Below are 55,087 nucleotides of genomic sequence, written 5' to 3' on the forward strand. Positions count from 1 at the left end.
GCCCCGGGACCGGCCCTCCCCCACCAACCCGGCGCGAACCGCCCGCCTCCGAAGCCGCCTCCTCCGGCTGAGCGGCTCGTGCCAGGATCGGGGGCATGACACCAGAGGAGCTGTTGACCACCACCCGCAGCGTGCGCAAGCGGCTGGACCTCTCCCGCCCCGTGCCGCGCGAGCTGATCGAGCGGGCGATCACCCTCGCCCTCCAGGCGCCCACCGGGTCGAACCGGCAGGACTGGCACTGGGTCGTGGTCACCGACGCCGACAAGCGCGCCCAGCTGGCCGAGCTGTACGCGAAGTCCTACAAGGCCTACCGCGACACGGGCCCGGCCCCGGAGGAGCGCTACGCCGGCGACGCGGACCGCACGGCCACCCAGCACCGGGTGATGAACAGCGCCGACTACCTGGCCGAGCACATGGCCGAGGTGCCGGTGCTGCTCGTCCCGGCGATCCACGTCCCGGGCGGCAAGCTCCCCGAGGGCAACCAGGCCGGGCTGTGGGGCTCGATCCTGCCCGCGGTCTGGAGCTACATGCTGGCCGCGCGCACCCTCGGCCTCGGCACGGCCTGGACGTCGCTGCACCTGGTCTACGAGAAGGAGGCGGCTGAACTACTGAACATTCCGGACCACGTCCGCCAGGCGGCGCTGATCCCCACCGCGTTCTACACCGGCGAGACGTTCAAGCCGGCGAAGCGGCAGCCCCTGTCCGAGGTCCTGCACTACGACCAGTGGTGACCCGGTGCCCAGGAAGAGCGCGGCGTTCCTGCTCTACCGCCTGACCGGCGACGGCGGTCTGGAGGTGCTCATCGCGCACATGGGCGGGCCGTTCTGGGCACGCAAGAACGAGCGGGCCTGGTCCATCCCGAAGGGCGAGTACACCGACGAGGACCCGCTGGTCGCGGCACGGCGCGAGTTCGCCGAGGAGGTCGGCGAGCCCGTGCTCGCGGGCGAGATCCTGGAGCTGGGCGAGTTCCGCCAGTCCAGCGGCAAGGTCATCACGACGTTCGCCGCCGAGGGGGACTTCGACCCGGCCGGGTTCGCGAGCAACACGTTCGAGATGGAATGGCCCAAGGGATCCGGCCGCGTGCAGGAGTTCCCGGAGGTCGACCGCATCGAGTGGACCGGTCCCGATCGCGCGGCCGAGCTGCTGGTGAAGGGCCAGGTGCCGATCGTCGAGCGCCTGCGGGAAACCCTGCTCGCGCGCGGAGTTCTGCGCGCCTGAATGGCACGCGGCCGGCGCGCGACGCCATCGGCATCGCGCGTGTGCGGGAGCCCCGTTGGCAGGTAACGCCTCGGGGTTTCCGCACATCGAGCGGCTGCCGCGAACCCCGTCCGCCTCAAGGAAGCCACGCCCGGAGAACCGGCCCGATCGAGTTCGCCGAACGCTCAGAGCGCGCCCATTGAATCGGGAGATCGAGCCACCGAATCCGGGGACGAACCGACCGAACAAGGAGACCGAGCCCACCAAACCCAGGCACCGAGCCCACCGAAACCCAGCGACCGAGCGCATCGAACCCGGAGGCCGAGCCCACCAAATCCAGACACCGAGCGCATCGAACCCGGAGGCCGAGCCCACCAAATCCAGACACCGAGCGCATCGAACCCGGAGGCCGAGCCCACCGAACCCAGACACCGAGCCCACCGAACCCAGCGACCCAGCCCAAATCCAGAGACAAGCCCACCGAATCCGAGGCCGATCCCACGGAGCCCACCGAACCCCGGACACCCGCAACGGCGGGGATACCACGGCGCACCGCGAATCCCCGCCGCCGACGGCTCACGCGAGCGAAACCGCCACCTGCTCCAGCTTGTCGAGCGACTCCTGCATCCCGCCCTCCATACCGGACTCGAGGTGCCCGTCGCGGGCTTCCTTGCTCGGGTACTCGGCCAGCACGGTGAGCGTGGTCCGCCCGTCGTGCTCGGTCAGGGTCAGCGTGTTCAGCGAGGACGCGCCCGGCATGCCCTCGAACACCTCCGTCGACACGATCCGCTCGTGCGGCACGACCTCCTGGTACTCGCCGTGGAAGGCGACCTCGAAACCGCCGTCCGCGACCATCACGTAGCGCCATCTCCCACCGGCCCGCAGATCGACCTCGACGGACGTCACCTCGCCACGCTCGCCCGCCCACCAGCGCTTCACCAGCTCCGGCGTGGTCCACGCCTGCCACACCAGGCGCGCCGGCGCGTTGAACTCACGCGTGATCCGAATCTGGTTGTCCGCCGGAAGCGTCACCTTCGCCGTACCGCTAGTCGTCACCGCGACCATCTCCATCCTCCAGTTCCTTGAGTTCTTCCAACACCGTGTCCAGACGGTCGAACCGCTCGTCCCACAACCGCTGGTAACCGCTGACCCACTCGTGGATGTCCTTCAACGGACGGGCGTTGATGCGGTACACCCGCTGCCGTCCCGAATCGCGAACCTCCACCAGCCCCACCTCCCGCAGGACCCGCAGGTGCTTGGACACCAGCGGCTGGGCGAGCCCGAGCACCGACACGAGGTCGTTCACCGGCTTCTCCCCGCCGGCCAGGAGGTCGAGGATCTGCCGCCGCCGCGGTTCGGCCACCGCGTTGAACGCGTCCGCTGTCGTCGCTGCCCGTGCCATGCACCCAATATATACCCATATGGGAATGCGTCAAGGAACCCAGGCAACTGCATCGATTTCGACCAGGTAGCGCGGGTCGAACAGCGACTGCACCCCGACGAGCGTGCTCGCCGGGCGCGTCGTCACCCCGGCGTGCAGCGGCGCGAGAATCGCCTCGGCCAGCTCCGGCCGGTACCCCGCCACGTAGATCGTGTGCTTGACCAGGTGCTCCCGGCTGGTGCCGGCCGCGGCGAGCGCGACGTCGATGTTGCGCACGATCTGCTCCACCTGCGCGACGTGATCACCCTCCCCGACCGGTTCACCGTGGGCGTTCCAGGCGACCTGCCCGGAGAGGAACACCAGGCGCGACGCGGGGACGGTGACGGGCAGGCTGAACACTTGGGGCAGCGCGAAGAGCCCGGCCGGCTTGGCGTACTGCGGCATCTCACTCTCGGTCATCGCCGCAGCCTAGGACCGGCCACCCAGCGCGGCTATCTCGCGGAACCGGGCGGCAGCCACCGGCGACGGAGCCGCACGTGGCTAGCCTGGAGCCATGACGCCTGGCGAACTCAAACGACTGTGCCTGTCCCTGCCGGGTGCGCGCGAGGAGTTCCCGTTCGGCGAGGCCAACAGCGTCTTCAAGGTCGCGGGCAAGATGTTCGCCCTCAGCCCGCTGGAGTCGACGCCGCTGCGGATCAGCCTGAAGTGCGACCCGGACCTCGCGGTGCAGCTGCGCCGCGACCACCCCGCGATCACCGCCGGCTACCACCTCAACAAGCGGCACTGGAACACCGTCGTGCTGGACGGCTCGGTGCCCGAGGACCTGGTGCGCGAGATGATCGAGGACTCCTACGACCTGGTCGTGGCTGGGCTGCCGCGCCGGGAGCAGGAGAAACTCCAGTGGGTCGCGCTCGGCCAGGAGAAGGCGCCCCGCGGACCCACTAACCTACGCCGGTGACCGTCGAGCTGAGCCTGCTGTCGCACGTCGCCTGCCGCGGGCGGGAGATCACCGCGCCCCGGTTGCGGAACCTCCTCGCGCTGCTCGCCGCCGACCTGACCACCGGCTGCGGCACGGGCCGGCTCGTCGGCGGGCTGTGGCCGGACGAGCAGCCCGAGAACCCGGTGAAGGCGCTGCAGATCCTCGTCTCGCGCGCCCGCTCCCAGCTCGGCGCGGACCTGATCGCCAGCACGCCCACCGGCTACCGCCTCACCCTCGAACCCGCCCAGGTCGACGCCGCGGCGCTGCTCCAGCACGCCTCCGCCGCCCGCACCGAGGATCCGGCGGCCGCGCTCGCCGAGGCGGACGCAGGGCTCGCCCTGTGGGACGGCTCCGCCGACGACGGCCTGGACCCGCTGTCCACCCTGCGCCGCGAACGGCAGTCCGCCCACCGCTTCCTGGTCCGGGCCCGCGGGCTGGCGCTGTCCCGGCTGGGCCGCCACGCCGAGGCGCTCGATCCGCTCACCGCCGCCGCGAGAGACCGGCCGCGGGACGAGGAAGTCCTGCTGGAACTGCTGCGGTCGGAGTCCGCGACCGCCGGCCCGTCGGCGGCGCTGGCCCGGTTCGAGACCCACCGCCGCGCCCTGCGGGACGACCTCGGCACCGATCCGGGGCCGGAACTGCTGTCCTGGCAACGGGAAACGCTCGCCGGCGAGCAGCCCGTGGTCCGGCACGGCATCCCGCACGACCCCAACCCGCTGCTCGGCCGCGCGGACGACATCGCGGCGATCACGCACCTGCTGCGCCGCTCCCGGGTCACCTCGATCGTCGGTCCCGGCGGGCTGGGCAAGACCCGTCTCGCCCACGCGGTCGGCCGGGCCGCCGAACAACCGCTCGTCCACTTCGTCGCGCTGGCCGGCGTCCGCGCCGACGAGGACGTCGCCGGCCGCGTCGCCACCGCGCTCGGGTTCGGCGGGGCGCGCCGCACGCCCGGCCCGCGCCCGCCGGACGACCTGACCGGCATCGCCGAGGTCCTCGGCGCCGCACCGGCGCTGCTGATCCTGGACAACTGCGAGCAGGTCCTCGACGGCGTCGCCGAGCTGGTCGGGGCCCTGGTGTCGATGACCCGCGACGTGCGCGTGCTGACCACCAGCCGCGCACCGCTGGGGCTGTCGTCGGAGTCGGTGTACCCGCTGCCGGAGCTGGACCTGGACACCACGATCGAGCTGTTCACCCAGCGCGCCCGGGCCGCGCGGCCGGACGCGGACCTGCCCGCGGACGTCGTGACCGGCCTGTGCCGTCACCTCGACGGCCTGCCGCTGGCGGTGGAACTGGCCGCGGCGCGGGTGCGGGTGCTGTCCGTCCCCGAGATCGCCCGGCGCCTGTCCGACCGGTTCGCGCTGCTGCGCGGCGGCCCACGCGACCGGCCTCAGCGGCACCGCACGCTGCAGGCCGTCGTCGACTGGAGCTGGCACCTCCTCGACGAGCACGCGCAGGCGGCGATGCGCACGCTGTCGGTGTTCCCGGGCGGGTTCACCGAGGACGCCGCCCGGCACCTGCTGGGCGGCCACGACACCCTCGACGTCCTCGGTGAGCTGTCCGGCCAGTCGCTGCTCAAGGTCGTCGACACCCCGGTCGGCACCCGGTTCCGGATGCTGGAGACGGTGCGCGAGTTCAGCGCCGCCCGCCTCGCCGAAGCCGGCGCGACCGCGCGCGTCACCGAAGATTTCCTCGCCTGGGCGCGGGATTTCGGTCTGGCGCACCACGAATCGGTGTTCGGCGCCGACCCGTACACGGCGAGCGAACGGATCCGCGCCGAGCAGGACAACCTCGTGACGGCGATGCGGCTGGGCATCGAGCGCGGGGACGGCCCGACGGTCGCGGCCACGGCGGCGGCGCTGGGCGCGCTGTGGACGGCCGACTCCAACTACTCCCGCCTGGCCGCGCTCACCACGGACGTGCCCGCGGTGCTCGCGCACTTCCACCCGAAACCGGAGTTCGTCGAGGTGACCCGCACCGCGGCGACCGTGTGCGTCACCGCGACCTTCATGCTCCAGGGCCCTCGCGCGGTGCGGTCGCTGCTCGTCCTGCGGCGGCTGCCCGAAGCGCCGCCGACCACGCTGATCCGGGCGCTGGCCACGGTGCTGGCCCGGTTCCCGGAGATCACGCGGTCCGGTCGCCGCGCGCTGGACGCCCTGTGCGAGAGCGAGCAGCCGCTGCTCGCCTACGTCGCGCGCGGCGTGGACAGCTACTGGTGGGAGACCGACGGCGACACCGCTCGCGCCCTCGCGTCGGCGCTGCGGATGCTGGACGCCGCCGAGGTTCCGGACGCGCCCTGGCTGCGGCTGATGGCGCGCGCCCGGCTCGGCGAGCTGCACCTGCAGCGGGGCGACGCCGGGGAGGCCACCCGGCACCTGAGCGCGGCGATGCGGCTGCTGCAGGATCTCGCGCCCTGGCCGGACACGATCGGCATCCGGTGGGGTCTCATGCTCGCCCGCCGCCAGGCCGGCGCGGTCGACGAGGCCGAACGCTGGCTCACCCGGTCCAGCCCGTCCACTGTGGACGACCGCTTCGACGTCGTCACGTTCGACCTCGGGGTGCGGGCGGAGATCGCGCTCGCCCGCAACGAGGTCGAGCACGGGCTGGCGCTGTGGCGGCAGGCGGTCGCCCGGCAGCGCGACAACGGCGTGCTGCCCCTGCGCGAAGCGCCCGGCCTGGACTCGTGGACGCTGGAGCTGATCTCGGTGACGGTGATCGCGCACGCGCAGCACGGCCGGCTCGACCTGGTCGCCGACCTCGTCGCCGAACTCCCCGCGCTGGTGCCGCCGCTGTTCAGCGAGAGCGCGGCGAAACTGCCCGCCTACCTGATCGGGATGGCGGTGCGCGGAACGGTCCTGCTCGCGCTGGGCGTGCTGGCGCTGGACCGCGGCGACCCCGCCGGGGTGCGGATGGTGGCGCTGGCCGAGCGGCTGGGTTTCCTGCGGAACTTCCAGCCGACGATGTCGCCGGCCGGGATCCGGGCCGCGGCCGAGAACGCCGACGGGCCGGCGTACGCCGACGCGGTGTCGGAGTACGCCGGCCTGGGCCCGGACGAGCTGCGCCTGGCGGCGCTGGAGCTGGTCAGCGAGTCGGTTCGCGGTTGAACAGGGCCTTCGCCCACACGTAGCCGAGCAGGGCGATGCCCACCCCCCAGCCGACCGCGGCCCAGCCGTACCAGCCGATCGGCGTGCCGGCGAGCAGACCACGCAGGGTCTCGATGACCGCGGTGAACGGCTGGTACTCGGCGAACCAGCGGATGCCCGACGGCATCGAGTCCAGGGGCACGAAGGCGCTGGACAGGAACGGCAGCAGCAACGTCATCGGCATCACGATGTTGCTCGCCCCCTCGACCGTCTTGGAGAGCTGGCCGAGCGCGGCGGAGAACCAGCTGAGGCCGAGCGTGAGCAGCAGCAGGACGGCGGTCACGAGCAGCCAGTCCCCGATCCCGGCCGAGGTGCGGAAGCCCAGCAGCAGGGACACGCCGAGGACGATCAGCAGGCTCGCCACGGCCTGGATCACGTTGCCCAGGACGTGTCCGGTGAGGACGGACGCGCGGGCGATCGCCATGGTGCGGAAGCGGGCGACGATGCCCTCGGTCAGGTCGGAGCAGATCGCCACGGCGACCGGCATCGTGGCCGATCCGACGGTGAGCAGCAGCATTCCGGGCACCAGGTAGGCGAGGTAGTCACCGCTGGCCGGCCTCCCGGTGAGGCCGGCGCCGATCGCGCCGCCGAAGACGTAGTTGAACAGCAGGAGCATGAGGATCGGCATCGCGGCGACGCTCAGCGTCATCGACGGGTAGCGCAGCGCGTGGCGGAGGTTGCGCCGCAGCATGGTGGCGGAGTCGGTGAGCGCGGGCATCAGCGGGAAACCTTCTCTTCGGTGGGGTGGCCGGTCAGGGCGAAGAAGACGTCGTCCAGGTCGGGCGTGTGCACGGCGAGGCCTTCGGGCTCGATGCCGGCGTGGTCCATGCGGTCGAGCAGCGCACGCAGCGACCGGACCCCGCCGTCGCTGGGGATCTGCAGGGTGAGGGCCTCGTCGTCGCGGGAGACCTCGCCGAACGTGCGGGCGGCCAGGTCGAGGGTCGGGGCGTCGGCGAAGCGCAGTTCGACGTGCCCGCCGGGGATGCGGCGCTTGAGTTCCGCCGGGCTGCCCTCGGCGACGAGCGCGCCGTGGTCGAGCACCGCGATGCGGTCGGCCAGCTCGTCGGCCTCCTCCAGGTACTGGGTGGTGAGGAAGACGGTGACGCCGCGGCCGACGAGGTCGCGGATGATGTCCCACATGGTGTGGCGGCTGCGCGGGTCGAGCCCGGTGGTCGGCTCGTCGAGGAAGATGATGCGCGGCTCGCCGACCAGGCTCATCGCGAGGTCCAGCCGTCGCCGCATGCCACCGGAGTAGACGGCGGCGAGTTTCTTGCTCGCCTCGACCAGGTCGAAGCGTTCCAGGAGGTCCGCGGCCCGGCGGCGGCCCTCGGCCTTGGGCAGGTGGTGCAGGTCGGCCATCAGCCGGAGGTTCTCCTCGCCGGTGAGCTTGTTGTCGACGGCGGAGAACTGGCCGGTGACGCCGATGGCGGCGCGGACCTGCCCGGCTTGGGCGACGAGGTCGTGCCCGGCGATGCGGGCGCTGCCGGAGTCGGCCCGCAGGTAGGTCGACAGGATCTGGACCATGGTCGTCTTGCCCGCGCCGTTGGGCCCGAGCAGGGCGAAGATCGAGCCGGCCGGGATGCGCAGATCGATCCCGCCGAGCACGACCTTGTCCCCGAACGCCTTGCGCAACCCGGCGACCTCGATGGCCGGGGTGGTCGTGGTGGTGGTGGTCAAAGCCCCCTCCTCGGTGTGAGTTCCGTTGCTGGGACGAGCATCGGAGGAGGCGGCTTCAGGCCGGCTTCACCACGGTTTCAGGGGTGCCGGCGGCGGTTTCAGGGCCTCACCAGGACCGCCCGGTGACACGAGCAGGGGCCCGTCCCCCCGAGGACGGGCCCCTTGATCCCCCTTGGGTCAGACTCGCGCGAGTTCCGGCTCCGGTGCGCGGCGCAGGCGCACCACACCCGACGCCGCGATCAGCAGGCCCAGCGCGGCGATCCCGGTGATCACCGTCAGCGCCGGGGTCAAGCCGGTCAGCAGGGAGCCGCCGCCGCTGCCCGTGAGCACCGCCGTCACGATCGCGAGGCCGATCGCGCCGCCGACCTGCAGCGACGTGTTCAGCAGGCCTCCGGCCAGACCCTGCTCGTTGTCACTGATACCGGTCGTCGCCTGGATGTTCAGTGACGAGAAGGCCAGGGTGAAGCCGATGCCGAGCAGGATCATGCTCGGCAGCACCGAACCGGCGTACCCGGAGTGCTCGTCGACCCGCAGGAACAGCACGTACGCGATCACGTGCGCCAGCACGCCACCCAGGATGGTGCGCGACGTGCCGACCCGCTCGATCAGCGGCTCGATCCGCGGCGAGCCGAACGCCACGATCAGCGCCGCGGGCAGGAACCCGAGCGCGGTCTCCAGCGCCGACCAGCCCAGCACGTCCTGCAGGTACAGCATCACCACGAACTGGAACCCGATGTAGGCCCCGAAGAACAGCGCCGCCCCCAGGTTGGCCCGCGCCAGCGGCCCGGAGCGCAGGATGCCCAGCCGCAGCAACGGGTGGCTGCTGCGCTTTTCGATCACCACGAACGCGGTCAGCAGCGCCACCGCGACGGCGAACGTGATCAGCGTCCGCGGCGCGGCCCAGCCGACCTCCGGCGCCTCGACGACACCGAACACCAGCAGCAGCGAACCGGCCGCGCCGGTGATCGCGCCGGGCAGGTCGTAGCCGCCCGCCGAGTGGTCCCGTTCGTACGCCGGGACGACCTTGATCGCCGACACCAGCGCGATCAACGCGATCGGCACCGGCAGCAGGAACGTCCACCGCCAGCCGACCTCGGTCAGCAGCCCGGAGAACACCAGGCCGGCGGAGTACCCGCTGGCGCCGAACACCGCGAAGATGCTGATCGCGCGGTTGCGGGCCGGGCCCTCCTGGAACGTGGTGGTGATGATCGACAACGCGGCCGGCGCGGTGAACGCCGCCGCCAGGCCCTTGATGAACCGGCTCGCGATCAGCAGGGCGCCGTTGTCGACGAGACCGCCGAGCAGCGAGGCGACCGCGAACACGGCCACCGCGACGAGGAACACCCGCCGCCGGCCGAGCAGGTCCGCCGTGCGGCCGCCGAGCAGGAGCAACCCGCCGTAGCCGAGCACGTACCCGCTCACGACCCACTGCAGCGCGCTGGTGGACAGGCCGAGCTCGGCCTGGATGGACGGCAGCGCGACGCCGACCATCGAAACGTCGAGGGCGTCCAGGCCCACGACGGTGGACACGGTCAGCAGCACGGCCCACAGCCGCGCGTCCCACCGTGTCGACGTGGTGGACAGGTGCGCAGGAGAAGTCATGGCAGTCAGATTACATGCACACGCATCTAATGCAAGAGGGTTTAATGCATTTGCATCAAATTCCCGCGCATGCTATGGTGCCGCCATGGGTGACGTCGCCGACGGACGGCTCGTGCAGCAGTGGCACGAGCTGATGGCCCTGCACGCGACCGTCTGCGGCGAGCTGGAATGCCGCCTGCAGGACCGGCACGGTATCGGGGTGAGCGAGTTCGAGGCCCTCGAGCGGCTCGCGACCTGCGACACCAAGTGCCGCTCCGCCGACCTCCTCGACGCGGTGCACCTGAGTCAGAGCGCCACCTCGCGCCTGGTCGCCCGCCTGGAGAAGGAGGGCCTGGTGGACCGCGCGATGTGCGAGCAGGACCGGCGCGGCGTCTTCGTCATGCTCACCGACGCCGGGCGGCGCCGCTACGAGGAGGCGAAGCCGACCCACCGCGCGGTGCTGCGCGAGACACTCGGCCAGGCCCGTATCCCGAAGGCCGGTTGACCCGCCGCTCCACGGGGTAGCTCACCGCCACGCGCAGACGCCGACGGTGGGAGTGCAACCGTGAGCGAGCACAGCAGGGAAAGCGTTGCCGGCCGGGCGAAGGCCGGCCTCGACCGCGTGGACGCGGTGCAGCGGGAACACAAGTCGCTGTCGGTGCCGGTCGCCGTGGTGCGGAAGTTCCTCGAGGACCAGTCCACGAACCTGGCGAGCATGATCGCCTTCTGGGCGTTCTTCTCGATCTTCCCGCTGTTCCTCGTTCTGATCACGCTGCTCGGGTTCTTCGTGCCGGACAACCCGAAGACCGACGTGCTCGGGCACGTGGGCCAGATGTTCCCGCTGCTGGACCCCGCGACGATGCAGGGCTTCGGCGGGTCGGTGTGGGCACTGGTCCTCGGGCTGGTCACCGCGCTGTGGAGCGGGCTCGCGGTCGTGCGCGCGACGCAGACCGCGTTCAACTCGGTGTGGGAGCTGCCCTTCCACGCGCGGCCGAGCCTGCCCGAGCAGATCGGCCGCAGCGTGCTCGTGCTGGTGACGATCGGGCTCGGGCTCGTCGTCAGCACGCTGATCAGCGGGTTCGTCTCCAGCGGCACGGACCTGCTGAACCTGGGGTGGCTGGGCCGGATCCTCGGTTACGCCGTCGCGATCGTCCTGGACATCGGGTTGTTCGTCGCCGCGTTCCGGATCCTCACCGACCGCGAGGTCTCCACGCGTGACGTGCTGCCCGGCGCGGTGCTGTCCGGTGTGCTGTTCTGGGTCCTGCAAACGCTTTCGTCGCTGATCATCAGCCGCTACCTGCAGAACGCGCAGAGCACCTACGGCACGTTCGCCACGGTCATCACGCTGCTGTGGTGGTTCTACCTGCAGAGCATCATCACGCTGCTCGGGGCGCAGCTCAACGTCGTCCTCAAGGACCGGCTGCACCCGCGCGCGCTGGTCGGCGCCCCGGAGACCGACGCCGACCACCGCGCCTACGAGTCCTACGCGGAGGAACGCGCCTACCACGAGCAGGAGCGCGTGGACACCGAGTTCCCGCCCGAGCAGCGCGGCTGACTACTCCGCGCCGGTCACGAACGCCTCCCGCTCGGCGGCCGGCCGCTCGCGCAGGGCGAGCACCGCGGCCAGCGTCACCAGGCAGGCCAGCAGCATGTACCCGGACACCGCGAGCGACGTGCCGGTCTCCCCGACCAGCCAGGTCGACACCAGCGGCGCGAACCCGCCGCCGAGGATCGCGCCGAAGGCGTAGGCGAACGAGACGCCGCTGTAGCGGATACCGACCGGGAACAGCTCGCTGTAGGCCGCCGCCTGCGGGCCGTAGGTCAGGCCGAGCCCGAAGCCGAGCACGATCACCGCGGCCAGCATGAGCGGCACCGAGCGGGTGTCGAACAGCAGGAAGAACGGGAACGTCCAGGCCCCCATCGCCAGCGTGCCGACGAGGTAGGTGCGGCGCCGGCCCCACCGGTCCGACCAGTGCCCGGCCAGCATCGTGAACACGCCCCACGAGACGGCGCCGACCATGCCGATGGACAGCATCGTGGTGCTGGACAGCTTCAGCGTGCGGGTGCCGTAGGAGTTGATGAACGCGATCAGGATGTAGCCGACCATGTTGTTGGCGATGAACAACCCGATCGCGATGACGAGTTCGCGGCGGTTGGTGCGCAGCAGCTCGGCCAGCTGCGCCGAGCGGCGGGCGCGGCGGGCGCGCAGCTCGCTGAACACCGGGCTCTCCGACACGCGGGCCCGCACGAAGAAACCGACGGCGATGAGCACGACGCTGAGCAGGAACGGGATGCGCCAGCCCCAGCGGGCGAACTGGTCGTCGGTGGTCACCGCGGAGACGCTGAAGAACACCAGGTTGGCCAGCAGCAAGCCGATCGGCACGCCGATCTGCGGGAACGAGCCGAAGTAGCCGCGACGCCCGGGCGGGGCGTGCTCGACCGACATCAGCGCCGCGCCGCCCCACTCGCCGCCGGCGGACAGGCCCTGCAGCAGCCGCAGCACGACGAGCAGGATCGGCGCGGCGACGCCGATCGAGTCGTAGGCGGGCAGCAGGCCGACGCCGATCGTGGAGATCCCCATCAGCAGCAGGGTCGCGACGAGAACCGCCTTGCGGCCGACGCGGTCACCGAGGTGGCCGGCGACGATCCCGCCGATCGGCCGCGCCACGAAGCTCACGCCCAGCGTGGCGAACGAGGCCAGCAGCGCCGCGGTGCCGTCCAGCGAGGGGAAGAACTGCTTGCCGAACACCAGACTCGCGGCCGAGGCGTAGATGAAGAAGTCGTACCACTCGATCGTCGTACCGACGAGGCTCGCGCCGACGACGCGGCGCAGCTGCCCGCCGTCGTGCGACCGGCTCGTCCGGGCCGAAGCCTCGGGCGTGTGCGTCATGGGCCATCCCTTCCCGCCATTGGAAAGAAGATCAAAGGTTTGATTAGTTCCCTGGCAACGTAGATGCCACACTGCCGGAAGACCAGGGGCGGGTGCAGACCTTTACCGTCCTGAGACCTTCGGCTGGGACCGCTTCCGGCGGGCCGGGGCGCACCGAGCTGGCACGGCCAGCGGGACCTTGAGCAAGCGGGGGCGCGTCCGCTTCCGGCACGCCCGCGGCGCACCAGCCTCGCACAGGCCAGCCAGGGGACGCTGGGCAGGCAGGTGGGCACGTCCCCTGGCGGCAGACCCGCGGCGCACCAGCCTGGCACAGGCCAGCCAATCCCCCAGCACACCCCACCTGGCGCAGCCCCTTCCGCAGGCGAGCAGCCCCCGGCGCAGACCGCCGGGCGCGCTGCCCGGCCTCCGCCGTCCCCCACGCACCAGCCCGGCGCGAGCGAGCCGCCAGAGTCAGAGGAAGTCCCGCAGCCGCGTGGCGAACGCGGCCGGGTCGGCGGCGAAACCGGTGTGGTCGCCGGGGAACCGGGCCGGCTCCACACCCAGCTCCGCCGCCAGCGCCTCCGACGTGCATTCGCACAGCTGACCGGCGGATTCCTCCCCGATGCCGATCACCACCGGGCGGGTGCGCAGGACCTCGAAGTCCGGGATCCAGCGGGTGGTCGGGCGGTACATGCGCGCGTACTGGTAGTTCGCGTCGGCCAGGTCCCGCGGGCTCGGCTCCTGGGCGAAGAACTCCTGGAACACCGGCTCCGGGAGGTGGATGTCCGCCATCTCCAGGAACTTCCGCATGGCGCCCACCGGATCACCGGCGAAGTGCGTCGCGATGACCTCCCCGCCCTGGGCGCGGATCCGGTCGGCGTCCGGGAGCAGGTCGCTCAGCGGCGGCTCGTGCGCGATCACGGTCGTGACCAGGTCCGGGCGCGCCTGGGCGAGCGCGAGGGCGCTGACGGCGCCGCCGCTGGAGCCGAACACGACCGCGGGACCGGCGTCGGCGTGCTCGATGAGCCGGGCCAGGTCGTCGGCGCGGATCTCCGGCGTGGAGTCCTGCTCGGGGTCGTCCACCGGGCTGCGGTTGACGCCGCGCGGATCGGTGGTGAGCACCGTGTGGTCACCGGCGAGCAGGTCGGCGAGCGGGGCGAACGGGCGCGCGTCCATCGGGGCGCCGACGAGCACGACGAGCGGGCCCTGCCCGCGGATCTCGTGGTGGAGACGCGCGCCGGGAACGGGAAGTGTCCGGGACATCAGAATCCTCCTGGGGAAGCGGTTTCGAAGGTGGTGACCGCCGGCGTGGGGCAGAATCATCGCTCGTGACGGAACTGGCCGTGGACCTGGAGCTGGCGCGCACCGGGGACGACTCGGCGTTCACCCGGCTGGTCGAGCCGCTGCGGCGGGAGCTGCACGCGCACTGCTACCGGATGCTGGGGTCGGTGCACGACGCCGACGACGCGTTGCAGGAGGCGTTGCTGCGGGCGTGGCGGGGGCTGCCGGGCTTCGAGGGGCGCGCTTCGCTGCGGTCCTGGCTCTACACCGTGGCGACGCGCACCTGCCTGGACGCGGTGGAGCGGCGGGGCAGGCGGGCGCTGCCGATGGATCTCGGGCCGTCCAGCGATCACGTGGTCACCGGGGACGCGCCGCGCACGGACGTCGCGTGGCTCGGCCCGTACCCCACGGGTCCGGACACGCGCGCCGAACAGCGGGAGGCGGTCGAGCTGGCGTTCGTGGCCGCGTTGCAGCACCTGCCGGGCAACCAGCGGGCGGCACTGGTGTTGTTCGAGGTACTGGGGTTCTCGGCGGCCGAGATCGCGTCGATGATGAACACCTCCGCCGCCTCGGTGAACTCGGCGCTGCAACGGGCGCGGCGGATCATGCCGGCGCGGGAACCGGTGCCGGACGCCGCCCGGGTGCGGGCGCTGGCGTCGGACTACGCCGGCGCGCTGGAGCGGGGCGACGCGGACGCGCTGGTGGCGCTGCTGACCGAAGACGTGACGTGGTCGATGCCGCCGATGCCGCACTGGTACCACGGGATCGACGCGGTGATGTCCTTCGCGCGCCGGTATCCCCTCGCGTCCTGCGGCTCCTGGCGGCACCGGATCGTCTCCGCGAACGGCCTGCCCGCGGTGGCCTCGTACCTGAGCCGGGAGGCTGCGTTCGAGAGCTGGTCGATCAACGTGCTGACCCCGCGGGACGGCCGGATCGCGGAGGTCACCTCGTTCGTGGCGCGGGAGCACTTCGCGGCGTTCGGCCTGCCGGACGAAGTGGACTGACCGCGCGGTCCTGAGTGGACCGGTTTACCGGAGATCACGCCTGGGTAAACCGAAGATCCTCCGGTTGACGAGTCAGCGGAGGAGGTGATGCACCGTGGACCACATGGTGCATCGGCCGGATCGGTTCACCAGTGTCGTGGACGGGCCGTCGGAACTGGCGGCGCTCCGGCGGCGAGTGCGATTCATGCTCGCCGGCGTCGGCGAACACCACGTCGTCGACGCGCTGCTGGCGACCGACGAGATCGCCAGCAGCGCCTGGCTGTCCACGCGCCAGCCGTTCACGGTGCGGCTGGGCTGGGCGGGCGCGGACACCATCCGGGTCGACGTGACGATCGCCGCCGAGCCACCCGCTCGCGGTGACCTCGGCACGTCGGCGGACGTCCTCGACGGCATCGCCGCTCGGTGGGGCATGACCCCGCGCCGCGGCGGCACGATGCTGTGGGCGGACGTTCCGGTCGCCGCCCCGGTCGCGCCGGACGGACCGGCGCTGGACGCGGTGCACGTGACGGAACCGGCCTGAGTGGTCGCCGGTGGTCCGGCTCCGGGCCACCGGCGGCTGCGGATAGAGTGTGCGGGCTCGAGCAGACCGTCGATGGAGGATCCGTGCCGCAGGCCTTCGCCACCCGCTGGACGCGCGAGGGGAGCGAAGTGATCGTCACCATCGTCGGCGAGGTCGACCTCACCACCGCGCCCCGCGTCCGCGAAGCAGTGAAGGACGCCCGCGACAGCGTCGGTCCGGTGCCGCTCACCACGGTCATCCTCGACCTGTCCGAGGTCGAGCACCTGGACTCCCTCGGCCTGGCCGTCCTGGTCGAGACGGCCGCCGAATGCCACTCCGCCGAGCAGGCGCTGGCGCTGATCTGCCCGACGCCGGTCGTCACGCGGCCGCTGGAGATGACCGGCCTGAACGGCATCCTGACGATCACCGCCTCACTGGACGAGGCACGCGACGCGGCCCGGCGGTACCTGGAGCACTAGGCGCTGGTGGTGGACCCGGGCCGCACGATCATCAGCACCGTGACCGTGGCCCACAGGATGTTGAAGATCCCGGTGTACATCGCCAGCCGGGCCGGGGCCCGCGGTGGGAGTTCCGCCTGCTCGGCCACGCCGTCGAGGATGCCCTGCTGGCGCGGCAGCACCACCAGCACCAGCACGGCCGCCGCGATCGCGGTGAGCACGATGGACACGACCACCCACGCGTCGCCCGTCACGCCCAGGCTGCCGGCCGTCGCGAAGCCGAAGACCGGGATCGCGATGCCGACGGCGGCGTAGACCCGGCAGATGCGGTGCAGGGTGCGCAGGACCGCGAGGTCGTGGTCGGTGCCGGCGACGGCGCGGCGGGTCGCGACGGGGAACATGCTGGCCGCGACCGTGACCGGGCCGATCGCGACGAGCGCCGCGAGCACGTGGAGGGAGAGCAGAACCTTCGTCACGGGCAGGGACGGTAACGGCCGCCGCCGATCTCCGGAACTGGCGCGATGGCCAACTTCCACCGGATTCTCGCCAGCGGGCCGACCAGGGCGGTCCTGGCGGAGCCGGGTGGCGAGGGCCTACGGTGTCGCCATGCACACCGTCGCCGTGCTGGCGCTGGACGGCGTGGTCCCGTTCGACCTGGCCACCCCGATCGAGGCGTTCACCCGCACCCGGTTGCCGGACGGCCGCCCGGCCTACCGGGTGCGGGTCTGCGCCCCGAGCCCGACGATCGACGCGGGCACGTTCACGCTGCAGGCCCAGTGGGGCCTCGACGCGCTCGCCGACGCCGACACCATCATCCTGCCCGGCTGCGCGAACCCGGCGGTGCCGGTGCCGGAGGACGTGCTGGACGCACTGCGCAAGGCGGCCGCGGACGGGACGCGCATCGCGTCGATCTGCGCCGGCGCGTTCGTCCTGGCCGCGACCGGGCTGCTCGACGGGCTGCGCGCGACCACGCACTGGGTCGCCGCGGACCTGCTCGCGCGGCGGCACCCGGAGGTCGAGGTCGACCCGGACGTGCTGTACGTGGACAACGGCCAGTTCCTCACCTCGGCCGGCGCGGCGGCGGGGCTGGACCTGTGCCTGCACCTCATCCGGCGCGACCACGGCTCCGCGGTGGCCGCCGACGCCGCGCGGCTTTCGGTGATGCCGCTGGAGCGGGAGGGCGGCCAGGCGCAGTTCATCGTGCACGACCAGCCGCCCGCGCCGCGGGGTACGCTGCTGGAGCCGGTGCTGCGGTGGATGACCGACCACCTGGACCGGGACCTGACGCTGGCCGACGTGGCGGCCCGGGCCGGCATGAGCACGCGGTCGCTGAACCGCCACTTCCGCGAACAGACCGGGACGACGCCGCTGCAGTGGCTGCACCGCGAACGGATCCGGCAGGCGCAGTACCTGCTGGAGACGACGCGGCACCCGGTGGACCGCATCGCGGGCCAGGTGGGGTTCGGCTCACCGACCGCGTTCCGGGAACGGTTCCGGCGGGTGGTCGGCACGAGCCCGAACGCCTACCGGGCGGCGTTCCAGAAGCGGGACTGACGCTCACCTCAGCCACGCAGGGACTCGTAGGGCTTCACCGCCGGGTAGTAGTCGGTGAACTCCGGGCGTGGCGCGCCGGTGCGGGCGGCCACCAGCAGGTCGAGGTAGTACTCCCAGCCCGGCCCGATCTCGCCGATGCCCTCGAAGAGAGCGATCCCCACCCCGCCATGCGCGGGACGGGGCCGTTCCGTCCAGTCCTGGTACTGTCCGCTCATGACGCCCCGGACCCGTCGCGCGCCGAGCGGCGCCGCCGTGCTGCGTGTCGAACTCACCGACGCCATCGTCGAGGTCGTGATCGACGAGCTGGCCGAGAAGGGCTACGCGCGCACCTCGATGGACGGTGTCGCCAAGCGGGCGGAGGCCGGGAAGAGCTCCCTGTACCGCCGGTGGTCCTCGAAGCAGGACATGGTGGCCGACGCGGTGTCCCAGCTGAGCGTTCCGCTGGTCGACATCCCGGACAGCGGCTCGCTGCGCGGCGACGTCGAGCGCGCGTTCGAGATGGTCGTCAAGTGGCTCAGCGACGAACGCCTGGGCCGGATCCTGCCCGACCTCACCGCCGAGGCCAAGCGCAACCCGGCGCTGGCCAAGGCGCTGTCCGAGCACCTGGAGAACCCGCGCCGCGCCAAGGCGGAACCGGTGCTGGACCGCGCGATCGCCCGCGGCGAGCTGCCGCCGGACGTGGACCGCGAGCTGGCGCTCGACATGTTCGCCGCCCCGATCTACTGGCGCTACACCGTCCGCCGCACCGAGATCACACCCGAGTTCCTGGCGACGCTGGTCGACTCGACGCTGGCGTTCCTCGGCGCGCGCCCGGCGCAGAAGTAGTCACCGCAGCACCCGGAACGTGCTGCGGTGGAACACCACCGGCTCCGCGCCGGGGAAATCGGTCAGCGCCGTGATGCCGAGCAGCGCGATGACGTGGTCCCCGGCATCGACCTCGCCCGTCAGCCGGCATTCGATCTGCAGCGCACTGTCCTCGACCAGCACCGCGCTGCCGCGAGCCACCCACGGCACACCGGCGAACCGGTCGCCCTCCGGCATCGCGAGGCTGCGGCAGATCGCGCCCTGCCCGGCCGACAGCACACTGACTCCCAGGGACGGCGCCCGGCGCAACTGCCGCCAGGTCCGCGAAGCCTTCCGCACGCACACCGACACCAGCGGCGGCTCCAGCGACACGGCGGTGAACGTGCTCGCGGCCATGCCCACCGGCTCGCCGCCGACCAACGCGCACACCGCGGCCACACCGCTCGGGAACTGGCCGAACGCCGCGCGCAGCGTCGTCCCGTCGATCACGTCCGCGCTCCTTCCCGCTCGGACGACCAGGCGTCGCGGAGGAACTCGATCGCCGGGTGGACCACCTCGGGGCTGCTGAACACCGCGGTCGCGTGATCGGCCCCGGGCACCACCTCCAAAGTGGACTGCCCGCCCGCGGCGAGCACGGCTTCGTGCAGCCGTCTGCTCTGCCCCAGCCCGCACCGGTGGTCGGCGTCGCCGTGGCTGATCCGGAACGGCGGCACCCGCGACGCCGCCGCCACCGCGCGCGACACCGCCGCCCCGGCCACCACGTCCGGCCGCGACGCCAGGGGAAACCCGAAGAACTGCGACCCGACATCCACCATGGTCCGCAGACCGGCCCGTGTGGGCTCGAAGGCGTCCTCGACGATCGTCGAGAAGTCCGTGACCGGGTAGTGCAGCACCACCGCGGACAGCCGCGCGGACACCGCGGGGTGGTCGCCGACCGGCCGTCCGATCCGGCCGGTGAGCGCGGCCAGCGCCATCAGGTAACCACCGGCGGAGCTGCCCCACCCGGCGATGCGCGTGGGGTCCAGCCGGTACCGGTGGGCGTGCACGCGCACCCACCGGATCGCGGCGAGCACGTCCTCGACGGGCTCCGGGTAGCGCGCCTCGCCGGCGAGCCGGTAGTCCAGCGAGGCCACCGCGATCCCGTGCCGCAGCAGGGCCGCCCACGGGCCCATTTCCTTGACTCCGCCGAGGAAACTGCCGCCGTGCGCGTAGACCACGACCGGCACCGGACCGGCCGTTTCGAGCGGGACGTGCAGGTCCAGCGTCAGCGGGCGCCAGCCGACCGGGATCGCGTACCTGACGCCGAGGTACGACTCGGCCCCGTCGAGCACCCGGACCGGCCGGACCGTCCGCAAGCGAGGGTCAGCGAGGTGGTGCGAGGCCGGTCGCGTGAACGGGACCTCGGACGGATGTGGGAGCGTCATGCCTTCCGCACCCCCGGCAGGTAGCGGCCGGCGTCCGGGATCTCACCGGTCAGCTCGGCGGCGCCGACGAACGCGTTCTTGGCGTCGATGCTGTCGTGGCTGGCGAACGTGCGCGCGTTGCGCCAGAACCGGTCCAGCCGGTACTTGTTGGCGGTGCTGCGCGCGCCGGTGAGGTCGTGCACGCGGGCGGTCACGTCCAGCGCCGCGGTGGTGCAGGCGACCTTGACCTTGAAGAACTCGGTCATCAGCGCGCGCAGGTCGGTCGTCGCGCCGGCGTTCGCCAGCTTCCGGCAGGTGTCCAGCAGATAGGCGCGGCCCGCGGCGAGTTTCGCGGCCATCTCGCCGATCTGCCGGTGCATCAACGGATCCGCCATCGCGGAGGGGAACATCGGCATGCTCGCCCGGTTCAGCCCGCGCAGGTACTCCAGCATCGCCGCATACGCACCTTCCCCGATTCCCTGCAGCAGCAACGCGTGTCCCGGCAGGACGAGGTCCACGAACACGACCTCCGACTCCGGCGCCGCGTAGTGCCAGCCGTCGGGCACGAACACCTCGGCGTAGGTGATGGTCTGGCTGATCGTGCCGCGCTGGCCCATGTTGTCCCAGTCGCCGTGCGCCTCCACGCCGGGCGCGTCGAGCCGGATCAGCGCGTGGTGCCGGGAGGTCGCGCCGTCCGGCTCGGTGATGCGGAAGCTGACGTTGGCCAGGTCGCGTCCGCCGCCGCCGCTGTTGGTGTTGAACGTCTTCACGCCGTTGACGACCACGCCGCCGTCGACCCGGCGTCCGGTGACCGGGCCGGTGCCGCCGGTTTCGGCGTTGGAGGCGACGATGCGCCGCCCCTGGAAGATCAGCTCGTCGGCGATCGCCTGCTTGGTGGAGGCGGGCAGCGGCGCGGACATCACCTCGCGGGCCTGCAGGGCGGTGGTCGCCCAGCACTGGCCGGTCGAGCCGTCGCCGGCGGTCACCTCCAGCGCCGCCTCGACCACCCGGTCCCAGCCGGCGAAGGTGCCGCCCGTCCACAGGCCGCCGAACTCGACGGGGACGTTCGCGCGCTGCAGACCGGCCTCGCCGAGCAAGCGCATCGCCTCGGTGGGATCGACGCCGAGCGCGTCCACCGCCACGCCCAGCTCGGCGATGCGCGGCCGCAGCGCCTTGGCGCGGGCGACGATCTCGTCGTAGCTCGCGGGGGCCGACGGCCAGGCGGGGATTTCACGGTTTTGCGTGGTCACGGACATGAACATCGTCCTCCCGGGAGTTTTCGATGAATGGACGATACGGTGTCGTCCCGTCCAAAGTAACTCGCCCGGAGCGGGCCAACAAGAGTCTGGACAGCCGGGGAACATCCGGCGTACGCTGCTTGGACGCGACGATACCGTATCGACCATTCGCGAGCGCTGTTCCGTGGCGTGGTGGGGGGACCGCCATTCACCCCGGATGTCCAGGAGTGCTCATGAACCCAGACGGAAACCACCAGTTGCGACCGAACGCGGTGGGCATCTTCGACATGATCCTCATGGTGATCGCGGTGACCGCGCCGCTCACCGCGGTCGCCTCTAACCTCTCGCTGAGCCTCGCGTTCGGCGCCAGCGTCGGCACGGTCGGCGTGCTCGTCCTGGTGCTGGTGATCCTGCTGGTGTTCTCCGCCGGTTACGTGGCCCTGAGCCGCCAAGTGGTCAACGCCGGCGCCTACTTCGCCTACATCGGGTTCGGCCTGGGGCGGCGGATGGGCGGGGCGTCGGCACTCGTGGCGACGCTGGCCTACAACCTCGCGGCGGCCGGGATGTCGGTGGCCGTCGGGTACTTCGGGCACCTCGGGCTGTCGGCCTACCTCGGCGTGGACGTGCCGTGGTGGGTGATCGCGCTGGTGGCCACCGGTGCCACCTGGGTGGTCGGCTACTTCGGCGTGACGATCGCGGGGAAGGTGAACGTCTTCGTCGCCGTCACCGAGTTCGCGATGCTGCTGGCGTTCGCGATCGCCGTGGTGGCGCGGCGGCCCGGCGGGTTCTCGGCCGGCGTGTTCGCGCCGGGCGCCGTGTTCGGCGGCAACTTCGGCCTCGCCGTGGTGTTCTGCATCCTGTCCTTCGCCGGGTACGAGGCGGCCGCGATCTACGGCGAGGAGGCCCGGTCGGCGCGGCGGAACGTCGGCCGGGCCACGTATTCCGCGCTGATCGTGCTGGCCGTGACGTTCGTCTTCGTCATGTGGGCGATCGCGGCGGCGTTCCCGGACGCGGTCGCGGTGGCGCAGGCCGATCCCGGTGCACTGCTGGTCGCCGCGATCACCGCCTACCTCGGCTCGTGGGCCGGGCCGGTGCTGAGCCTGATGATCACGTTCAGCTTCTTCGCGGCGGCGCTGTCCTTCCACGCGATCGCGTCGCGGTACATGTTCTCCCTGGCGCGCGACGGTTTCCTGCCGCGCGGGCTGAGCCGGGTGCACCCGCGGTGGCGGACACCGGTGCCGGCGGGGACCGTGCAGCTGGTGGTGTGCGTGCTGGTGGTCGTGCCGTTCGCGGTGGCGGGCGCCGATCCGATCGTGACCTTCTTCCCCGCGGTCTCCGGGATCACCGCGCTGGCGATCATCTACCTGATGGCCGCGTGCTCGGCGAGCATCGTCACCGCTGCCGCGCGCGGGCGGATCACCGGTCCGGTGTGGACGGTGCGGGTGGCGCCGTCGATCGCGTGCGTGGCACTGGTGAGCTGCGGGGTGGTCATCGTCGCGCACTACCCGGAGATCACCGGTAGTGATTCGCCCGTCATCAGCGCGCTGCCGCTGTCCCTCGTCGTCGCCGCGGTCTACGGCTGGTTCGCGGCGCGGACCCGGACCGTCACCGAGCAACCGGCCCTGGCCTGAAAGGAAGTCCCATGAGCTACACCCCGAATCCCGGCGACACGCTGGTGTTCGAGAACGACCGCGTGCGGGTGTGGTCGATGACCCTGCCGCCGCGCGGGATGTACGACTGGCACCAGCACCACCACGACCACCTGATCATCTGGCCGGACCCGGGCCGCGCGGAGGCGCAGCGCCTCGGCGAGGAGGAGTGGCCGGTGCGGCAGACGGCGGAGGCCGGGTACGTGGCGTTCAAGACCGTCGGCAGTGGCGGGCCACTGACGCCGCACCGGATCCGCAACCTGGAGGACCACGCGGTGACGCACTACATTGTGGAGCTGATCAGCGAGCCGTCACCGAGCCCGGTGGAACTGCCGTCGGAGACGAACGACCGCGGGTCGGCGGTGGACGTGCGTACCGGCGAGCCGTTCTAGGAGGGTCACGTGCGAGTCGCCCTGCGCCCGGCGACGGAGGGCGACCGCGAGTTCTGCTTCCGGCTGCACGAAGCCGCGATGGGCGCCTACGTCGCGGCCGTGTGGGGCTGGGACGAGCGGGAGCAGCGCGCGTACCACGACCGCGGTTTCGCTCCGGGCCGGTGGCGGATCGTCACCGTGGACGGTGCTGACGCGGGGATGCTCAGCGTGGAGCACCGCCCCGGCTCGCTGTACCTGGGGCGGATCGAACTGCTGCCGGAGTTCCAGGGCCGCGGCGTCGGGAGCCTGCTGATCACGGACCTGATCGCCGACGCGGACCGGCACGAGGTCGCGGTGGAGCTGGACGTGCTGGCCGTCAACACGCGGGCCCGCGCGCTGTACCGGAGGCTGGGTTTCCGCGAGGTGCGCCGGCACGGTGACGGCGATCGCAAGATCACCATGAGGTACCACGGAACGCGGACGGGAACCCGCTGATCTGGCGAACCCCTGATCCCGGCGAGCGGGGGGGGAGACCGGTGGTGACCCGCGGGGCCCCGACCGTGGCACGCGGTGGCGCGCAGGGCACGGTGGCAGGCACAGCACGCGCGGGTTGGGGCGCGGTGGCCCGAGCCGAGGGCCTGCACAGCCCACATGGCTCGCGGTGGTGGCGCGGCGCGCGCAGCTCCCGGTGGCGGCACGGCACCACAGCTCGCGCCGACGGCACAGCACGCACAGCCCCCGATGGCAGCACGGCACCACAGCTCGCGCCGACGGCACAGCACGCACAGCCCCCGATGGCAGCACGGCACCACAGCTCGCGCCGACGGCACAGCACGCACAGCCCCCGATGGCAGCACGGCACCACAGCTCGCGCCGACGGCACAGCACGCACAGCCCCCGATGGCAGCACGGCACCACAGCTCGCGCCGACGGCACGGCACGCACAGCCCCCGATGGCAGCACGGCACGCACAGCCGCCTCGACGGCGTGGCCGATTCGCGCCCGCAGCGCCGCCACGCGCCGCCACGGCCCGCCCGCCGTGCAGCGCTGGTTGCGGCAGCGCAGCACAGCCGGCCCGCGCGGAAGCCCTAACCCGCCACCGGCTCCAGCACCTTCGCGCCCGTCTTCTCCCGCAGCTCCTCCTCCGTCACGCCCGGCGCGAGCCGCACCAGGCGGAGGCCCTCCGGGGTCACGTCCAGCACCGCCAGGTCCGTGATGATGCGGTCCACCACCCCCGCGCCGGTCAGCGGCAGCGTGCACGTCTCGACGATCTTGGGGCTGCCGTCCTTCGCCACGTGGTCGGTGATCACGATGATCCGCTTGGTGCCCGCGACCAGGTCCATCGCGCCGCCCATGCCCTTCACCAGCGCGCCGGGCACGGTCCAGTTCGCCAGGTCGCCGTTGGCGGCCACCTGCAGGGCGCCGAGGATCGCCAGGTCGATGTGCCCGCCGCGGATCATGGCGAACGACGTCGCCGAGTCGAAGAAACTCGCGCCGGGCTGGACGGTCACCGTCTGCTTGCCTGCGTTGATCAGGTCGGCGTCCTCCTCGCCCTCGAACGGGAACGGGCCCAGACCGAGGATCCCGTTCTCGCTCTGCAGGGTCACCCGCACGCCGTCCGGGATGTGGTTGGCCACCAGCGTGGGGATGCCGATGCCGAGGTTGACGTAGTCCCCGTCGCGCAGTTCCGCCGCCGCCAGCGCGGCCATCTCGTCGCGGCTCCAGCCCATGGTCACGCCTCCGTTCCGGCGAGCGCCCGCGGGCGCACCGTGCGCTTCTCGATCTCCTTCTCCCGCGGCGTGGCGACCACCAGGCGGTCGACGAACACACCGGGGGTGATCACCAGGTCCGGGTCGACGTAGCCGTCGAGCAGGACCTCGGTCTCCACCACCGTCACCCGGCCGCACGTGGCGACGACCGGGTTGAAGTTGCGGGCCGCCATCCGGTACACGAGGTTGCCCTCCCGGTCGGCGGTGTGGGCGTGCACCAGCGCCAGGTCGGCGACGATGCCGCGCTCCTGCACGTAGGTCTCGCCGTCGAACTCGGCGTGCGGCTTGCCCTCGGCGACGGGCGTGCCGACCCCGGTCTTCGTGTAGAACGCCGGGATGCCGGCGCCACCGGCACGCATCCGCTCGGCCAGCGTGCCCTGCGGCGCGAACTCGACCTCGACCGTGCCGTCCAGGTACTGCTGCGCGAACAGCTTGTTCTCCCCGACGTAGGACGCGATCACCTTGCGGACCTGCTTGTTCTCCAGCAGCAGCCCGAGCCCCTTGCCGTCCACGCCCATGTTGTTCGACACGATCGTCAGGTCGCGGACGCCGGAGTCGCGGACGACCTCGATCAGGTCGTAGGGGATCCCGGACAGGCCGAAGCCGCCGACCGCGATCGTCATGCCGTCCCGCAGCGCGCCGGCCATCGCGTCGGCGGCCGCGCCGAACACCTTGGACACGTGAACTCTCCTTCGAGCGTCCGTGGAATGAGCACCTGTCCGCAGTCAAGACGACCTGGGAAAACCCGGTCAAGCAGGCGCACTGGATCTCTCGTCAGATGAACATCCCGGGCGCGGGCGTTCACTGAGTGGACATACCATGGGGACATGCCACCTGCCCATGTGATCGGCCGCGCCGCGATCGTGCTGCGCGCGCTGTCCGCCGCGGGCGAGCCCGGCGCGTCGACGTCGGACGTGTCCCGCCTGACCGGGCTGGCGCGCCCGACGGTCCACCGGCTGCTCGCCGCGCTGGCCGACGAGGGGTTCGTCGACCGCGACCAGCGCAGCGGCCAGTGGTACCTCGGCCCGGAGCTGTACCTGCTGGGCGAGTCGGCGGCCGCGCGTTACGACGTGACGCAGCACGCGCGGGCGAGCGTGCACCGGCTCGCGGCGGCGACCGGGGAGAGCGCGTTCTTCTCCGCCCGCCGCGGCGACGAGACGGTGTGCCTGCTGCGCGAGGACGGTGACTTCCCGATCCGGTCGTTCGTGCTGTACGAGGGCGCGCGGTTCCCGCTCGGGGTGGTCTCGGCCGGGCTGGTCGTGCTGTCGCTGCTGTCCGACCGGGAGATCGACGAGTACCTGGCGCGGGTCGACCTGACGGAGCGGTGGGGCGAGGCGCACGCGCCGGGGCCGCTGCGCGAGCGGATCGCCGAGACGCGGGAGCGCGGGTACGCCGTCAACCCGGGTCTGGTGGTCGAGGGCAGCTGGGGCATGGCGGCGGCGGTGTTCGGCTCGTCCGGGGAGCCGGCGTGGGCGCTGACGCTGACCGGGGTGGAGTCGCGTTTCCGCGAGCCGCGGCGGGCGCAGATGGGCGCGCTGCTGCTCAAGGAGGCCCATGCGCTGACGACGGCACTCCGCGCGGACCGGCAGCGCACCGGGCTCTGAAGGACCGTCAGCGCGCCAGTATCCGGCCCGCCACCAGCAGGTCGTGCGGGTACGTCACCTTGATGTTCTCCACCGCGCCCGGCACCCACCGCACCGGCGTCCGCGAGTACCGCTCCATCACCGAGGCCGTGTCGGTGCCCGCGAAGCCCTCGCGCGCGGCCTGTTCGTAGGCCGCGACGAGCGGGGCGGCGCGGAAGCCCTGCGGCGTCTGCGCGCGGACCAGCGTGCCCGGCGGCCGGGCGCCCTCGTCGGTCACGATGTCGTCCGCCACCACACCGGGCATCGCGCCGCCGTGCTCGCGTGCCGTGCGCAGGACCTCGGTGATCAGGGCGGGCGTGACGAGCGGACGGGCGCCGTCGTGCAGCAGGACCGCGTCGACCGCGCCGGATTCGATGCGCCCGGCCAGGTGCCGCAGGGCGTTCAGCTCGGAGTCCTGCCTGCTCGCGCCGCCGTGCACGATCTCGGCCCGCGCGCCGAGCCCGGACAACGCCTCCTCGGCGAGCGCCCGGTCCTGCGGCCGGATGACGAACACCAGCACGCCGACCCCGGGCGTCCGGGCGAACGCCGCCAGCGACCACGCCACGATCGGCCGGCCCGCCAGCGGCAGGTACACCTTGTTCACGCCGGCACCGACACGCGTCCCGGCCCCGCTGGCCAGCACGACCGCGGCCGCCGTCGGGTTCTGCTCCGCAGCCATGCGCCGATCGTAGGCACCACCGGGCGGTCACGGTGCGCCCGGCAGGTCCCGCCGCTCGAAATCCGCCCGCAGGGCCGCACACCGGGCACGACCCCGCTCATACAGACGCCCGAACACGAACGCATCGGACACCGAATCACCCACCTGTTGCCGCAGGAGCTGTCCCGCGCTCACCAGGTCGTGGTACTCGCCCAGTTCGCGCTGCAGCGACTTCACCGCCCGCCGCCACGGGCGCACCCGCTTGCCCAGTACCGGTCGCGCGGCGTCGGCGACGTACCGCGCCGCCTTGGCCTTCTTGCGCACCTCGTGCAGGGCGGCGTCCCGGTCGCGGGCGTCGCGGACCGCCGCCATCGCCGCCGCCAGCCGCCGGTCCGCGCGGCGCAGTGCCTTCCGCAGCTCCCGGCGCCCGGATTCCGCCGAGGTCGTCAGCGGCGGGTCGGCCACCCACTCGTCGAGCGCCCCCAGCAGCCGCGCGTACCGCTCACTGGTCAGCTCCGCGAGCAGCGCCCGCCGCTCCCGTTCCGCGGCTTCGTCCAAACGCGACTCGAGCGTGCGGCGGGCGTGCTCGGTTTCCGGCTCGCGCGGGAACTTCGCCAGCTCGCCCAGCAGGGTCTCCCGCCGGACCTCGCCGTCCCGCGCCGGGGACAGCACCCGCCCGGCCCACTTCAGCTCGTCGGCCAGCGCCTTCACCCGCTCGCGCACGAAGAGCCGCCGGTAGCCGCGCAGCGCGCTGCGCAACCGCCGCAGCGCGACCCGCAGCTGGTGCACCGCGTCGCCGTCCCCGCGCCGGACGCCTTCGTCGTGCCGCCGGACCGCCTCGACCTGCGTGCGCACATAGGCCATCACGGTCTCCCCCGCGTTGCCCGGCGCACCGGCCGCGGCGAGGTCGTCGGCGAGCAGGCGCCGCAGCTTCGACGGCCAGTGCGCGGGCCGCACCCCGTCCGCGACGAGCGCCCGCGTGAGCGTGTCGAGCAGCCCGGGGTCCCCGGTGTCGAGTTCGACCTCGAGTTCACGCCAGCGGTCCAGGTGCGCGTGCTCGCCGGCCCGCTCGCCGTGGACGTGGTCGTCGGTCAGCACGGCCAGCCGCCGCCCGTCGGCGGCGGTCAGGTCGTGGGTGAACCGGTCGACGCGCAGGTGGGCGATCTCGACGAGGTCCGCACCACCGGTCCACTCGCGCGCGGCTTCGGCGAGTTCCGCGGGCAGGTGGTCGCCCGGGGGCAGCTGGGTCTCCTCGCGGGCGCCGTCGGCGGCGGGACGCTTGAGGTGCCAGCCCGCGTCCTCGCCGCCGGTGCGCCTGCGCAGGGTCACGCCCGCGCGCGCCAGGCGGAGGTCGCGCGTGTCGTAGTAGGTGTTGTCCAGCCGGGATTCCCGCGGCGGGGCCTGGTCGGCCACCGGCCCCACGCCGGCCAGCCGGGGCACCGGCCGTCCGTCGTCGAAGTCGAACTTCCGCTCCCGCTCGGTGACCGTTTTCGCGCCCATGTCCGGGAATTCCCCGGCGGTCACCGGCGGAAACCCCGCCTACCGCACGCCGCGGATGGGCAGGATCAGCACCGCGCCCACCGCGGCCGCCGCCGCGCCGAGCAGGAACAGCGCCGGGAAGTTCTGCGGCATCGCCGCGGTGGCGCCGATCGACAGCACCGCCGGGGCCACCGCGGGCACCACCGAGCCGGGCAGGTTGTTCGCGATGTTCATCAGCCCGAGGTCCTTCGCCGGGTTCGCCGGGTCCGGCAGCACCTCCGTCACCAGCGCGATGTCGACCGCGAAGTACACACCCTGCCCGAGCCCGACCACCGCGATCGCGGCCAGGAAGAACGGGAACGAGTCCGCGACGGCCGCCAGCACGAGCCCGGCCGCGAAGATCGCCGCGGACGCGATCACGAACGGCTTGCGCCGGCCGAGCCGGTCGGACGCCTTCGCCGCCACCGGGGCGAAGATCAGCGCCGCCGCGGTCAGCACCAGGGTCGACAGGAACACCGCGCCCGCCACCTCGGCCGGCGGGAAGTGCAGCACGACCATCAGGTAGAACGCCTGGTACGCCTGCACCGCCGCGACCCCGAGGAACAGCAGGAACCGGCTCAGCCACGCCCAGGAGAAGTTCGCGTGCCGCACCGGGTTGAGCCAGAACGTGCCGAGCAGGTCGCGCCACCCGAACGCCGGCCGGTCCGCCTTGTGCAGCCGCGGATCCTTCAGCACCACCGCGAACAGCACGCATCCGGCGACCGCGATGGCCGCGGGCAGCAGGATCATCGCCGGCAGGTTCGGCGACACCAGCTGCGCCACGAACAACCCGATCACCACACCGACCGGCAGGCTCAACCCGACCACGGCGGACGCCGGTCCTCTTCGGTCCGGCGCGAACTGGTCCGGGATCACCGCGGTGATCGCCACCGTCGCCGAGGTCAGGCCGATCGCGGTGACGATCCCGGCGAGGGTCAGGGTCAGCGTGCTGGTGCCGGCGAGCATGCCCAGCGCGCCGAGCGCGAACAGCGCCGCGGCCAGCAGCAGGTAGGGCCGCCGCCGCCCGAGCCGCCCGGTGGTGCGGTCGGACAGCCGCCCGAACGCCGGGAACGCCACGAGCGCGCACAGGGCGCTGACGCCGGTGACGATCGAGACGGTGGTCGTGGCGCCGACCGGGTCGATCAGCGTCGCCTTGAGCGACAGCGTCAGGACCGCGGGCACCAGCTGGGCCATCGCCGCGCCGATCGCCGCGAACCCGAGGAAGAACAGGAAGCTGCGCCCCGGGTTGGTCCAGGTGCGCGGCGTCGTCGTGGTGGTTCCGGGCAGGGAGGACGTACTCATCGTCGGCACCTTTCGCCTCGTTGCGAACTGCGGGAAGGATGACAGCGGCACCGGCGCCGGTTAAGGCGCGCGGTCAACCAATGGAACGGTTTCCGGAACGTCCACATGCGAGGCGAGCAACGCGCCAGTGCCGCCACGAACGCCTCGCCGTGGTGCGCAGGTCGTCGCGGGGTGGATCGGCATCGTCAGCCCTCCCGCCGGGACACGGCGCGGGGCCGCCAGTTCGTGGTCTCGAGCCCGTGGCCGAGCGGGAACACCGGGTCCTCGGTGCCGCCCGGCAGGTCCTCGGGGTGCGCCTCGACCGCGGCCATCGAGCGGGGCAGCTCGAACGGCAGCCGGCCCTCGGGGCGGGCGTGACCGAACACGACGTCGAGCACGGCGTCGTCGGTGGCGCCGAAGTCGGCCACCAGCGCGGCGGCGTGCTCGGCGAGTTCGGGGATCACGGCCGGCCGGTCGAGGAACACGTCGACCACCGTCGGGACCGTGGCGGCCAGCTCCAGCAGGTGCGCGCGCTCGTCCTCGGGCAGGTCCAGCCGCCCCTGGTGGAAGAACGCCTCGGGCAACGTCCGGCGCGGCTCGTACGGGGCCGCGATCCGGACCAGGGCGTAGTCGGCCTCCACCGGAGTGTCCACAATGGTCGCGTATGCGGCGGCTGTCCGGGGGTCGACGCCTTCGACGTAGAGCCGACATCCGGAGGGCAGGGGCAGCACGGAGTCGGTCAGCAGGGTCATCGCGCGCCGCTGCGCCGCCGCACCGGCCGCGGCGAGGTCCTCCCGGCCGACGGTCGTCACGGCGATTTCCTCGTTCACGTAAGGGTTTTCGAACAACCCCAGCCGGAACAGGACGGTCAGCACGCGGCGCACGGACTCGTCGATCCGGGCCTCGCTCACGCGCCCGCTGATCACCAGATCCGCGATCACCTCCGGGCACCACTCGCCGCCGAACTGGTCCACACCCGCGTCGAGCAGCATCAGCGCGCGCTCGGCGCGGTCCAGGTGCTCCACGCCCCACGCGCGCGCCGGCCACACCGTCCCGCCCGGCAGCACCGAGTCCGTGAGCAGCCCGAAGTCCGTGCAGACGACGCCGTCGTAGCCCTCGTCCCGGCGCAGACGGCCGGCCACCACCTCGCGGTCGAAGGCGAACCCGACCTCGGCGAGACCGGGCACGCCGACCGGGCGCCCGTAGTACGGCATGACGGCGGCGGCCCCGGCGCGCAGGGACGGGCGGAACTGGTCGAGGTGCTGCTCGAACCGCCCGGCCGGGTAGACCTGGTCCGGGCTCGCGGCGAAGTGCGCGTCCTCGCCGCCGGCCTGCGGGCCCGCGCCCGGCCAGTGCTTGACCATGCTCGCCACGGATCCGGGGCCGAGCCGCGGGCCCTGCAGCTCCTCGACGTAGGCCCCGGCGAGGCGGCCGACCAGGTCCGGATCGGCGCCGAACGTGCCGACGGTGCGCGCCCAGCGCGGCTCGGTGGCGAGGTCGGCCATCGGGTGGGTGGCCATGCGGATGCCGACCGCGGTGTACTCGGCGCGGATGGCACGGGCGAAGTCGCGGACCAGTTCCTCGTCACCGATCGCGCCGAACCCGAGCGGTTCCGGCCAGCGCGAGCAGCCACCGTCGGCGACCGAGGTGAGCGGGTTGTCGTTGGCCGAGTGGCGCGGATCGGAGGAGATCAGCACGGGGATGCCGAGACGACTGCGGGCGGCGAGGTCCTGCAGGCGGTTGTGCCAGCGGGCCAGCGGCCCGGCGGCGACCGGGGCCATGAGGGTGAGGCAGCGCAGGTGTTTGTCGCGCACGGATTCGGTGGTCGGGGCGGTGGGCATGATGCCGGCCGACTCCTCGACGAACCCACCGTCCGGCGTCACGGCGACCGGCGCGTGACACAGCAACCCGGTCTTCTCGGCGAGGGTCATCCGGCCGATGAGGTCCGCGACGCGCTCCTCGACGGGACGGTCCGGATCCTTGTAGGGCACCAGCATGGTGGCGAGCATGACGCCCGCCACCAGCGGCGATCCATCACCGTGCCATTGGTTGGCACACCCGTTCAGCGCACCGCGTAGACGTCCAGCACCACCGCGTCCGGGCGGCGCAGCGCCGAGCTCACCGCCACCACGTGGTTCAGCCACGCGTAGTCCGGCGAGTCCTCGGCGGTTTCGAAGGTGATCGCGGTGCGGAAGCGGTACGTGGACGGCTCCGGGGACTGCCCGGCGAGCAACGCGGCCATCACCTCGGGCGGGCCGTGCCGCACGCCGCGGCTGGTGATCGACACCAGCGATCCGTCGTCGGCGCGTGCGGTGTAGCGCGCCTCGACGCGGACCCAGCCGTCGCTCTGCAGGATCTGCCAGTCCGCGCCGCCGGGCAGGACGTCCGCGGTCAGTCGCGGGCCCTCGAAGCGGCCGCCGGTGATCGGCACGATCCGGCGGCGGCCGTGGGGCGTGCCGCCGAGGTCGAGCACCTCGTCCAGCGTCACCTCCGCCCTGGCGAGGAACTCCAGCTCCGGCCGCGGTGGCTGCTGCGGGGTCACCATGACCGCGCAAACTATCAGGAATTCTGACCCAGGACAGCCGTCGCGCGGAGGACCACCTCTCGCAGGTAGCGGTGCTCCGGGTCGTCGTCGTACATCGGGTGCCACCACATCGCCTCACGCAGCGGGCCGACCTCGAACGGGCACGGCAGCACCCGCACGGCCGGCTCGGCGGGCACCGCCGCGGCCAGCCGCCGCTGCAGCAGCGCGACCCGGCCGGTGCCGCGCACCAGGCTCGGCACGGTCAGGAACGTCTCGGTCACCACCTGGACGTGCAGTTCGATGCCGAGCATCCGCATCTGCCGCGCGGCGGGCGTCGACGCGGTGGGGCCGTGGTAGGTCACCACCCACGGCATCGCCTCGAGCTGCTCGACGGTCAGCTCCTCGCCGACCTCGGCGTTGTCGCTGGAGACCAGGCAGACCCAGTCGTCGAGGTACAGCTCGCGGTAGGGCAGGTCGGTGATGAACCCGTGCGGCATCAGCAGCAGGTCGTGGTTGACCAGCGCCTGGGCCGCCTGCTCGACCAGCGACGGGGTGTTCGCGGTGAGGCGCAGGCGCGTGCCGGGCGCCTCCGCGGCGAGCAGCGCGGCGATCTCCGAACCCAGCACCGCCACCCCGTAGTCACTGATCAGCAGCGAGAACTCCCGCGTCGAGGACGCCGGGTCGAAGTCCGGTTCGGCGGCGAAGACCCGTTCCACACCGGTGATCGCGACCCGCACGCGTTCCGTGAGCTGGACTGCCAGCGGCGTGAGCCGGTAGGAGTTGCCGACGCGGATCAGCAGGTCGTCACCGAAGTGCCGGCGCAGCTTGCCCAGGTGCGCGGACACCGCGGGCTGGCTCAGACCCATGCTGGCGGCCGCCCGCGTCACACTGCGTTCCTGTAGCAGGGCGTGCAGCGCGACCAGCAGGTTCAGGTCCAGGCTCGCCAGGTTCACCAGCGCAGGCTACATCAGCGCGGCTGATACCACGCATCACCGATTTCGTCTTCCCTGATACCGCCGCGGTGCCCGACAGTGGTCTTCGTCGCTCGAGGAGGAACCGACGTGATCCACGACCGCACCGATCCCGAAGGCGCGATCGCCGCCGCGGCCAAGCGCTGCTCCAACTGGGGCCGCTGGGGAGCCGACGACGTGCTGGGCACCCTGAACTTCCTGGACGAGGCCAAGCGCCGCGAAGGCGCCGCCCTCGTCCGGCAGGGCAAGAGCTTCTCGCTGGCGCAGCGGTTCGAGGCGGACGGCCCGCAGAAGGGCTGGCGCCGCCGCACCAACCCGGTGCACACGATGCTCGACACCGGGCTGGACGCCGAGCGCGGCCAGGGCTTCCCGCACGGTCTCGGTGGCGCGGACGACGTCGTGTTCATGCCGCTGCAGGCTTCGACGCAGTGGGACGGGCTCGGCCACATCTTCGACCACGGCACCGCCTACAACGGCCGCCGCGCGGGTGACGTCGTGACCAGCGAGGGCGACCAGGTCACCGGCATCGAGACCACCGCGGGCCGGATCGCCGGCCGCGGGGTGCTGCTCGACGTCGGGCGCGCGATCGGCACCGACGGCGAACTGCCGGACGGGTTCGCGATCACGGTCGAGCACCTGGAGGCCACGATCGCCGCGCAGGGCGGGACCGCCCGGGTCGGCCGCGGCGACCTGCTGCTGGTGCGGACCGGCCGGCTCACCCGCGCCCGCCGCGAGGGCTGGGGCGACTACGCCGGCGGCGACGCGCCCGGCCTGTCGTTCACCACCGCGGACTGGCTGCACGGCACCGAGATCGCCGGGATCGCCACCGACACCTGGGGGTTCGAGGTGCGGCCCAACGAGTTCGACGTCGCGTTCCAGCCGCTGCACCAGGTCTGCATCCCGCACATCGGCCTGTTCCTCGGCGAGATGTGGGACCTCGACGCGCTGGCCGCCGACTGCGCCGCCGACGGGGTGTACGAGTTCTTCCTCGCCGCCGACCCGGTCCCGGTGACCGGCGCGGTCGGCGCCCCGGTCGCGCCCGTCGCCGTCAAGTAGGAGTTCCCATGCCAGCCGTGAACAACGTCCTGGTGGTCGGCAGCGGCCTCGCCGGGACGGCCACCGCGATCGGTCTCGCCGCGCACGGCGTCGCCGTCGACCTGGCCGAGATCAAACCCGACATCGCCGCCATCGGCTCCGGGATCACGTTGCAGGGCAACGCCTTGCGCGAACTGCGCAACCTGGGCGTGTGGGAACGGGTGCGCGCCGAAGGCTTCGGCTTCGACAGCCTCGGCCTGCGTGCCCCCGACCCCGCGGGCACCCTGCTGGTGGAGATCCCGGACGCCCGCACCGGCGCCCCCGACCTGCCCGCCACGATGGGCATGCCGCGCCCGGCGCTGGCGCGGATCCTGCTGGACCGCGCCGCCGAAACCGGGGTGAAGACCCGCTTCGGCGTCACCGTCACCGAGCTGAACCCCGACGGCGACGTGGTGCTCTCCGACGGCTCCACCGGGCGCTACGACCTGGTGGTCGGCGCCGACGGCATCCGCTCGTCGGTCCGCCGGATGCTCGGCATCGAGCTGGAGACCCGCGCCACCGGCATGGGCATCTGGCGCGCGTTCGGCCCGCGCCCGGCGTCGGTCACGCGCACAGACCTGTTCTACGGCGGGCCGTGCTACATCGCCGGCTACTGCCCGACCGGGGAGAACTCGCTCTACGCCTACGTCGTCGAAGACGCCCAGGACCGCTCCGCGCTGACCCCGGACGAGCGGCTCGCCACGATGCGCGAGCTGGCCGCGGCCTACCACGGCCCGTGGGACGAGATCCGCGAGACGCTCACCGATCCGTCCCGGGTCAACTACACCTGGTTCGAAACCCACGTGCTGCCGCCGCCGTGGCACCGCGGGCGCGTCGTGCTCATCGGCGACGCCGCGCACTCCTGCCCGCCCACCCTCGCGCAGGGCGGCGCGCAAGCCCTCGAGGACGCCGCGGTCCTCACCGAACTGCTGCTCGCCGCGGACACGCTCGACGAAAACCTGTGGCGGGCCTTCACCGACCGCCGCTACGAGCGCGCGAAGGCCGTCGTCGACGCGTCCAACCAGCTCGGCCAGTGGCTCCTCGACCACGAACAGGGCGACGTGCCGGGCCTGATGGGCCGCGTCGCCGCACTCGTCACCCAGCCCGCCTGACCCAGGAGGACCCATGACCGACCGACTCATCACCCACCTGCGCCACGTCGACCTGGCCGTGCCGGACCTGGCCCGGCAGCAGGACTTCTTCACCGGCGCCTGGGGCCTGACCACCGAGCACACCGACTCCGGCATCGCGTTCCTGGCCGCCGAGGGATCGCCCGAGCAGTACGTGATCCGGCTGCGCCAGGCCGCCGACAAGCGCATCGACCTGATCTCGTTCGGCGCCGCCACCCCGTCCGATGTGGACACCTTGGCCGCCCGGCTGGCGTCGTCCGGCGTGAAGCTGGTGAGCGAGCCCGGCGCCATCGACACCCCCGGTGGAGGCTACGGGTTCCGGTTCTTCGACAACGAGGGCCGCACCATCGAGATCAGCGCCGACGTGGCCGTGCGCGCGCACCGCAAGATCGAGGAGGGCGAGTCCGTCCCGGTGCGGCTGTCGCACGTGGTGATCAACTCCGCCGACCCGGAGGGCACTCGCGCGTTCTACGAGAAGCACCTCGGGTTCCGGCTCTCGGACATCCTGATGCACCCGCGGATGGGCGAGATGATGTGGTTCATGCGGGTGAACTCGTGGCACCACAGCATGGCGATCGCCCGCTGCCCGCACCCGTCGCTGCACCACGTGTCGTTCGAGATGCGCGGGCTGGACGAGTACATGCGCGGCACCGGGCGGCTGCTGCGCGCCGGGGTGGAGAAGATCTGGGGGCCCGGCCGCCACCTGGCCGGCAACAACACGTTCAGCTACTTCCTCGACCCGCACGGCAACACGATGGAGTACACCACCGAGCTGGAGCTGATCGACGAGGACACCTGGCACCCGCACCTCTACGACTTCAGCGACCCCGAGGTGTCCGACCAGTGGGGCACGGCGAACGCGATGAACGAGTTCGTCGCGCAGAAGTCGTTCAACGATCCGGACAAGGGCCTGTTCGTCGCCCCGCCGGTGTGAGGAGTTCCTGATGCGTTTCGCCACCTACTCACTCGATGGCGTGGTCCGGGCCGGTGTCGTCGCCGGCGACGGCATCCACCCGCTGCCGCCCGAGGTGACGGTGCTCGACCTGGTGCGATCGGGTCTGCCCGCCGCGCTGGAGGCGGGTGCCGCCGCCCTGGGCGAACCGCCGGTGCCGCTGGACCGCGTGCGGCTGCTGCCGCCGCTGGCGCCGCCGACCGTGCGGGACTTCGTCGCGTTCGAGGAGCACGTGGAGGGCGTGGTCGCCAGCGTCTCCGGCGGATCCGGGGTCGTGCCGGAGTGGTACGAGGCGCCCACGTTCTACTTCACCAACCCGTACGCGCTGCTCGGCGCCTTCGACGACGTGCCGGTGCCGCCGGGTTCGCGGCTGTTCGACTTCGAACTGGAGGTCGCGGCCGTGGTGGGGCGGGACGGGTCGTCGCTGACGCCGGAGCAGGTGGAGATCTTCGGGTACACGGTGTTGAACGACTGGTCCGCCCGCGACCTGCAGCGGCGGGAGATGAAGGTGCAGCTCGGCCCGGCGAAGGGCAAGGACTCCGCGACGACGCTCGGGCCGTGGCTGGTGACGGCGGACGAGCTGGAGTCCTATCGCGACGGTGACGGGTTTCTGGAGCTGGACCTGCGGGTGTCGGTGAACGGCGACCTGATCGGGCAGGACCTGTTGTCCAACATGGGCTGGCCGTTCGAGGAGCTGGTCGCCTACGCCTCGCGCGGCACCTGGGTGCGGGCCGGGGACGTGCTCGGGTCCGGGACCTGCGGCAACGGCGGTTGCCTCGCCGAGCTGTGGGGCCGGGGGCGGGACGTGCCGCCGCTGAAGCCGGGGGATGTCGTGGAGATGACCGTCGAGGGCATCGGCACGATCCGCAACACCGTCGTCGCCGGGGTGGACCTGCCTCCGGTGCGGGCGGCGCGCCCCCGCCCGCGGAAGCGCACGCGATGAGGGTCGCCGGCAAGGTCGTCATCGTGACCGGCGCCGGACGGGGACAGGGCGCGGCGGAGGCGCGGCTGCTGGCCGAGGAGGGCGCGCGGGTGATCGGCGTGGACCTCGATCCGTCACCGGCGGAACCGTTGCCCGGGGTCGAGTACGCGCGGCTGGACGTCACCGACGCCGCGGGCTGGTCCGCGCTGGTGTCCGGGTTGGACCGGGTGGACGGGCTGGTCGCCAACGCCGGGATCACCTGGCGGGCGCGGCTGGGCGAGGTCGATCCGGACGATCTGGCGCGGGTGCACGACGTGAACGTGGGCGGCGTGGTGCGGGCGATCCAGGCGGTGCTGCCGGTGATGCCCGCGGGCGGGTCGATCGTGACGGTCGGCTCGGTGGCCGCGCTGACCGGGCACTACCCCGTCGCGTACACGGCGAGCAAGTGGTCCCTGCGCGGGCTGACCCGGGCGGCGTGCCTGGAGCTGGGCGCGCGCGGGATCCGCGTCAACGCCGTGCACCCGGGCTACATCGAGACGCCGATGACCGCGTCGGCTCCGGCGGCGTTCCGGGAGGCGAACATCGCCGAGACGCCGCTGCGCCGCACCGGAACCGTGGACGAGGTGGCGCCGCTGGTGGTGTTCCTGCTCTCGGACGACGCGTCGTTCATCACGGGCGCGGAAATCCCGGTGGACGGCGGGCTGACCGCGCACGGCGGCGTGAAATCGATCAGTGACACACTTCGGAAAGGCTTTTGATGTTCGAGTACTTCCCCGGCAACTACGTCTGGAACCTGGGCGTCGTCGCGACGCTGAACAGCGGCGGGCTCATCGACGAGGTCGACCGCGCCTGCCGTCCGATCAAGGAGGCCGCGCAGCGCGGTGAGGACGCCGGCACCGCCGACTTTCTGACGGCGTGGACCGCGCTCACCGACCAGCTCGTGGAGCAGGCGGAGGAAGCGGAGGCGGCCGGGCACACCCGCACCGCGCGGCAGTTGTACGCGCGGGCCACGAACTACCTGTGCCAGGCCGAGCGGATGCAGAGCGCGTCGGCGCCCGGGCGGCTGGACACCTACCGGCGGGTGCTTGCGTTGCAGGAGAAAGCGTTTGCGCCCGGCGTGTCGCGGGTCGAGATCCCGTACGAGGGCACGACGCTGCCCGCGTACTTCAGCGCGGCGCCGGTCGAGGGCCCCGCGCCGGTGATGATCATGTGGAACGGGCTGGACTCGACCAAGGAGCACATGTACTCCTCCGGGCACTGGGCGGAGCTGGCGGCGCGCGGGATCTCGTGCCTGATGGTGGACTGCCCCGGGTCGGGCGAGGCGTTGCGGCTGCAGGGCCTGACGGCGCGCGTGGACACGGAGGCGTGGGCGGCGGCGTGCGTGGACTACCTGGTGGGCCGGTCCGATGTGGACTCGTCGCGGATCGGCCTGGTCGGATGGTCGCTGGGTGGTTATTACGCACCCCGCGCCGCGGCGTTCGAGAAGCGGCTCGCGCTGGTGGTGGCGTGGGGCGCGAACCACGACTGGGGGGCCGTGCAGAGGCGCCGCCTGGAGCGCGAGGGCGAGCGGCCGGTGCCACACTACTGGGAGCACGTGCTGTGGGTGTGGGGGCACTCCGACCTGGAGGAGTTCATCGGCTTCGCGGACGCGGTCAACCTGGACGGCGTGGTGGAGAAGATCGACGTCCCGTTCCTCATCTGCCACGGCGAGAACGACCGGCAGATCCCGCTGGCGTACGCCCACCGCTCGTACGAGCAGGCAACGGCCAGCCCGCGGCGCGACCTGCGGATCTTCACCCCGGCCGAGGGCGCGACGGAGCACATCGGGCTGGACCACCTGCCGTACGTGAGCAGCTACGTCGCCGACTGGGTGGCGGACGTGTTCGCGGGCCGCTGACCGGCATACTCCGGAGGTGACGGACGACGAGTGGCGGCAGCACGTGGAGGGCTGGCGACGCCTCCTGGCCGAACTGGAAGCAGAAGGCTGGCAAGCCACGCTGACCTCCCCGGCGGCCCCGGTCCAGCTCGAAGGCCGCTTGCCCGAGGGCGAGCGGTTCTACTTCCGGGCCCGCCACGCCCACGTGCTCCTCTCCGTCGGCGGCGACGATCCCGCTGATGTCGGCGCTTGGGAAGGCGAGGTTCCGTTCGAGGGCGCCAGCTACCTGGCAGCAGAAGACGGCGCTCCCGTCATCCGGCTACTGCTTGCCCGCTACCGCGCGGACAAACAGTAGCCCCGGCCCGCAGCTGGGCTTCGCGCCCGGCGGGGCGAAGCCCAGTCGTTTCCGGCCCTGCCAGTGCAGGCCTCCGCGGCGTGCGGGCCGTCCGGCCCGATCACCCGCAGGCCACCGACCAGCGCCTGGGCGGTGCCGTGAGTCGCACCTGCCGCACCTCAGCCACCGGGCATCCGGCCGCGAGAGCGGATCACCCATCTCAACCTCGCAGCTGCGCCCGCGCGTCCATCAGCGCGAAGCCCAGCAGGTTCAGCCCCGGCCAGCGCTCCGGATCCCCGGCGCGCGGGTCGTCCGCCGCGGCGCCGATACCCCAGATCGCATCGACCGGGCTGGCCTCCACCAGCACCCGCGGGCCCGTGCCCACCAGGAACCGCCCCAGGTCGGGGTTCTGGCCGAACTTCGCGACCGAACCGGCGACCACGATGTCGTACCGGGACGCCTCCCAGCGGGCCGGATCGAAGCCCGCCACCTGGCGGCCCAGCTCCTTCGCCCGCCCGGGGTGCGGGGCGCGCAGCACCTCCTCGGCCACCGCCGAGTCGCCGAACAGCAGCGCCTTGCGCCACATCATGTAGTGCTCCGCCGTGGCGAACTCGCGCCCGTCCACGGTGAACCGCGCCGGCCACCACTGGCTCAGGCACCCGCGCCCCGCGCTGCCGTCCGGCTCCGGCCGGTGACCCCAGAAGAACAGGTACTCGACTCGCTCACCCCGTCGCACCCGCTCGATCAACTCCGCTCGCACAACCGGCAGTATCGCCGATCAGAAGCCGGCGATCACCGTCTTTCCGACGGTCCGCCCGGTCTCCGTCAGCTCGTGCGCCTGCCGCAGCGTCGAAGCGTTGATCGGCTTCAGCTCGGTCGTCAGCGTGGTCCGGACCGCGCCCGCCTCGACCAGTTCGGCGACGTGCGCGAGCAGGTCGTGCTGGGCGATCAGGTCCCAGCCGTGCAGCGGCCGGGTGAACATGAGCTCCCAGTGGAAGCTGATGCTCTTCCCCTTGAGCGGCAACAACTCCAGCCCCTCCGGCTCGTCGATCGCGGTGATCGCGCCGCCGGGGCGCAGCAGCTCGGCGAACTCCTCGATTCGGCCGGCGGTGTTCGGGGAGAACACGTAGTCCACGCCGTCCGGCGCCACCTCCCGCACGCTCGCGACCAGCTCCCGGTGGTCGGCCACGTGGTGGGCGCCCAGCGAGCGCACCCAGTCCCGCGACTCCGGACGGGACGCGGTCGCCACCACGGTCAGCCCGGTCAGCGCCCGCGCCAGCTGGATCAGGATCGACCCGACCCCGCCCGCCCCGGCGAGGACCAGCAGCGTGCCGGTGCTGTCCGGGCCGGCCCGGAACCGGTCGTGCAGCGTCTCGTACGCGGTGATGCTGGTCAGCGGCAGCGCCGCGGCCTGGGCGAACGACAGGCTCCGCGGCTTCGGGCCCACGATGCGCTCGTCGACGACGTGGTACTCGGCGTTCGTGCCCGGCCGGTCGATCGTGCCCGCGTAGTAGACCTCGTCGCCGGGCTGGAAGAGGGTCACCTCGGCGCCGGTCCGGGCCACCACGCCGGCCGCGTCGAAGCCGAGCACCCGCGGCTCGCCGCCCGGGTCGGAGCCGGCGCGCACCTTCGTGTCGACAGGGTTGACCGACACCGCCTCGACGCGCACCAGGAGGTCGTGCGGCCCCGACTCCCGGACCGGCAGCTCGACGTCCTCGAGAGCGGCGGGATCGGTGATGGGGAGGGGCTTGCGGTAGGCCACCGCGCGCATGGTCGTCATGGCGGCGACGGTAGTAGGAAGGTAGTAGTTACCTGCAAGGCGCACAAGTTCCCATCGGATACCATCGCAGCGTGCAGACTTGTGGTCCGAAGGACGTCTACGCCGCCGCGTGCCCGTGCCGGGACATGCTCGACCTGCTGGCGAACAAGTGGAGCGCGCTCGTGCTGGGCGCGCTGGAGGGCGGCCCGCAGCGGTTCGGCGCGTTGCGGGCGCGGCTGCAGGGCATCAGCCCGAAGGTGCTGACCCAGACGCTGCGCAAGCTCGAGTCGCACGCGCTGATCGAGCGCGAGGTGTTCCCAGAAGTGCCGCTGCGGGTGGAGTACCGGCTGACCCAGCTCGGCGCCGACGCGGCCGTCCCGCTGGCCGCGCTGCGCACCTGGGTGGAAGCCAACATCGACCGCTTTCCGCAGCCCGCCTGAGAAACTCGCGCTTGACCTCCAGCTCACTTCAGCTTCTAGCGTCGTCGGCATGACGGATGTGACGGCGACCGCGGTGCGGATACTGCCCAGGACACTCCTGCTCACGCTGCTCGGCGTCAGCACGATGACCATCATGGCCAGCGCCACCATCACGCCCGCCCTGCCGGGCATGGAACACCACTTCGCGGGTACGCCGCACGCCGCGCTGCTGGTCCGGCTCGTCCTCACCCTGCCCGGCCTCGCGATCATGCTCGCCGCGCCGGTGCTCGCCCGGCTGAGCGGCCGGGCCGGGCGGGTCCGGGTGCTCGTGGCCGGCCTCGCTCTCTACGTCGTCGGTGGCGGGTCGGGCCTGGTGCTCGACTGGCTGCCCGGTCTGCTGGCCGGGCGCGCGGTGCTCGGCGTCGGCATCGCGGCGATCATGGTCACCTCGACCGCCCTGCTCGCCGACCACTACCCCGCCACCGAGCACGGCCGAGTGCTGGGCCTGCAGGGTGCCGCGATGGGGTTCGGCGGTGTCGTCGCCCTGCTGCTCGGCGGGGTCCTGGCCGACCTGAGCTGGCGCGGGCCGTTCGCGGTCTACCTGCTCGCCCTGCCGATGCTCGTGCTCGTCCTCCGGTTCGTGCCCGAGGCGCCGACGACCGCGCCGTCGCCGGACGGTCCACAACGGACACCGCGGCTGTTCGGCCTGTACGCACTGATGTTCCTCGGCGTCGTCGTCTTCTACACCGTCCCCACGCAGGCCCCGTTCTGGCTGGGTGAGATCACCGGCACCGGCCCGGTCGTGGTGGGCGTGCTGATCGCCGCGATGAACCTGGTCATGACGCTGGTCGGCCTGAACTTCCGGCGGCTGCGCGCCCGCTGGGACTTCCGGGTCCTCGCCGCGGCGATCTTCGCCGCCTACGCGGCCGGCCTGGTCGTCGTCGGCCTCGCCGGCGGGATCTGGATGGCGGCGATCGGCATGCTCATCACCGGCATCGGCATCGGCCTGCAGAACCCGGTGATGAACGGCTGGGTGGTCGCCTCGGTGGACCCCGCGGCCCGCACCCGCGCGCTCGGGATGCTCACCTCGGCGCTGTTCCTCGGCCAGTTCGCCTCGCCGCTGATCGCGCAACCGGTGGTCGACGGCGTCGGGCTCGGGAACACCTTCGTGCTCGCCGGCGCGCTCGGCCTGGTGATTTCCGTGGTGCTGGTTTTCCGGCGCGGCAGGGCAACCTCGGATTCCCCGGCGGCGTAAGGAGCTTCGTAAGCCCACCGACAGGGAGGAAAGGGCATGCGCGTCAAGGGAATCATCATGGGGGCGGCGACCGGGGCGGTCGGGCTGGCGATGTTCGCGACGCCCGCCGCGTCCGCGTCCGGCCCGGTGGACTGCGACCCGAACCCGGGTTCGACCGGCTCGTGCGGGTGGATCAACGTGGAGCCGGACGTGGTCCACCGCGGCGACGTGGTGGACGTGGAGGCCAGGTGCCTGAACGCGGAGGCCTACCCGGTGTCGGACGTGCTGCTGAACTTCACCCCGACCGCCGAGCCCACCCACTGGTCGGCAACGGTCTCCCGCAAGGCGAGGCCCGGCGAGCACACCGCAACGATCACCTGCCCGGAAAACACCTACACGACAACGTTCTTGGTGGTCCGATAAGGACAGACGCGAGGCCGCCGGACGGTTCCGCCTCACGATCCGGACCGTTCGGCGGATCACCTTAGTGGCTTGTAGCCGACTCCGGCAAGGCTTCCTCGACGAGCACGCTGGTCGTGAAGTGCGCGGGGGATGCTCGACCGCCAATCGGCCGCCGGAACCAGGCCCGGCGGAACGAGTTCGAGCCCCCGGAAGAACTCCGATATCTGCCCGGCCGTCCTCGGGATCACCGTGGCCGAATCCCGCGTGTAACGCCGGACCAGTTCGGCGCGGTCATCGGGACTGGCCGACGCGTCGTCGACCACTCCGTGCGAGATGACGAGGTAGCTGCCCGGCGCCAAGGCCTCAACCCAGTCGTGGACCGGTGACGCGGGCTGGTCGATGAAATGCAGTACCGCGTTCATGAGCAACGCGGTGGGCTCCGCGAGGTTCAGCGGCCCATCCAGCCGCCGGAGCACCTCCGCCGGGCGACGAAGGTCACCGGAAATCACCTGAGCCTTCGCGTAACCGCTGGTCAGGCCGGACAGCGCGTCGACGACGTCCGGGTCGTTGTCGACGTACACGACGCGTGCGCCGGAGGCGAGTTCGTGGACATTGCCCCCAGGCGTCGGGTAGCCGGCGCCGACATCGAGGAACTGACGGATCCCCTGCTCGTGGCAGAACCTGACCGCCCGTTTGAGGAACTCGCGGCTGAGCTGCGCCCACTCCACGATGAAGGGAATCAACGGGTAGACCGTCTCCTCGGCGAATGCCTGTTCCACGTCGCCGTAGTGCCTTCCGCCGAGGTAGAGGCTGTAGAGCCGGGGGGCACTGGGTCTCTGCGCGTCCGAGGTCAAGGTGGGGCTGCTCCTTCGCTCGCCATGATGGCTGCGGCCAAGTGGGCCGTGTCGTTGTGGGTGACCTGCACCCAGCGATGGTGTCGCTCCCGGATCCCGGGGACGAGGGGCTGCCGCTCCCAGCGGGTGATGCCAGTCGGAGTGACCTCGAACCCGGCGTGCACCCGTGCCTCTGGCGGCAACCGGAGAAAGAGATGAGCCGCTGTGGTGACGGTTTCCCCATGCCCGATGACGAGGATCCGCTCTCCCCGATGCCGATCGAGCAGCCGGGTGAGCCCTGCGGTGACGCGGACGAGATAGTCCTTCCACGTCTCCGCTCCCGGCGCGACGGCGATGTCCAGCCCGTCCTCGGGCCCCGCGCGGACCTCGGAGAGCACTTCCCGCCAAGGACGGCCGTCGGCCTCGCCGTAGTCGGGATCGCGCAGGTCGTCGGAGACGGTGAGTGGGAGGCCGAGCCGCGCTGAGACGACTTCCGCGGTCTCCGCGACGCGCCGCACCGAAGTGGCGTACAGCGCGGCGAACGGCTTGACGTCGTGCTCCTGCGCGAGCGCAGCGGCCAGCCGGGCGGCTTGCCACCGGCCCAGCTCGGTCAGTCCGGTACATCCGCGGGGGCCTCCGACGATCCCCTCCCGGCCGCACCGGGACTCCCCATGGCGCGCGATAACCAAACCAGTGCTCTCCATCCTGGCCCTCCCGCCGGATTCCGCAGCCTTGACGAACCGCCCTGCGTGGCGTACGCGCAGGGCAATACCGCTTCGGCCACACCCGGAATGGCAACGGGACGGGCACAATGTGTTCGGCAACGCCGCGTCGTACGGCGCTGCCGAGCAAAACGGTAAATACCGTCCGTCATCCCGTCTAGGCCTGGTTGGGTGGATCAGTTTTCACCACGCCTCACATTTGGTTAACCTCTCGTCCGAGGTTCCGAATCGATCGGCACCTGACCGGACGAAGGTCGGTGAAGAACGTGAACGCCGCTCGGCGACAGCCGGGGACCGCGGAAGGAAACTGGGTACTGGTCGACACCCGGCCCGACGACCCTCAGCGCGACAGGCACCGCGGGCGCAAGGTCGGACTCCTCCTCGCCGTGGGCCAGGCGAGCTACCACGGAGTCGCACCGCGGAACGCACTCGACCACCGCCTCGCCCAGCATCTACTCAGGTACCGGCTGGAGCAGGCCGTGCGTGAGGGGAACCGGGTCGAAGCGGACCGGGTGATCTACGCGGGCCGCGAGTGGAAAGTCCGCGTCCTGCCTATCACTTCACCCATCACCGGAACGGTGGTTGCGGCTGTGGGGTGCTACATCGACGCCGCCACGGACTGGGCAACGGTGCCGCCCCCGCTCGTGGGCAGTTGGGAGTGGCGGATCACCGAAGCGGGAGCCGATCACGAGAACACGATCGCATGGACCGACGAGCTGTTCGAGCTGTACGGCTTGGCGCCACCGGAGGAGGAATCCCAGCCGGGCACGCCGAGGGAGCCCGCGGTTCGTCGGCGCTTTCCACACGGCCGCTGGTGGGACGGCACCTACTTCCTGAACAACCTGGTGATGGACTCGTGGCGCCCCGCGGTGCAGGAGTTCCGGGACCGGCTTCTGCACGACAGCGGCGGTGGTCTGCACCTCTGCAGCTTCAAGGCCCAGCACCGGGTGACCGGTCAACCGGTCGCGCTTCGCCTGGCCGGCCGGGCGGCTGCCGGCATGCCGGGGTGGTTCCACGGCATCGTCACCATGGACGTCGGTGCGCGCAAGAACGCGACCTTTCCGACACCTCGACCACTGGCCCAGGCCTTTCTCGAAGCGTCCCGCGATCCGCTGATCGTCGTGGATCGGATGCTGGAGGAACTGGACTCCGCGAACTCGCACTTCGACGGGTTGAACCTCGCGGTGCCGACCGACCACCACGTGCGCAAACTGGTACACCCGTTCGACGTACCCGCCCTGACCAAGCTCCTGAGGGAAGCCGGAGCAGCACCGGAACGCCCGGTGGGTCCGCAACGGCTGCGCCTCGCCACGTTGTCCGCGGACGTGTGGCGCGAATTCGAGATCCTGGCCGTCGGCGACGCACCCACCAGCGGAGGCGAGGTTCGTTACGTCGTGTGCCGGATCAGCGAGCCCTCGTGATGGGCTAGACGAGTATTGCGTAATTCGAGGTGGTAGCCGAAGACGGACCAACGGTGTTCAAGATCAAATAGGTCACCCTGGCCGTGGCCCATGCGCTGCAGGGGTTCACCTCGGACGCCCGGTGGCTGCGGTTCCTGCCTACCCGGATACTGGTGTCTTCCGGAGCCCGCCCGGCCAGTCCGGCGACAAACGTCGTCCGCGCAATGCGTTACCACCGATCGAGCAGGTCATGCGCTGGTTGGCGACGGACACCGCCCTGTGGACCGGCAACACCTGGATCGTTGGCTCTACCCCGGTCGAATGCGGACACTCTCTGCCCACCGTGAAGCACAGCTCATCGAGTCGGTCAACGACACACTCAACGGCCAGTTGGCCTGGAACGGCACGGGGAGCCCACCACCGAGGGCGTCGGCGTCCGCATCGCCCAACGTCTCCTGAGCCTGACCGCGGCGATCTGGCACAACCGCACCACCGGCCAACCCGTCACCTGATCCCTAACCGCCTACGACCATGACACAGTTACGCACTACTCGTCCAGGTATCCACGCGAGCCACAGCACCGCGCATCGTGCGCTTGGCCCAGTCGGTGTGCCTGACGTGGTTTCCCGGCTCGGGCAGGCAGTCCGGGAGGTACGTGACCGGGGTGACCAGTGTCATCCCGTCGAAGAACCGCTCGACCTGCGACACGTTGCGCAACACGAACGGAGTGCCGATATCCCGTTCGTACACTTGCGAAAGCGCAATAAAAGGCGCGAGAGCTTCCGAGGGGAGATCTTCACCGCAGCCCAGGGAAAGCGCGAAGCAGCTGCCGGGCGCCAACCGGTCGGTGTACTGCCTCACCACGTCGTAGAGGTCCTCACCGTCGCGAAGTTGCACGAACGACAGAACGCACAACATGCCCAGCCAGACCGGCTCACTGAAATCCAGCTGGGCGCGCACCGCTCTGTCATCGAAGATCATCTCGGGTTCACGGAGGTCGGCGTGCACCACCGCGGTGTTCGCGTTCCCCGCGAGCAACCGCCGGTACTCCTGCACCGGCGCCTGTTCGTAGTCGACGTAGACGACCCGCGCGTCGGGCTGGCCCGGCTGCGCGACCTCGTGCACGTTGCCCCAACGGGGAAATCCACAGCCCAGTTCGAGGAACTGGCGGACACCCGATTTCAACGCGTACCGCACGGACCGGACGAGGAACTGGCGGTTGAACCGCGCGACGTTCTCCGGGACGTCGCGGTGCTCCGGCGGAAATTCCGCCAGCATCCGGCGAGCCGCTTCCCGGTCGTGCTCGGTGAGGCCGCTACCCCCCAGCTGCACGTCGTAGACACCGCCACAGGTCGCCCGGTCCACAGTGTGGCGAGGACCGTAGACGATCTCGGTCACGTCGCCGTCCGGATCAGTCGCCATCGGCTCCCCCGATCCCCCGTTGGTTGTGGAACATCAACTTGTACCTGTCAAATCGGCGGCCGAACAGGCGGAAGAGAATCGGCTTCCCGCGCCACCTCGACACGGGACCGCTCCTGACGGCCGGGTCAGCCGTGCCACGGGCCGGAACCTCGGTGATTCGCGCGGTCACCGGTGCTCACCTCCCTTCGTAGCCGGGTCAGCCGTGCCGTCAGCCCGGCGATCAAGAACTCCAGCCCATCGCCCCGGGACAGGCAGGTCTCTACCAGTACCGCATGCGCGGCGAGCTCGCTCTCCGCGGCGAAGCCGGCCCGGTCCAGTTCCGCGACCACGGCCTCCACCAGCGGCGCGGCCGGCCCGCTGCCGGTGGCCACCGCCCGTCCGACGCCCGGGTACCGGGCGACCGTCTCGCGCATCCGGGCGGCGAGCAGGCGGATCCAGTCCGCCCACGCGCCGCCGTCGGGGAGGCTGATCGCGGCGCACACCTCCGCCACGACGGCCGCCTCCACGTCCGCCCGGTTGCCCACGTGGTAGCGGATCACGTTGGCCCGCGCGCCGACCGCGGCCGCGAGGTCGCGCATCGTCCAGCCGGACAGGCCCCGCCGCCGGGTCAGGTCCAGTGCGGCCGTGACGACCACCGAACGCGTGATCGGCGCGCGCTCACGGACGGGCGTCGACATCCCGGACCTCGATGCCGCTCTCGCTGTACCGGACCTCGATCTCCGCACCGCCGCGGGTGCGGAAATCGATGCGCGGGCGGAGCCGCGGGGGGCCGAACTCGAACTGGTGCCGCCCGCTGTGCCCGGCGGGGAACGCGCAGAGCGGCGGGTGCTCGGCGTCCGGGTCGAGAACCGCCTGCAGCAGCGCGGGGCCGCCCCGCCGCGGCGGCGGGATCAGGCACTGCGGCCGGATCACGACGTCCCGGCCGCGGTCGTCCCACAGCACCCAGTGGTGCTCGTCGCCGGCGATCTGCACCCGGGCGCAGTGCCGCCGGTCGGCGCCGCCGTGACCGGGTTCGAGGACGCACTCGGCGTCCATCCTCGGCACGAGCCGCGCGCCGGGCACGGCGGCCAGCTCGCGCAACGCCTCCTCCGGCAGGGTCGTGACCGCCCCGCAGACCCCGGGGCTCTCGTAGTGGCGCAACACGTCCTGCGTCGGCCGGAGCAGCCGCTGGTCCCGCAGGTCGGCCACGTGCAGACCGGCCCAGAGCCGCAGACCCGCGTGCTCCTGCTGCCCGGGCCGCCAGCGCACACGCCCCAGCTGCTCGGGGGCGACGAGCGCGAACCGGGCGATCCGGCGCAGGTCCCACAGGACGCTGGTGAGGACGGCGGGCCCCAGTTCGCGCCAGTCCCGCTCCACCCGCAGGTCCCGCACCACCACCGCGCGCGGCGGACCGGCGGTGACCTGGGCGTCCAGGGCGCCGGTCAACGTGGCGGTCGCGAGGTCGACGTGCTCGGACAGAAAGGCGCGCACCGCGTCGGCGAGACCGTTGAACAACGCGACGTCGATCTGCCCGAGTGTGCGCTCGGCGAGGTCCACGACGGCGTACTCCACGTGGCCCACCTCGTCCCCGAACGCCAGGCACGCGGACGAGGTCCACAGCTCGACGCAGTCGTCCAGCAGGGATGGTGTGGTCCACCAGTAGTAGCGACGGACGTGGCTGATCTCGAGTGCGACGAGGTCGCGCACGGAGTGGACGAAGCCCGATGTCACAGCAGGATCCCGTTCGACGAGGGGTCACGGCTGCCACACCCCATGATCGCGGGGACGGGCTCACCTCTTTCTATACCAGGACCGCCGCCCCCGCCAACACCCGTACGGGGCAGGTTCGCCCCGTAGTATCGATCGGCACTCGTCGTGGGTGTTGGGAGGTTCGGTGGTCGCCGAGGAGGAGTCGGCTGGGGTGCGTGCGCTGTGGCGTGCCCGGCGCGCGCCGGACGCCGCCGACGTGCTCGCCGCCGCCCGGCGCATTGCCGGGCACCTCAGCGACGGGCTGACCGGGCCGGGCACCCGCGCGGCGGCCAAGGGCGTCCGGTCCCTGCTCGGCGTGCCCGCCGCCGGCCTGGCCGACCTCTCCGGCGCCATCACCTGGGCCGGCCACCCCGCCGACGAGGACGCCGCCCGGGAACTCGTCTCCGCCGTCCTGCACAGTGAGACCCCAGGCGGGAAGGCGCCGCTGCGGGCGGTGCCCCTCGACGTCGACGACGAGCTGGCCGGCGTGCTCGTCGTCGAAGGCGAGGCGCCGCGCGGGGCCGTGCAGGAGGTCGCGAAACTCGTGTCCGCCGCGCTGGAGCGGGGCAAGCTGGAGGCCTCCGCCGAACGGGCCGCCCAGTCGGAACTGCGGGCGCTGCGCGCGGAGATCTCCCCGCACTTCGTCTACAACGCGCTCACCGTCATCGCCTCGCTGGTGCGCTCCGACCCGGACCGCTCCCGCGAGCTGATGCTCGACTTCGCCGACTACATCCGGCACAGTCTCGCCAAGCACGGCGAGTACACCGCGCTCGCGGACGAGTTCCACGCCATCGAGACCTACCTCGCGCTGCAGCGGGCCGTCCTCGGCGACCGGTTGCGCGTGCAGATCCGCGTCGCGCCGGACGTGCTCGCCGTGCCGGTGCCCTACCTGGTGCTGCAGCCGCTGGTCGAGAATGCCATCCGGCACGGGATCGAGCCGCTCGGCAGGCCCGGCACGGTGTCGGTGCGCGGCGAGGCGGAAGGGAACGACTGCGTGATCAGCGTGGAGGACGACGGCGTCGGCATGCCCCCCGCGGACGCCGAAGCGGTGCTCTCCGGCGACGGCGAGCGCGTCGGGCTGGCCAACGTCGACCGGCGCCTGCGCACCGTGTACGGCCCGTGGTACGGCCTGGTCGTGGAGACCGCGCCGGGCGCGGGCACGCGGGTCGTGGTGCGGGTGCCGATGTTCCAGCCCGGGGTGATCCTGCCGTGACCGGGCTGCGCGTGCTCGCGGTGGACGACGTCCCGCCCGCGCTCGAGGACATCTGCCAGCTGCTGCGGGAGGCCCCCGAGGTGGCGGAGGTGACCGGCGCCGGTGACGCGCTGACCGCGCTGCGGATGATCCAGAACGAGCGGTTCGACGCGGTGTTCCTGGACATCTCGATGCCCGGCCTGGACGGGCTGGAGCTGGCCGGGCTGCTGGCGAAGCTGAGCGAACCGCCGGTGATCGTGTTCGTCACCGCGCACGACGGCCACGCGGTGACCGCGTACGGCATCGGCGCGGTGGACTACCTGCTGAAACCGGTGCGCGCGGAACGGTTGTCGGCCGCGCTGGGGAAGGTGCTGCGGATGCTGCCCGCGGGCGCGGCGCGGTCCCCCGAGCTGGCCGACGCGCTGGACGCGCTGCCGGTGGAGTCGCGCGGGCGGACGCGGTACGTGCGGCGCAGCGAGGTGCTGTTCGTCGAGGCACACGGCGACTACGTCAAGCTGCACACCGGCGGCGGGGTGCACGTGGTGCGGATGCCGATCTCGCGGCTCGCCGAGTACTGGGAGGGCAGCGGGTTCGTGCGGGTGCACCGCGGGTTCCTGGTGGCGCTGGACGCGGTGCGCGAGCTGCGGAGTGATTCGGTGGGCGGGCTGCTGGCGCACACGGCGGCCGGGGACGTCCCGGTGAGCCGCCGGCACGCCCGTGAGCTGCGGGAACGCCTGTTGCGGGCAGCGCAGCGCAGCGAGCTGAACCAGCGGGGGCGTTGATGCCCAACCGCCGCGTCGCCGTGATGAGTCCGCAGACCCGGCTCGCCCATGCGCGCCGGCGGCAGCGGGGGCGTTGGCGGCTGCCCCGCCTCGAAGCCGCGGACGCCGAGCGCGCCCTGCGGAACTACCGCCGGCAACGCCGCCGCGCGGTCGCCGCTCTCCTGCTGCTGTTCGCGATCCTCGCCGGGCTGCCCGCCCTGTTCGCGCTCTGGCCCGCGCTCGACCACACGCGCCTCGGCGGGGTGCCGGTCTCCTGGCTGATCCTGGCGGTCGGGCCCTACCCGCTGCTCATCGTGCTCGGACACTGGCACCTCCGCCGCGCGGAACGGGCCGAGAGGCGCTGATGGTCGGCCTCTTCGCGGTCGCCCCGGTCGTCCTCGTCACGCTGCTCATCGGGCTGCGCGGGGTCGCCGCGATGCGCACCACCTCCGACTTCCTCGTCGCCTCCCGGCGGGTCACCCCGCTGCTCAACTCGGCCGCCGTGTCCGGCGAATACCTGTCCGCGGCCTCGTTCCTCGGCGTCGCCGGGCTCGTCGTCAAGGACGGTGTCGGCGCGCTCTGGTATCCGGTCGGCTTCACCGCCGGGTACATCGCCATGCTCGTCCTCGTCGCCGCGCCGATGCGCCGCTCCGGCGCGCTCACCGTGCCCGACTTCGCCGAAGCCCGCCTCGCCTCGCCCGCGCTGCGCCGGCTCGCCGCCGTCGTCGTGCTCGTCATCGGCGCGCTCTACCTCGTGCCCCAGTTCCGCACCTCCGGCCTGGTGCTGAGCGTGGTCAGCGGCACGCCCTACTGGGTCGGCGTCGTCCTCGCCGGGGCCGCCGTCGCCACCACGCTCGCGCTCGGCGGGATGCGTGCGGCGACCTACGTGCAGGCCTTCCAGTTCGTGCTGAAGGTCGTGCTGTTCGCCGTGCCCGCGCTGTGGCTGGCGATCACCGCCGGCGCCGCCGTCCGCGACGAGGCCCTGCACCCCGCCGAGTTCACCCAGCTGCGCCAGGACACCCACGTGGTCTTCCGCGTGGACGTCACCCTGGAGGCCCCCGAGCCCATCCAGGCCAGGGAACCCGACGGCACCCCGGTCACGCTCGCCACCGGCCCGCACACCTTCGCCGCCGGGGAGGAACTCGTCTTCCTCGCCGGGCAACCGGTCCCCCGGGTCCAGGGCGTCGCCGCGCCGGGCGCCCCGGGGTGGGAACGGCCGCTGCTCAACCTCAACAACGAAGGCCACCCGCTGCTGGGCACGCTCGCCGTGCTGGTCGCGATCGTGCTGGGCACCATGGGCCTGCCGCACGTGATCATGCGCTTCCACACCAGTCCGGACGGCCGGGCCGCCCGGCGCACCGCCGCCCTGACCGTGGCCCTGCTGTCCGCGTTCTACGTCTTCCCCGGCGTCTACGGCGTGCTCGGCCGGGTCCTGGTGCCGCACCTGTACCTGTCCGGCGCCACCGACACCGCGGTCGTCGCGCTGCCGCTGCAGGTCGACACCGGCTGGGCGGGCACGCTGTTCACCGGGCTGCTCACCGCGGGCGCGTTCGCCGCGTTCCTCGCCACCTCGCTCGGCCTGCTGCTGGCGGTGTCCGGCGCGATCGCGCACGACCTCGCGCCGGGCGGGCTGGCCCGGCTGCGCGGCACCGTGGTCGCCGCCGCGGCCGCGGTGGTGCTGCTCGCGTTGTTCGCCGTGCACCTGGACGCGGGCGTGCTCGTCACGTGGGGGTTCACCGTGGCGGCGTCGACGTTCTGCCCGCTGCTCGTCCTCGGGATCTGGTGGCCGCGGCTGACGGCGCGCGGCGCGATCGCCGGAGTGCTCACCGGGCTGCTCGCCTCCTCCGGCGCGATCCTCGCGACGATGGCCGGGGCCGAGGTGGACGGCGTGCTCGCGATCCTGCTCGCCCAGCCCGCGCCCTGGTCGGTTCCGCTGGCTTTCGGCACCATGGTGGTGGTGTCCCTGCGTGGACGGCCGCCGGCCTGGGCGATCACCGCCATGTTGCGGCTGCACCTGGACGAGAACCCGCCGCGGCAGGCCGCGCCGCGCCGCCGTTCGACCGGTTTCCGCTACCGCTCGTCGACCGTTCGTCGCGCCCGCTGACGGTTGGTCGTCACGGCGCGGCACCACTCGTGGTGACCTCCTAACGTGTCCGCCACCACACGACAAGGAGGTCTCCAGTGGCGGCCACTGAGCACGATCTCGGCCACGAGGAGTGGACGCGCGTCCACTCCAGCCCCGAATTCGCGCAGTTGCGCCGAAGGCTGCGGGGCTTCGTCTTCCCGATGACCGCGTTGTTCCTGGGCTGGTACCTGCTCTACGTCCTGCTCGCCGACTACGCGCACGGGTTCATGTCGATCAAGCTGGTCGGCAACTTCAACGTCGGGCTGCTGCTGGGATTGCTGCAGTTCGTGTCCACGTTCCTGATCACCGGTCTGTACGTCCGCTTCGCGAACCGGAAGCTGGACCCGATCGCCGACCGCATCCGTGACGAAGTCGAGGGAGGCGCGCGATGACCCTCGCCGCGGGAGTCGCGGGCAGCAGCCCCGCGCTCAACATCAGCATCTTCGGCCTGTTCGTGGTCGTCACCCTGGTGATCGTGCTGCGCGCGAGCCGGAACACGAAGACCGCGTCGGACTACTACGCGGCCGGGCGGGCGTTCACCGGTCCGCAGAACGGCGTCGCGATCGCCGGTGACTACCTGTCGGCCGCGTCGTTCCTCGGCATCGCCGGTGCCATCGCGGTCTACGGCTACGACGGGTTCCTGTACTCGATCGGCTTCCTGGTGGCGTGGCTGGTCGCGCTGCTGCTGGTCGCCGAGCTGTTGCGGAACACCGGCAAGTTCACCATGGGTGACGTGCTGGCGTTCCGGATGCGGCAGCGGCCGGTGCGCGCGGCGGCGGCGACGTCCACGCTCGCGGTGAGCTTCTTCTACCTGCTGGCGCAGATGGCCGGCGCCGGTGTGCTGGTTTCGTTGCTGCTGGGCGTGTCCAGCGGGATCGGGCAGTCGGTGGTCATCGCGGTCGTCGGCGTCGTGATGATCATCTACGTGCTGGTCGGCGGCATGAAGGGCACGACCTGGGTGCAGATCATCAAGGCGGTCCTGCTGATCGCGGGTGCCGCGCTGATGACCGTGTGGGTGCTGGCCAAGTACGGGCTCAACCTGTCGGCGCTGCTGCAGGGCGCGGTCGACCGGTCCAACGAAGCGGTGCTGAACCCGGGTGCGCGCTACGGCGCCACCGAAACGTCCAAAATCGACTTCCTGTCGCTGGGCCTGGCGCTGGTGCTGGGCACCGCCGGGCTGCCGCACGTGCTGATGCGGTTCTACACCGTGCCCACCGCGAAGGAAGCACGCCGCTCGGTGGTGTGGGCGATCGCGTTGATCGGCCTGTTCTACCTGTTCACGCTGGTGCTGGGCTACGGCGCGAACGCGCTCGTCGGCGCGGACGCGATCCGGAGGGCCCCGGGGTCGGAGAACGCGGCGGCCCCGCTGCTGGC

60 protein-coding genes and 1 pseudogene (1 of these 61 cut by a window edge) are annotated in these 55,087 nt (G+C 72.1%); 33 read left to right on the plus strand and 28 right to left on the minus strand.

Going from position 1 to position 55,087, the window contains the following annotated elements; all coding sequences use genetic code 11:
* Positions 1-95: 95 nt before the first annotated feature.
* Positions 96-731, plus strand: a complete 636-nt coding sequence (locus D0D15_RS09030) for a nitroreductase family protein (RefSeq protein WP_094004195.1) — start codon at positions 96-98, stop codon at positions 729-731.
* Positions 732-735: 4 nt separating this feature from the next.
* On the plus strand, positions 736-1,218 hold the full coding sequence (locus tag D0D15_RS09035) for an NUDIX hydrolase (RefSeq protein ID WP_094004194.1): 483 nt from the start codon (positions 736-738) through the stop codon (positions 1,216-1,218).
* 555 nt (positions 1,219-1,773) lie between these two features.
* On the opposite strand, the gene D0D15_RS09040 is transcribed toward D0D15_RS09035, so the two are convergent.
* The 3 genes from D0D15_RS09040 to D0D15_RS09050 are packed head-to-tail and all read right to left on the minus strand — an operon-like array spanning position 1,774 to position 3,037.
* Positions 1,774-2,262 carry an SRPBCC family protein gene (locus tag D0D15_RS09040; RefSeq protein ID WP_094004261.1) on the minus strand — a complete coding sequence of 163 codons (489 nt, stop codon included), beginning with the start codon at positions 2,260-2,262 and terminating at the stop codon, positions 1,774-1,776.
* Positions 2,243-2,599 (minus strand): ArsR/SmtB family transcription factor, encoded by a 357-nt coding sequence (locus D0D15_RS09045; protein WP_094004260.1) that lies wholly within the window; start codon positions 2,597-2,599, stop codon positions 2,243-2,245. Before D0D15_RS09045 ends, D0D15_RS09040 begins: the two co-directional genes overlap by 20 nt.
* Positions 2,600-2,629: 30 nt before the next feature.
* Complete coding sequence (locus D0D15_RS09050) at positions 2,630-3,037, minus strand: RidA family protein (protein ID WP_167481482.1); 408 nt, start codon at positions 3,035-3,037, stop codon at positions 2,630-2,632.
* 94 nt (positions 3,038-3,131) lie between these two features.
* On the opposite strand from D0D15_RS09050, the gene D0D15_RS09055 reads away from it, so the two are divergent.
* Both D0D15_RS09055 and D0D15_RS09060 read left to right on the plus strand, forming a co-directional pair.
* Positions 3,132-3,536, plus strand: coding sequence for an MmcQ/YjbR family DNA-binding protein (locus D0D15_RS09055; protein WP_094004192.1), 405 nt, complete (start codon positions 3,132-3,134; stop codon positions 3,534-3,536).
* Positions 3,533-6,658, plus strand: a complete 3,126-nt coding sequence (locus D0D15_RS09060; protein WP_115944362.1) for an ATP-binding protein — start codon at positions 3,533-3,535, stop codon at positions 6,656-6,658. The genes D0D15_RS09055 and D0D15_RS09060 overlap by 4 nt, the downstream gene beginning before the upstream one ends.
* Here D0D15_RS09060 and D0D15_RS09065 read toward each other — a convergent pair.
* The 3 genes from D0D15_RS09065 to D0D15_RS09075 all read right to left on the minus strand — a co-directional run bounded on the left by D0D15_RS09065 (position 6,636) and on the right by D0D15_RS09075 (position 9,976).
* Positions 6,636-7,415 (minus strand): ABC transporter permease, encoded by a 780-nt coding sequence (locus D0D15_RS09065; RefSeq protein WP_094004190.1) that lies wholly within the window; start codon positions 7,413-7,415, stop codon positions 6,636-6,638. The genes D0D15_RS09060 and D0D15_RS09065 overlap by 23 nt on opposite strands.
* A complete protein-coding gene (locus D0D15_RS09070; protein ID WP_094004189.1) occupies positions 7,415-8,374 on the minus strand; it encodes an ATP-binding cassette domain-containing protein in 960 nt (319 codons plus the stop codon). The genes D0D15_RS09065 and D0D15_RS09070 overlap by 1 nt, the downstream gene beginning before the upstream one ends.
* 177 nt (positions 8,375-8,551) lie before the next feature.
* The gene (locus D0D15_RS09075; protein ID WP_094004188.1) at positions 8,552-9,976 is read right to left on the minus strand and encodes an MFS transporter; all 1,425 of its coding nucleotides are present in this window, start codon (positions 9,974-9,976) and stop codon (positions 8,552-8,554) included.
* A gap of 85 nt (positions 9,977-10,061) precedes the next feature.
* On the opposite strand from D0D15_RS09075, the gene D0D15_RS09080 reads away from it, so the two are divergent.
* Positions 10,062-10,460, plus strand: coding sequence for a MarR family winged helix-turn-helix transcriptional regulator (locus D0D15_RS09080; RefSeq protein ID WP_094004187.1), 399 nt, complete (start codon positions 10,062-10,064; stop codon positions 10,458-10,460).
* Positions 10,461-10,520: 60 nt separating this feature from the next.
* A complete protein-coding gene (locus D0D15_RS09085; protein ID WP_094004186.1) occupies positions 10,521-11,510 on the plus strand; it encodes a YihY/virulence factor BrkB family protein in 990 nt (329 codons plus the stop codon).
* On the opposite strand, the gene D0D15_RS09090 is transcribed toward D0D15_RS09085, so the two are convergent.
* Both D0D15_RS09090 and D0D15_RS09095 read right to left on the minus strand, forming a co-directional pair.
* Complete coding sequence (locus D0D15_RS09090) at positions 11,511-12,845, minus strand: MFS transporter (RefSeq protein WP_115944363.1); 1,335 nt, start codon at positions 12,843-12,845, stop codon at positions 11,511-11,513.
* Positions 12,846-13,295: 450 nt separating this feature from the next.
* Positions 13,296-14,087 (minus strand): alpha/beta fold hydrolase, encoded by a 792-nt coding sequence (locus tag D0D15_RS09095; protein WP_094004184.1) that lies wholly within the window; start codon positions 14,085-14,087, stop codon positions 13,296-13,298.
* Between the two features lie 65 nt (positions 14,088-14,152).
* Between D0D15_RS09095 and D0D15_RS09100 the strand changes: the two genes are divergently transcribed.
* From D0D15_RS09100 to D0D15_RS09110, 3 genes are all read left to right on the plus strand, one after another.
* Positions 14,153-15,109, plus strand: a complete 957-nt coding sequence (locus D0D15_RS09100; RefSeq protein WP_094004183.1) for a sigma-70 family RNA polymerase sigma factor — start codon at positions 14,153-14,155, stop codon at positions 15,107-15,109.
* A 103-nt stretch (positions 15,110-15,212) separates the two neighbouring features.
* On the plus strand, positions 15,213-15,629 hold the full coding sequence (locus tag D0D15_RS09105; protein WP_094004259.1) for a hypothetical protein: 417 nt from the start codon (positions 15,213-15,215) through the stop codon (positions 15,627-15,629).
* 83 nt (positions 15,630-15,712) lie between these two features.
* The gene (locus tag D0D15_RS09110; protein ID WP_094004182.1) at positions 15,713-16,087 is read left to right on the plus strand and encodes an STAS domain-containing protein; all 375 of its coding nucleotides are present in this window, start codon (positions 15,713-15,715) and stop codon (positions 16,085-16,087) included.
* Here the strand turns inward: D0D15_RS09110 and D0D15_RS09115 are convergent.
* Positions 16,084-16,542 (minus strand): DUF2269 family protein, encoded by a 459-nt coding sequence (locus tag D0D15_RS09115; RefSeq protein WP_115944364.1) that lies wholly within the window; start codon positions 16,540-16,542, stop codon positions 16,084-16,086. The two genes, D0D15_RS09110 and D0D15_RS09115, sit on opposite strands and share 4 nt — an antisense overlap.
* A gap of 130 nt (positions 16,543-16,672) precedes the next feature.
* Here D0D15_RS09115 and D0D15_RS09120 point away from each other — a divergent pair, with 130 nt between their 5' ends.
* Positions 16,673-17,620: a GlxA family transcriptional regulator gene (locus D0D15_RS09120; RefSeq protein WP_094004180.1), complete on the plus strand. Its 948-nt coding sequence runs from the start codon at positions 16,673-16,675 to the stop codon at positions 17,618-17,620.
* 8 nt (positions 17,621-17,628) lie between these two features.
* Here D0D15_RS09120 and D0D15_RS09125 read toward each other — a convergent pair whose 3' ends face one another.
* Positions 17,629-17,835, minus strand: a complete 207-nt coding sequence (locus tag D0D15_RS09125) for an SRPBCC family protein (protein ID WP_198958148.1) — start codon at positions 17,833-17,835, stop codon at positions 17,629-17,631.
* Here D0D15_RS09125 and D0D15_RS09130 point away from each other — a divergent pair.
* Entirely contained in the window at positions 17,834-18,445 is a 612-nt protein-coding gene (locus tag D0D15_RS09130) for a TetR/AcrR family transcriptional regulator (RefSeq protein ID WP_094004179.1), read from the plus strand. The genes D0D15_RS09125 and D0D15_RS09130 overlap by 2 nt on opposite strands.
* Here D0D15_RS09130 and D0D15_RS09135 read toward each other — a convergent pair whose 3' ends face one another.
* The 3 genes from D0D15_RS09135 to D0D15_RS09145 are packed head-to-tail and all read right to left on the minus strand — an operon-like array spanning position 18,446 to position 21,083.
* Entirely contained in the window at positions 18,446-18,913 is a 468-nt protein-coding gene (locus D0D15_RS09135; protein WP_094004178.1) for a flavin reductase family protein, read from the minus strand.
* Positions 18,910-19,848, minus strand: a complete 939-nt coding sequence (locus tag D0D15_RS09140) for an alpha/beta hydrolase (RefSeq protein WP_094004177.1) — start codon at positions 19,846-19,848, stop codon at positions 18,910-18,912. Before D0D15_RS09140 ends, D0D15_RS09135 begins: the two co-directional genes overlap by 4 nt.
* Positions 19,845-21,083: an acyl-CoA dehydrogenase family protein gene (locus tag D0D15_RS09145; RefSeq protein WP_094004258.1), complete on the minus strand. Its 1,239-nt coding sequence runs from the start codon at positions 21,081-21,083 to the stop codon at positions 19,845-19,847. The genes D0D15_RS09140 and D0D15_RS09145 overlap by 4 nt, the downstream gene beginning before the upstream one ends.
* A gap of 215 nt (positions 21,084-21,298) precedes the next feature.
* On the opposite strand from D0D15_RS09145, the gene D0D15_RS09150 reads away from it, so the two are divergent.
* The 3 genes from D0D15_RS09150 to D0D15_RS09160 are packed head-to-tail and all read left to right on the plus strand — an operon-like array spanning position 21,299 to position 23,580.
* Positions 21,299-22,696 carry an APC family permease gene (locus D0D15_RS09150; protein ID WP_094004176.1) on the plus strand — a complete coding sequence of 466 codons (1,398 nt, stop codon included), beginning with the start codon at positions 21,299-21,301 and terminating at the stop codon, positions 22,694-22,696.
* Positions 22,697-22,707: 11 nt separating this feature from the next.
* Positions 22,708-23,106 carry a cupin domain-containing protein gene (locus D0D15_RS09155; RefSeq protein WP_094004175.1) on the plus strand — a complete coding sequence of 133 codons (399 nt, stop codon included), beginning with the start codon at positions 22,708-22,710 and terminating at the stop codon, positions 23,104-23,106.
* Between the two features lie 9 nt (positions 23,107-23,115).
* Complete coding sequence (locus D0D15_RS09160) at positions 23,116-23,580, plus strand: GNAT family N-acetyltransferase (RefSeq protein ID WP_233157121.1); 465 nt, start codon at positions 23,116-23,118, stop codon at positions 23,578-23,580.
* 593 nt (positions 23,581-24,173) lie between these two features.
* Here D0D15_RS09160 and D0D15_RS09165 read toward each other — a convergent pair.
* Together D0D15_RS09165 and D0D15_RS09170 are read right to left on the minus strand one after the other, a co-directional pair.
* Positions 24,174-24,815 (minus strand): CoA transferase subunit B, encoded by a 642-nt coding sequence (locus D0D15_RS09165; protein WP_037323002.1) that lies wholly within the window; start codon positions 24,813-24,815, stop codon positions 24,174-24,176.
* Positions 24,816-24,817: 2 nt separating this feature from the next.
* Positions 24,818-25,534, minus strand: a complete 717-nt coding sequence (locus D0D15_RS09170) for a CoA transferase subunit A (protein WP_094004162.1) — start codon at positions 25,532-25,534, stop codon at positions 24,818-24,820.
* 147 nt (positions 25,535-25,681) lie between these two features.
* On the opposite strand from D0D15_RS09170, the gene D0D15_RS09175 reads away from it, so the two are divergent.
* Complete coding sequence (locus D0D15_RS09175; protein ID WP_094004161.1) at positions 25,682-26,458, plus strand: IclR family transcriptional regulator; 777 nt, start codon at positions 25,682-25,684, stop codon at positions 26,456-26,458.
* Between the two features lie 7 nt (positions 26,459-26,465).
* Here the strand turns inward: D0D15_RS09175 and D0D15_RS09180 are convergent, their stop codons facing one another.
* From D0D15_RS09180 to D0D15_RS09205, 6 genes are all read right to left on the minus strand, one after another.
* Positions 26,466-27,155, minus strand: a complete 690-nt coding sequence (locus D0D15_RS09180; protein ID WP_094004160.1) for an IspD/TarI family cytidylyltransferase — start codon at positions 27,153-27,155, stop codon at positions 26,466-26,468.
* 27 nt (positions 27,156-27,182) lie between these two features.
* A complete protein-coding gene (locus D0D15_RS09185) occupies positions 27,183-28,658 on the minus strand; it encodes a CYTH and CHAD domain-containing protein (protein WP_244214941.1) in 1,476 nt (491 codons plus the stop codon).
* Positions 28,659-28,673: 15 nt separating this feature from the next.
* Positions 28,674-29,954, minus strand: a complete 1,281-nt coding sequence (locus D0D15_RS09190; protein ID WP_094004159.1) for an MFS transporter — start codon at positions 29,952-29,954, stop codon at positions 28,674-28,676.
* Between the two features lie 185 nt (positions 29,955-30,139).
* Positions 30,140-31,954 (minus strand): glycoside hydrolase family 3 protein, encoded by a 1,815-nt coding sequence (locus D0D15_RS09195; RefSeq protein WP_233157117.1) that lies wholly within the window; start codon positions 31,952-31,954, stop codon positions 30,140-30,142.
* Between the two features lie 41 nt (positions 31,955-31,995).
* Entirely contained in the window at positions 31,996-32,478 is a 483-nt protein-coding gene (locus tag D0D15_RS09200) for a DUF3237 domain-containing protein (RefSeq protein WP_094004158.1), read from the minus strand.
* A gap of 14 nt (positions 32,479-32,492) precedes the next feature.
* Positions 32,493-33,410, minus strand: a complete 918-nt coding sequence (locus tag D0D15_RS09205) for a LysR family transcriptional regulator (RefSeq protein ID WP_115944366.1) — start codon at positions 33,408-33,410, stop codon at positions 32,493-32,495.
* A 108-nt stretch (positions 33,411-33,518) separates the two neighbouring features.
* On the opposite strand from D0D15_RS09205, the gene D0D15_RS09210 reads away from it, so the two are divergent.
* Genes D0D15_RS09210 through D0D15_RS09240 form a run of 7 tightly spaced genes read left to right on the plus strand, consistent with a single transcriptional unit; the run spans position 33,519 to position 39,737 of the window.
* Positions 33,519-34,484 (plus strand): cyclase family protein, encoded by a 966-nt coding sequence (locus D0D15_RS09210; protein WP_094004156.1) that lies wholly within the window; start codon positions 33,519-33,521, stop codon positions 34,482-34,484.
* A gap of 8 nt (positions 34,485-34,492) precedes the next feature.
* Positions 34,493-35,614, plus strand: coding sequence for an FAD-dependent oxidoreductase (locus D0D15_RS09215; protein WP_115944367.1), 1,122 nt, complete (start codon positions 34,493-34,495; stop codon positions 35,612-35,614).
* 13 nt (positions 35,615-35,627) lie between these two features.
* On the plus strand, positions 35,628-36,566 hold the full coding sequence (locus D0D15_RS09220) for a VOC family protein (protein WP_094004154.1): 939 nt from the start codon (positions 35,628-35,630) through the stop codon (positions 36,564-36,566).
* A gap of 10 nt (positions 36,567-36,576) precedes the next feature.
* Positions 36,577-37,527, plus strand: coding sequence for a fumarylacetoacetate hydrolase family protein (locus D0D15_RS09225; protein WP_094004153.1), 951 nt, complete (start codon positions 36,577-36,579; stop codon positions 37,525-37,527).
* The gene (locus D0D15_RS09230) at positions 37,524-38,264 is read left to right on the plus strand and encodes an SDR family NAD(P)-dependent oxidoreductase (protein WP_094004152.1); all 741 of its coding nucleotides are present in this window, start codon (positions 37,524-37,526) and stop codon (positions 38,262-38,264) included. Before D0D15_RS09225 ends, D0D15_RS09230 begins: the two co-directional genes overlap by 4 nt.
* Complete coding sequence (locus D0D15_RS09235) at positions 38,264-39,403, plus strand: alpha/beta hydrolase family protein (RefSeq protein WP_094004151.1); 1,140 nt, start codon at positions 38,264-38,266, stop codon at positions 39,401-39,403. The genes D0D15_RS09230 and D0D15_RS09235 overlap by 1 nt, the downstream gene beginning before the upstream one ends.
* A gap of 16 nt (positions 39,404-39,419) precedes the next feature.
* Positions 39,420-39,737, plus strand: coding sequence for a hypothetical protein (locus D0D15_RS09240; RefSeq protein WP_094004150.1), 318 nt, complete (start codon positions 39,420-39,422; stop codon positions 39,735-39,737).
* A gap of 199 nt (positions 39,738-39,936) precedes the next feature.
* Here the strand turns inward: D0D15_RS09240 and D0D15_RS09245 are convergent, their stop codons facing one another.
* Both D0D15_RS09245 and D0D15_RS09250 read right to left on the minus strand, forming a co-directional pair.
* Positions 39,937-40,476, minus strand: a complete 540-nt coding sequence (locus D0D15_RS09245) for an NADAR family protein (RefSeq protein WP_094004149.1) — start codon at positions 40,474-40,476, stop codon at positions 39,937-39,939.
* 18 nt (positions 40,477-40,494) lie between these two features.
* Positions 40,495-41,496 (minus strand): zinc-binding alcohol dehydrogenase family protein, encoded by a 1,002-nt coding sequence (locus tag D0D15_RS09250; protein ID WP_115944368.1) that lies wholly within the window; start codon positions 41,494-41,496, stop codon positions 40,495-40,497.
* A gap of 71 nt (positions 41,497-41,567) precedes the next feature.
* Here D0D15_RS09250 and D0D15_RS09255 point away from each other — a divergent pair, with 71 nt between their 5' ends.
* Genes D0D15_RS09255 through D0D15_RS09265 form a run of 3 tightly spaced genes read left to right on the plus strand, consistent with a single transcriptional unit; the run spans position 41,568 to position 43,551 of the window.
* Complete coding sequence (locus D0D15_RS09255) at positions 41,568-41,915, plus strand: winged helix-turn-helix transcriptional regulator (protein WP_233157116.1); 348 nt, start codon at positions 41,568-41,570, stop codon at positions 41,913-41,915.
* A 49-nt stretch (positions 41,916-41,964) separates the two neighbouring features.
* The gene (locus tag D0D15_RS09260) at positions 41,965-43,149 is read left to right on the plus strand and encodes an MFS transporter (RefSeq protein ID WP_094004146.1); all 1,185 of its coding nucleotides are present in this window, start codon (positions 41,965-41,967) and stop codon (positions 43,147-43,149) included.
* Between the two features lie 36 nt (positions 43,150-43,185).
* Positions 43,186-43,551 carry a hypothetical protein gene (locus D0D15_RS09265; RefSeq protein WP_094004145.1) on the plus strand — a complete coding sequence of 122 codons (366 nt, stop codon included), beginning with the start codon at positions 43,186-43,188 and terminating at the stop codon, positions 43,549-43,551.
* Between the two features lie 56 nt (positions 43,552-43,607).
* On the opposite strand, the gene D0D15_RS09270 is transcribed toward D0D15_RS09265, so the two are convergent.
* Both D0D15_RS09270 and D0D15_RS09275 read right to left on the minus strand, forming a co-directional pair.
* Positions 43,608-44,384, minus strand: a complete 777-nt coding sequence (locus D0D15_RS09270) for an SAM-dependent methyltransferase (protein ID WP_158224397.1) — start codon at positions 44,382-44,384, stop codon at positions 43,608-43,610.
* Positions 44,381-45,067, minus strand: a complete 687-nt coding sequence (locus D0D15_RS09275; protein WP_094004144.1) for a histidine phosphatase family protein — start codon at positions 45,065-45,067, stop codon at positions 44,381-44,383. Before D0D15_RS09275 ends, D0D15_RS09270 begins: the two co-directional genes overlap by 4 nt.
* 275 nt (positions 45,068-45,342) lie before the next feature.
* Here D0D15_RS09275 and D0D15_RS09280 point away from each other — a divergent pair, with 275 nt between their 5' ends.
* Together D0D15_RS09280 and D0D15_RS37750 are read left to right on the plus strand one after the other, a co-directional pair.
* Positions 45,343-46,506, plus strand: a complete 1,164-nt coding sequence (locus D0D15_RS09280; protein ID WP_094004143.1) for a hypothetical protein — start codon at positions 45,343-45,345, stop codon at positions 46,504-46,506.
* 71 nt (positions 46,507-46,577) lie between these two features.
* Positions 46,578-46,997: pseudogene (locus tag D0D15_RS37750) on the plus strand (IS982 family transposase); the annotation flags it as partial.
* A gap of 28 nt (positions 46,998-47,025) precedes the next feature.
* Here D0D15_RS37750 and D0D15_RS09290 read toward each other — a convergent pair.
* From D0D15_RS09290 to D0D15_RS09300, 3 genes are all read right to left on the minus strand, one after another.
* A complete protein-coding gene (locus D0D15_RS09290) occupies positions 47,026-47,883 on the minus strand; it encodes an SAM-dependent methyltransferase (RefSeq protein ID WP_158224396.1) in 858 nt (285 codons plus the stop codon).
* A gap of 149 nt (positions 47,884-48,032) precedes the next feature.
* Positions 48,033-48,584, minus strand: a complete 552-nt coding sequence (locus D0D15_RS09295) for a TetR/AcrR family transcriptional regulator (protein ID WP_115944369.1) — start codon at positions 48,582-48,584, stop codon at positions 48,033-48,035.
* Positions 48,565-49,593 carry a hypothetical protein gene (locus D0D15_RS09300; protein ID WP_143266152.1) on the minus strand — a complete coding sequence of 343 codons (1,029 nt, stop codon included), beginning with the start codon at positions 49,591-49,593 and terminating at the stop codon, positions 48,565-48,567. The genes D0D15_RS09295 and D0D15_RS09300 overlap by 20 nt, the downstream gene beginning before the upstream one ends.
* Positions 49,594-49,780: 187 nt before the next feature.
* Here D0D15_RS09300 and D0D15_RS09305 point away from each other — a divergent pair, with 187 nt between their 5' ends.
* The 6 genes from D0D15_RS09305 to D0D15_RS09330 form a co-directional block, all read left to right on the plus strand.
* Positions 49,781-50,848: a sensor histidine kinase gene (locus D0D15_RS09305; protein WP_094004139.1), complete on the plus strand. Its 1,068-nt coding sequence runs from the start codon at positions 49,781-49,783 to the stop codon at positions 50,846-50,848.
* Positions 50,845-51,609: a LytR/AlgR family response regulator transcription factor gene (locus D0D15_RS09310; RefSeq protein WP_115944370.1), complete on the plus strand. Its 765-nt coding sequence runs from the start codon at positions 50,845-50,847 to the stop codon at positions 51,607-51,609. The genes D0D15_RS09305 and D0D15_RS09310 overlap by 4 nt, the downstream gene beginning before the upstream one ends.
* A complete protein-coding gene (locus D0D15_RS09315) occupies positions 51,609-51,953 on the plus strand; it encodes a hypothetical protein (protein ID WP_094004137.1) in 345 nt (114 codons plus the stop codon). Before D0D15_RS09310 ends, D0D15_RS09315 begins: the two co-directional genes overlap by 1 nt.
* Positions 51,953-53,692 carry a sodium/solute symporter gene (locus D0D15_RS09320; RefSeq protein WP_094004136.1) on the plus strand — a complete coding sequence of 580 codons (1,740 nt, stop codon included), beginning with the start codon at positions 51,953-51,955 and terminating at the stop codon, positions 53,690-53,692. The genes D0D15_RS09315 and D0D15_RS09320 overlap by 1 nt, the downstream gene beginning before the upstream one ends.
* Positions 53,693-53,769: 77 nt before the next feature.
* Positions 53,770-54,105 carry a DUF485 domain-containing protein gene (locus D0D15_RS09325; protein WP_094004135.1) on the plus strand — a complete coding sequence of 112 codons (336 nt, stop codon included), beginning with the start codon at positions 53,770-53,772 and terminating at the stop codon, positions 54,103-54,105.
* Positions 54,102-55,087, plus strand: the 5' portion of a protein-coding gene (locus D0D15_RS09330; protein ID WP_094004134.1) for a solute symporter family protein. It continues 613 nt past the right edge of the window; only the first 986 of its 1,599 coding nucleotides appear in the window; it begins with the start codon at positions 54,102-54,104; its stop codon lies off the right edge, out of view. The genes D0D15_RS09325 and D0D15_RS09330 overlap by 4 nt, the downstream gene beginning before the upstream one ends.

Origin of the sequence: Amycolatopsis thermalba (genome assembly GCF_003385215.1) — a bacterium.
Lineage (GTDB): Bacteria > Actinomycetota > Actinomycetes > Mycobacteriales > Pseudonocardiaceae > Amycolatopsis_E > Amycolatopsis_E thermalba.

Excerpts from the sequence above, each read along its gene's own strand:
- D0D15_RS09030 (WP_094004195.1), top strand. The coding sequence starts at position 96 with ATGACACCAGAGGAGCTGTTGACCACCACCCGCAGCGTGCGCAAGCGG.
- D0D15_RS09040 (WP_094004261.1), bottom strand. The coding sequence starts at position 2,262 with ATGGTCGCGGTGACGACTAGCGGTACGGCGAAGGTGACGCTTCCGGCG.
- D0D15_RS09045 (WP_094004260.1), bottom strand. The coding sequence starts at position 2,599 with ATGGCACGGGCAGCGACGACAGCGGACGCGTTCAACGCGGTGGCCGAA.
- D0D15_RS09050 (WP_167481482.1), bottom strand. The coding sequence starts at position 3,037 with ATGACCGAGAGTGAGATGCCGCAGTACGCCAAGCCGGCCGGGCTCTTC.
- D0D15_RS09055 (WP_094004192.1), top strand. The coding sequence starts at position 3,132 with ATGACGCCTGGCGAACTCAAACGACTGTGCCTGTCCCTGCCGGGTGCG.
- D0D15_RS09065 (WP_094004190.1), bottom strand. The coding sequence starts at position 7,415 with ATGCCCGCGCTCACCGACTCCGCCACCATGCTGCGGCGCAACCTCCGC.
- D0D15_RS09075 (WP_094004188.1), bottom strand. The coding sequence starts at position 9,976 with ATGACTTCTCCTGCGCACCTGTCCACCACGTCGACACGGTGGGACGCG.
- D0D15_RS09080 (WP_094004187.1), top strand. The coding sequence starts at position 10,062 with ATGGGTGACGTCGCCGACGGACGGCTCGTGCAGCAGTGGCACGAGCTG.
- D0D15_RS09090 (WP_115944363.1), bottom strand. The coding sequence starts at position 12,845 with ATGACGCACACGCCCGAGGCTTCGGCCCGGACGAGCCGGTCGCACGAC.
- D0D15_RS09095 (WP_094004184.1), bottom strand. The coding sequence starts at position 14,087 with ATGTCCCGGACACTTCCCGTTCCCGGCGCGCGTCTCCACCACGAGATC.
- D0D15_RS09105 (WP_094004259.1), top strand. The coding sequence starts at position 15,213 with ATGGTGCATCGGCCGGATCGGTTCACCAGTGTCGTGGACGGGCCGTCG.
- D0D15_RS09120 (WP_094004180.1), top strand. The coding sequence starts at position 16,673 with ATGCACACCGTCGCCGTGCTGGCGCTGGACGGCGTGGTCCCGTTCGAC.
- D0D15_RS09130 (WP_094004179.1), top strand. The coding sequence starts at position 17,834 with ATGACGCCCCGGACCCGTCGCGCGCCGAGCGGCGCCGCCGTGCTGCGT.
- D0D15_RS09125 (WP_198958148.1), bottom strand. The coding sequence starts at position 17,835 with ATGAGCGGACAGTACCAGGACTGGACGGAACGGCCCCGTCCCGCGCAT.
- D0D15_RS09140 (WP_094004177.1), bottom strand. The coding sequence starts at position 19,848 with ATGACGCTCCCACATCCGTCCGAGGTCCCGTTCACGCGACCGGCCTCG.
- D0D15_RS09145 (WP_094004258.1), bottom strand. The coding sequence starts at position 21,083 with ATGTCCGTGACCACGCAAAACCGTGAAATCCCCGCCTGGCCGTCGGCC.
- D0D15_RS09150 (WP_094004176.1), top strand. The coding sequence starts at position 21,299 with ATGAACCCAGACGGAAACCACCAGTTGCGACCGAACGCGGTGGGCATC.
- D0D15_RS09155 (WP_094004175.1), top strand. The coding sequence starts at position 22,708 with ATGAGCTACACCCCGAATCCCGGCGACACGCTGGTGTTCGAGAACGAC.
- D0D15_RS09165 (WP_037323002.1), bottom strand. The coding sequence starts at position 24,815 with ATGGGCTGGAGCCGCGACGAGATGGCCGCGCTGGCGGCGGCGGAACTG.
- D0D15_RS09175 (WP_094004161.1), top strand. The coding sequence starts at position 25,682 with ATGCCACCTGCCCATGTGATCGGCCGCGCCGCGATCGTGCTGCGCGCG.
- D0D15_RS09180 (WP_094004160.1), bottom strand. The coding sequence starts at position 27,155 with ATGGCTGCGGAGCAGAACCCGACGGCGGCCGCGGTCGTGCTGGCCAGC.
- D0D15_RS09190 (WP_094004159.1), bottom strand. The coding sequence starts at position 29,954 with ATGAGTACGTCCTCCCTGCCCGGAACCACCACGACGACGCCGCGCACC.
- D0D15_RS09200 (WP_094004158.1), bottom strand. The coding sequence starts at position 32,478 with ATGGTGACCCCGCAGCAGCCACCGCGGCCGGAGCTGGAGTTCCTCGCC.
- D0D15_RS09215 (WP_115944367.1), top strand. The coding sequence starts at position 34,493 with ATGCCAGCCGTGAACAACGTCCTGGTGGTCGGCAGCGGCCTCGCCGGG.
- D0D15_RS09220 (WP_094004154.1), top strand. The coding sequence starts at position 35,628 with ATGACCGACCGACTCATCACCCACCTGCGCCACGTCGACCTGGCCGTG.
- D0D15_RS09225 (WP_094004153.1), top strand. The coding sequence starts at position 36,577 with ATGCGTTTCGCCACCTACTCACTCGATGGCGTGGTCCGGGCCGGTGTC.
- D0D15_RS09230 (WP_094004152.1), top strand. The coding sequence starts at position 37,524 with ATGAGGGTCGCCGGCAAGGTCGTCATCGTGACCGGCGCCGGACGGGGA.
- D0D15_RS09235 (WP_094004151.1), top strand. The coding sequence starts at position 38,264 with ATGTTCGAGTACTTCCCCGGCAACTACGTCTGGAACCTGGGCGTCGTC.
- D0D15_RS09250 (WP_115944368.1), bottom strand. The coding sequence starts at position 41,496 with ATGACGACCATGCGCGCGGTGGCCTACCGCAAGCCCCTCCCCATCACC.
- D0D15_RS09260 (WP_094004146.1), top strand. The coding sequence starts at position 41,965 with ATGACGGATGTGACGGCGACCGCGGTGCGGATACTGCCCAGGACACTC.
- D0D15_RS09265 (WP_094004145.1), top strand. The coding sequence starts at position 43,186 with ATGCGCGTCAAGGGAATCATCATGGGGGCGGCGACCGGGGCGGTCGGG.
- D0D15_RS09275 (WP_094004144.1), bottom strand. The coding sequence starts at position 45,067 with ATGGAGAGCACTGGTTTGGTTATCGCGCGCCATGGGGAGTCCCGGTGC.
- D0D15_RS09295 (WP_115944369.1), bottom strand. The coding sequence starts at position 48,584 with ATGTCGACGCCCGTCCGTGAGCGCGCGCCGATCACGCGTTCGGTGGTC.
- D0D15_RS09315 (WP_094004137.1), top strand. The coding sequence starts at position 51,609 with ATGCCCAACCGCCGCGTCGCCGTGATGAGTCCGCAGACCCGGCTCGCC.
- D0D15_RS09320 (WP_094004136.1), top strand. The coding sequence starts at position 51,953 with ATGGTCGGCCTCTTCGCGGTCGCCCCGGTCGTCCTCGTCACGCTGCTC.